Source organism: Arthrobacter sp. Y3221157, assembly GCF_059089865.1.
The window spans coordinates 109,743-157,020 of record NZ_JBNHFD010000002.1 but is presented as its reverse complement, the minus strand read 5'-3'; the positions used below and the strand labels follow the sequence as shown (position 1 = coordinate 157,020).

The 47,278-nt window shown below is 64.6% G+C and carries 45 protein-coding genes (1 of these 45 running past the window's edge); 23 read left to right on the top strand and 22 right to left on the bottom strand.

Annotated features, from left to right (window positions below):
• Positions 1-186: 186 nt before the first annotated feature.
• Positions 187-1,389: an N-acetylglucosamine-6-phosphate deacetylase gene (locus AC5RTT_RS01695; protein WP_494143749.1), complete on the bottom strand. Its 1,203-nt coding sequence runs from the start codon at positions 1,387-1,389 to the stop codon at positions 187-189.
• Positions 1,390-1,757: 368 nt separating this feature from the next.
• Here AC5RTT_RS01695 and AC5RTT_RS01690 point away from each other — a divergent pair, with 368 nt between their 5' ends.
• Positions 1,758-2,588 carry a hypothetical protein gene (locus AC5RTT_RS01690; protein ID WP_494143748.1) on the top strand — a complete coding sequence of 277 codons (831 nt, stop codon included), beginning with the start codon at positions 1,758-1,760 and terminating at the stop codon, positions 2,586-2,588.
• Between the two features lie 84 nt (positions 2,589-2,672).
• On the opposite strand, the gene AC5RTT_RS01685 is transcribed toward AC5RTT_RS01690, so the two are convergent.
• A complete protein-coding gene (locus tag AC5RTT_RS01685) occupies positions 2,673-3,269 on the bottom strand; it encodes a nucleoside/nucleotide kinase family protein (RefSeq protein WP_494143747.1) in 597 nt (198 codons plus the stop codon).
• Positions 3,270-3,483: 214 nt separating this feature from the next.
• Between AC5RTT_RS01685 and AC5RTT_RS01680 the strand changes: the two genes are divergently transcribed.
• Together AC5RTT_RS01680 and AC5RTT_RS01675 are read left to right on the top strand one after the other, a co-directional pair.
• Positions 3,484-3,756, top strand: a complete 273-nt coding sequence (locus tag AC5RTT_RS01680; RefSeq protein WP_494143746.1) for a hypothetical protein — start codon at positions 3,484-3,486, stop codon at positions 3,754-3,756.
• A gap of 1 nt (position 3,757) precedes the next feature.
• Entirely contained in the window at positions 3,758-4,690 is a 933-nt protein-coding gene (locus AC5RTT_RS01675) for a threonine/serine dehydratase (protein WP_494143745.1), read from the top strand.
• Positions 4,691-4,722: 32 nt separating this feature from the next.
• Here AC5RTT_RS01675 and AC5RTT_RS01670 read toward each other — a convergent pair whose 3' ends face one another.
• From AC5RTT_RS01670 to AC5RTT_RS01660, 3 genes are all read right to left on the bottom strand, one after another.
• Positions 4,723-5,061: a hypothetical protein gene (locus AC5RTT_RS01670; RefSeq protein ID WP_494143744.1), complete on the bottom strand. Its 339-nt coding sequence runs from the start codon at positions 5,059-5,061 to the stop codon at positions 4,723-4,725.
• A 301-nt stretch (positions 5,062-5,362) separates the two neighbouring features.
• Positions 5,363-6,040, bottom strand: a complete 678-nt coding sequence (locus AC5RTT_RS01665; protein ID WP_494143753.1) for a YitT family protein — start codon at positions 6,038-6,040, stop codon at positions 5,363-5,365.
• 11 nt (positions 6,041-6,051) lie between these two features.
• A complete protein-coding gene (locus tag AC5RTT_RS01660; RefSeq protein WP_494143743.1) occupies positions 6,052-7,143 on the bottom strand; it encodes a histidinol-phosphate transaminase in 1,092 nt (363 codons plus the stop codon).
• A 92-nt stretch (positions 7,144-7,235) separates the two neighbouring features.
• On the opposite strand from AC5RTT_RS01660, the gene AC5RTT_RS01655 reads away from it, so the two are divergent.
• A complete protein-coding gene (locus tag AC5RTT_RS01655; protein WP_494143742.1) occupies positions 7,236-7,718 on the top strand; it encodes an Lrp/AsnC family transcriptional regulator in 483 nt (160 codons plus the stop codon).
• A 126-nt stretch (positions 7,719-7,844) separates the two neighbouring features.
• On the opposite strand, the gene AC5RTT_RS01650 is transcribed toward AC5RTT_RS01655, so the two are convergent.
• A complete protein-coding gene (locus AC5RTT_RS01650) occupies positions 7,845-8,783 on the bottom strand; it encodes an SRPBCC family protein (protein ID WP_494143741.1) in 939 nt (312 codons plus the stop codon).
• 190 nt (positions 8,784-8,973) lie between these two features.
• Entirely contained in the window at positions 8,974-9,117 is a 144-nt protein-coding gene (locus tag AC5RTT_RS01645) for a hypothetical protein (RefSeq protein ID WP_494053271.1), read from the bottom strand.
• A gap of 270 nt (positions 9,118-9,387) precedes the next feature.
• On the opposite strand from AC5RTT_RS01645, the gene AC5RTT_RS01640 reads away from it, so the two are divergent.
• Positions 9,388-9,999: an NADPH-dependent FMN reductase gene (locus tag AC5RTT_RS01640; protein WP_494143740.1), complete on the top strand. Its 612-nt coding sequence runs from the start codon at positions 9,388-9,390 to the stop codon at positions 9,997-9,999.
• A gap of 74 nt (positions 10,000-10,073) precedes the next feature.
• Here AC5RTT_RS01640 and AC5RTT_RS01635 read toward each other — a convergent pair whose 3' ends face one another.
• Positions 10,074-10,550, bottom strand: coding sequence for a sensor histidine kinase (locus AC5RTT_RS01635; RefSeq protein ID WP_494143739.1), 477 nt, complete (start codon positions 10,548-10,550; stop codon positions 10,074-10,076).
• A gap of 200 nt (positions 10,551-10,750) precedes the next feature.
• Between AC5RTT_RS01635 and AC5RTT_RS01630 the strand changes: the two genes are divergently transcribed.
• From AC5RTT_RS01630 to AC5RTT_RS01615, 4 genes are all read left to right on the top strand, one after another.
• Positions 10,751-11,506, top strand: coding sequence for a ZIP family metal transporter (locus AC5RTT_RS01630; protein WP_494143738.1), 756 nt, complete (start codon positions 10,751-10,753; stop codon positions 11,504-11,506).
• Positions 11,507-11,575: 69 nt separating this feature from the next.
• Positions 11,576-12,040 (top strand): pyridoxamine 5'-phosphate oxidase family protein, encoded by a 465-nt coding sequence (locus AC5RTT_RS01625; protein WP_494143737.1) that lies wholly within the window; start codon positions 11,576-11,578, stop codon positions 12,038-12,040.
• A 371-nt stretch (positions 12,041-12,411) separates the two neighbouring features.
• Positions 12,412-13,524: a glycosyltransferase family 2 protein gene (locus AC5RTT_RS01620; protein ID WP_494143736.1), complete on the top strand. Its 1,113-nt coding sequence runs from the start codon at positions 12,412-12,414 to the stop codon at positions 13,522-13,524.
• A 4-nt stretch (positions 13,525-13,528) separates the two neighbouring features.
• A complete protein-coding gene (locus tag AC5RTT_RS01615) occupies positions 13,529-13,693 on the top strand; it encodes a hypothetical protein (RefSeq protein WP_494053276.1) in 165 nt (54 codons plus the stop codon).
• Between the two features lie 105 nt (positions 13,694-13,798).
• Here AC5RTT_RS01615 and AC5RTT_RS01610 read toward each other — a convergent pair whose 3' ends face one another.
• The gene (locus AC5RTT_RS01610) at positions 13,799-14,809 is read right to left on the bottom strand and encodes a LamG domain-containing protein (protein ID WP_494143735.1); all 1,011 of its coding nucleotides are present in this window, start codon (positions 14,807-14,809) and stop codon (positions 13,799-13,801) included.
• A gap of 422 nt (positions 14,810-15,231) precedes the next feature.
• On the opposite strand from AC5RTT_RS01610, the gene AC5RTT_RS01605 reads away from it, so the two are divergent.
• The 3 genes from AC5RTT_RS01605 to AC5RTT_RS01595 all read left to right on the top strand — a co-directional run bounded on the left by AC5RTT_RS01605 (position 15,232) and on the right by AC5RTT_RS01595 (position 16,845).
• Entirely contained in the window at positions 15,232-16,065 is an 834-nt protein-coding gene (locus tag AC5RTT_RS01605) for a response regulator transcription factor (protein WP_494143734.1), read from the top strand.
• 85 nt (positions 16,066-16,150) lie between these two features.
• Positions 16,151-16,570 carry a YkvA family protein gene (locus tag AC5RTT_RS01600; protein WP_494143733.1) on the top strand — a complete coding sequence of 140 codons (420 nt, stop codon included), beginning with the start codon at positions 16,151-16,153 and terminating at the stop codon, positions 16,568-16,570.
• A gap of 74 nt (positions 16,571-16,644) precedes the next feature.
• Positions 16,645-16,845: a hypothetical protein gene (locus AC5RTT_RS01595; RefSeq protein WP_494143732.1), complete on the top strand. Its 201-nt coding sequence runs from the start codon at positions 16,645-16,647 to the stop codon at positions 16,843-16,845.
• Positions 16,846-17,605: 760 nt separating this feature from the next.
• Here AC5RTT_RS01595 and AC5RTT_RS01590 read toward each other — a convergent pair.
• From AC5RTT_RS01590 to AC5RTT_RS01550, 9 genes are all read right to left on the bottom strand, one after another.
• Entirely contained in the window at positions 17,606-19,759 is a 2,154-nt protein-coding gene (locus AC5RTT_RS01590) for an amylo-alpha-1,6-glucosidase (protein ID WP_494143731.1), read from the bottom strand.
• Between the two features lie 68 nt (positions 19,760-19,827).
• A complete protein-coding gene (locus AC5RTT_RS01585; RefSeq protein WP_494143730.1) occupies positions 19,828-20,136 on the bottom strand; it encodes a hypothetical protein in 309 nt (102 codons plus the stop codon).
• Between the two features lie 136 nt (positions 20,137-20,272).
• The gene (locus tag AC5RTT_RS01580; protein WP_494009613.1) at positions 20,273-20,965 is read right to left on the bottom strand and encodes a GntR family transcriptional regulator; all 693 of its coding nucleotides are present in this window, start codon (positions 20,963-20,965) and stop codon (positions 20,273-20,275) included.
• A gap of 41 nt (positions 20,966-21,006) precedes the next feature.
• Positions 21,007-22,461, bottom strand: coding sequence for an NAD-dependent succinate-semialdehyde dehydrogenase (locus tag AC5RTT_RS01575; RefSeq protein ID WP_494143729.1), 1,455 nt, complete (start codon positions 22,459-22,461; stop codon positions 21,007-21,009).
• A 26-nt stretch (positions 22,462-22,487) separates the two neighbouring features.
• Positions 22,488-23,741, bottom strand: coding sequence for an aspartate aminotransferase family protein (locus tag AC5RTT_RS01570; RefSeq protein ID WP_494053284.1), 1,254 nt, complete (start codon positions 23,739-23,741; stop codon positions 22,488-22,490).
• A 77-nt stretch (positions 23,742-23,818) separates the two neighbouring features.
• The gene (solA, locus tag AC5RTT_RS01565; protein ID WP_494143728.1) at positions 23,819-24,952 is read right to left on the bottom strand and encodes an N-methyl-L-tryptophan oxidase; all 1,134 of its coding nucleotides are present in this window, start codon (positions 24,950-24,952) and stop codon (positions 23,819-23,821) included.
• 3 nt (positions 24,953-24,955) lie between these two features.
• Positions 24,956-25,723, bottom strand: a complete 768-nt coding sequence (locus tag AC5RTT_RS01560) for an amino acid ABC transporter ATP-binding protein (RefSeq protein ID WP_494143727.1) — start codon at positions 25,721-25,723, stop codon at positions 24,956-24,958.
• Positions 25,720-26,616 (bottom strand): amino acid ABC transporter permease, encoded by an 897-nt coding sequence (locus AC5RTT_RS01555; RefSeq protein ID WP_494143726.1) that lies wholly within the window; start codon positions 26,614-26,616, stop codon positions 25,720-25,722. Before AC5RTT_RS01555 ends, AC5RTT_RS01560 begins: the two co-directional genes overlap by 4 nt.
• A 49-nt stretch (positions 26,617-26,665) precedes the next feature.
• On the bottom strand, positions 26,666-27,595 hold the full coding sequence (locus AC5RTT_RS01550; protein ID WP_494143725.1) for an ABC transporter substrate-binding protein: 930 nt from the start codon (positions 27,593-27,595) through the stop codon (positions 26,666-26,668).
• Positions 27,596-28,003: 408 nt separating this feature from the next.
• Between AC5RTT_RS01550 and AC5RTT_RS01545 the strand changes: the two genes are divergently transcribed.
• From AC5RTT_RS01545 to AC5RTT_RS01525, 5 genes are read left to right on the top strand one after another with little or no spacing between them, the layout of a single operon-like run.
• The gene (locus AC5RTT_RS01545; RefSeq protein WP_494143724.1) at positions 28,004-28,678 is read left to right on the top strand and encodes a haloacid dehalogenase type II; all 675 of its coding nucleotides are present in this window, start codon (positions 28,004-28,006) and stop codon (positions 28,676-28,678) included.
• A gap of 26 nt (positions 28,679-28,704) precedes the next feature.
• On the top strand, positions 28,705-29,982 hold the full coding sequence (locus AC5RTT_RS01540) for an NAD(P)/FAD-dependent oxidoreductase (protein ID WP_494143723.1): 1,278 nt from the start codon (positions 28,705-28,707) through the stop codon (positions 29,980-29,982).
• A gap of 35 nt (positions 29,983-30,017) precedes the next feature.
• Entirely contained in the window at positions 30,018-31,568 is a 1,551-nt protein-coding gene (locus AC5RTT_RS01535; RefSeq protein WP_494143722.1) for an aldehyde dehydrogenase family protein, read from the top strand.
• The gene (locus AC5RTT_RS01530) at positions 31,565-32,686 is read left to right on the top strand and encodes a tartrate dehydrogenase (protein WP_494143721.1); all 1,122 of its coding nucleotides are present in this window, start codon (positions 31,565-31,567) and stop codon (positions 32,684-32,686) included. The genes AC5RTT_RS01535 and AC5RTT_RS01530 overlap by 4 nt, the downstream gene beginning before the upstream one ends.
• The gene (locus AC5RTT_RS01525; RefSeq protein ID WP_494143720.1) at positions 32,683-33,666 is read left to right on the top strand and encodes a D-2-hydroxyacid dehydrogenase; all 984 of its coding nucleotides are present in this window, start codon (positions 32,683-32,685) and stop codon (positions 33,664-33,666) included. Before AC5RTT_RS01530 ends, AC5RTT_RS01525 begins: the two co-directional genes overlap by 4 nt.
• A gap of 68 nt (positions 33,667-33,734) precedes the next feature.
• Here AC5RTT_RS01525 and AC5RTT_RS01520 read toward each other — a convergent pair whose 3' ends face one another.
• A complete protein-coding gene (locus AC5RTT_RS01520) occupies positions 33,735-35,129 on the bottom strand; it encodes an MFS transporter (RefSeq protein WP_494143719.1) in 1,395 nt (464 codons plus the stop codon).
• A gap of 245 nt (positions 35,130-35,374) precedes the next feature.
• Between AC5RTT_RS01520 and AC5RTT_RS01515 the strand changes: the two genes are divergently transcribed.
• Positions 35,375-37,003, top strand: coding sequence for an SLC13 family permease (locus AC5RTT_RS01515; protein ID WP_494143718.1), 1,629 nt, complete (start codon positions 35,375-35,377; stop codon positions 37,001-37,003).
• 128 nt (positions 37,004-37,131) lie between these two features.
• Here AC5RTT_RS01515 and AC5RTT_RS01510 read toward each other — a convergent pair whose 3' ends face one another.
• Positions 37,132-38,442 carry an Nramp family divalent metal transporter gene (locus tag AC5RTT_RS01510; protein WP_494143717.1) on the bottom strand — a complete coding sequence of 437 codons (1,311 nt, stop codon included), beginning with the start codon at positions 38,440-38,442 and terminating at the stop codon, positions 37,132-37,134.
• A gap of 227 nt (positions 38,443-38,669) precedes the next feature.
• Here AC5RTT_RS01510 and AC5RTT_RS01505 point away from each other — a divergent pair, with 227 nt between their 5' ends.
• The 5 genes from AC5RTT_RS01505 (at position 38,670) to AC5RTT_RS01485 (ending at position 45,680) form a co-directional block, all read left to right on the top strand.
• A complete protein-coding gene (locus AC5RTT_RS01505) occupies positions 38,670-39,338 on the top strand; it encodes a response regulator transcription factor (protein ID WP_494143716.1) in 669 nt (222 codons plus the stop codon).
• Entirely contained in the window at positions 39,335-40,771 is a 1,437-nt protein-coding gene (locus tag AC5RTT_RS01500) for a sensor histidine kinase (protein WP_494143715.1), read from the top strand. Before AC5RTT_RS01505 ends, AC5RTT_RS01500 begins: the two co-directional genes overlap by 4 nt.
• 7 nt (positions 40,772-40,778) lie before the next feature.
• Positions 40,779-41,765, top strand: a complete 987-nt coding sequence (locus tag AC5RTT_RS01495) for a TAXI family TRAP transporter solute-binding subunit (RefSeq protein ID WP_494143714.1) — start codon at positions 40,779-40,781, stop codon at positions 41,763-41,765.
• Between the two features lie 166 nt (positions 41,766-41,931).
• Positions 41,932-43,665: an ABC transporter ATP-binding protein gene (locus AC5RTT_RS01490; protein ID WP_494143713.1), complete on the top strand. Its 1,734-nt coding sequence runs from the start codon at positions 41,932-41,934 to the stop codon at positions 43,663-43,665.
• A complete protein-coding gene (locus AC5RTT_RS01485; protein WP_494143712.1) occupies positions 43,662-45,680 on the top strand; it encodes an ABC transporter ATP-binding protein in 2,019 nt (672 codons plus the stop codon). The genes AC5RTT_RS01490 and AC5RTT_RS01485 overlap by 4 nt, the downstream gene beginning before the upstream one ends.
• 81 nt (positions 45,681-45,761) lie before the next feature.
• On the opposite strand, the gene AC5RTT_RS01480 is transcribed toward AC5RTT_RS01485, so the two are convergent.
• Positions 45,762-47,123: an aspartate aminotransferase family protein gene (locus AC5RTT_RS01480; protein WP_494143711.1), complete on the bottom strand. Its 1,362-nt coding sequence runs from the start codon at positions 47,121-47,123 to the stop codon at positions 45,762-45,764.
• 30 nt (positions 47,124-47,153) lie between these two features.
• Positions 47,154-47,278, bottom strand: partial view of a phosphotransferase gene (locus AC5RTT_RS01475; RefSeq protein ID WP_494143710.1) — the 3' portion only. The gene runs 1,063 nt beyond the window's last position; 125 of the gene's 1,188 nt are visible here — the last part of the coding sequence; its start codon lies beyond the right edge, outside the window — the gene reads right to left on this strand; the stop codon is at positions 47,154-47,156.

Here is a 47,278-nt window from a genome sequence, read left to right as displayed (position 1 = left end):
CACTGTCCAGATTCGAACGCGGCCTCACCCGCGACGACCAATTCTTCCAACGCTACTCAGACTGGCTCAACAACAATTGACAGCTATAGGAGCATCATTCCTGCCCCCGCCCCCTACCTCCGCACCAGGCCCCCGCCAAGCCCCGGGACCACGCCCCGGGACCGCGCGCCGGGGCTGCCGCCGCCTCTACCCTGTGGGCGCGAGGGCAGCCACCCATTCGCCCCGGCGCAGGACCCCCGCCAGTTTGAGGTCAGGGTCGGTAACGACGACGTCGGCGGACAGGCCTGCACGGAGGTCGCCTGCCTGCGAGGACAGCCCGAGGACCGCGGCCGGAACGCTTGTTGCCGACAGTACGGCGTCCTGCAGGGGGACACCTGCGGCGACGGTGGTGCGCACGACGTCCAGCAAGGTGGCAGTTCCGCCGGCAATGGCCCCGGTGCTGTCCAAACGCGCTACGCCCTGGTCCACGGTGACGGCCAGCGAACCGAGCTGGTAGGCCCCGTCCCGCAGGCCCGTGGCCGCCATCGAGTCGGTAACCAGGGCTATGTTTTCCGCGCCCACCAGGTCGAACACGAGCTTGACCGTTTCCGGCGCCAGGTGCACGCCGTCTGCGATGAGTTCCACCACCGCATTGCCGGCACGGGCAGCACTGAGGCTGGCCGATACCGGGCCGGGGGAGCGGTGGTGCAGGCTTGGCATCGCATTGAACAGGTGCGTGACGGTAGGCCTGAACCGCCCGGTTGGATTTGACGGAGCAGATAACCCGGCAGCAGCGTGCTCCAGGAACCCTGCAGCGGCCGCCGGGTCCGCGGCGGTATGCCCCAGGGACGGGATGATGCCGCGTGATGCGAGCAGATCCACCAGGCCGGACGCCCCGGGAAGCTCGGCCGCCAGCGTGATGGACGCCAGGGATGGTCCGGCGGCTTCAAGCATCTCGGTCATCAGGGCCGGGTCCGGTTCGAGGAGCAGCGAGGGATCGTGGGCGCCGCATTGCCCTGCCGCAAGGAACGGGCCTTCGAGGTGGGACCCGGCAATCAGTCCTTCCTCTGCCAAAGTCCGCAGGACAGAGAGGTTGCGCACCAGGTTCCCCGGCGACCCCGTCACCAGGCTGGCCAGCAGCGTGGTGGTACCCCGGCTGTGCAGGTAGCGGGCCGCCGACCGGGCGGTGTCGAGGGAACCCTCGGAGAAGTCGGAGCCGTTCGCGCCGTGGCAGTGCAGGTCCACCAGGCCTGGCAACAGGATGTTTTCGGTCGCAGGCCCAGCCTTCCCGCGGTATCCGGACGTCGGCCCTGCATAGGTGACGCGGCCGGCGTCAACCGCTATGACGCCGTCGGCAATGTCCATGCTTCCGGTGATCATCCGGCCGCGCAGGACCCGCTCGTTGCTCATACTTCCGACCATTCCGCAGTAGGTGTCCCTAGGGGTCCCCCTGCCACTGCCGCAGCCATCGCCGCGGCCAAAGCAGGGTCGGCGGCGGCCACCCGGTCTCCTCCGGAGAGCCCGTGGCCTGCCCGGGCGGAAGTGTGGACTGCCGGGACGCCACTTTGGAGCAGCCGCGGTACCAGTTCCAGCGTCACTCCGCCGCCGATCTGTGGAGCGGTCCGGTGCGGACCACTACCTCGGATTATTCCACACTGCCAAAGTTATCCGCCTGTTATTTCCCTCCGCACGCAGGACCGTCTATGGTGGAAAACGCTAAGCATGCTTTCTATTTCGAAGGGGATGTACACATGCGTAAAGTTCCGGCGCTTGGATTGATGACTGCAGCGATGCTGGCCCTGGCCGGCTGCACGGGCGGAGGAGGCGACGCGGCCAGCCCCACTGCGACCACGACGGCGTCACCCTCCCCTACCGAGGAAGAGAAGGTCTACACGGAAGATGAGCTGCGCGACCTCATCTCCGGCAAGACCGACGCCGACGGCAACGAGCTGAAGCTCTACTCGAAGGAGCAGGTGGACCAGGGCGGGAACATCGCCAACCTGCTGCTGAGCACCGCAACGGTGGACCCTGAAGACTGCAAGGACATTGCCACCGCCGGCCTGCTGGACACCGTGGAGAACGGCGAGGTGGCCGTCGCGATCTCCGAAGGCAACCAGCCCCGCACCCTGTCCGCGCAGTCCAGCGGTGAAGGGGAGGACGCCGAGCAGGTCCTCACGGACATCAAGGGCAAGATGGACCAGTGCGCCACCTTCAAGGTTGAGGCCCTGGGCCAGAGCTACGAGGTCTCCAGCGAGGAGCTGCAGGCCGAGACGGATGCCCAGGAAACCTTTGCCACCCTCAGCAGCCGCAGCGGCGAGAACCAGCAGAAGCTGATGCAGGTTTCTGCTGCGGAGGGGCGGCTGCTGGTGGTCGCCACCAAGAGCGGCGCCGAGCTTGGCGACGCGGACCAGAAGGAGCTTGAGGACCTCATTAACGAGGTGCTTGAGCAGGCCGACGGCGGCGGCGCCACCTCCAGCCCGACGTCCACCTCCACGTCAACGTCCACTTCGACTGCTACGTCCACGGCCTCGCCGGAGGACACAGCCTCCCCGATGGCTACGGAGACCGAGGACAGCGAGTCCACGGCCTCGCCGACAGCATCACGCTGATCCGGTAGCCGCCGATTCAACAGCAAGGGCGGGCAGGACCAGTTGGTCCTGCCCGCCCTTCGCTGTTTCTAGCGGATCCAGAATTTAGGCGCCGACCGGAGGAGCGGGCAGATGCTGCCCTCTCAAAATGAGCTGCTCCAGTTGCCGGGCCAGCTCCGCCGACGGCACGGAGGCGTCCACCTTCACGAAGTCCTTGTATTCCGGCAGCGCAGCGTAGGCGTCCCGGAATGCGATGAGGTCCTCCAGCGTCTCGTCATCCGTCCCGCGGGCAACAATGCGCCGGTGCGCCTCACCGGGGTCAATATCAAAATGGACGACGGCGTCAGGCACCGGAAGTGCCTTCAGCAGCCAGGGCAGGAAGCGACCGCGGGGCAGGCCCTTGGTGGTTCGAAGTGCCAGCTGGCAGTACAGGTGGCGGTCCATGACCACCAGTCCCTCAAAGCGGCTTGCCCTCAGGTGGGAAACCAGCACGTTCCACACCCGGAAGGTGGTTTCCAGGGCCTCGGCCAGGCCCTTGGGCAGGCGGATCCCCGTCCTGACGGACAGGACGGACACGGTGCGCCGTCCGGCATGGTTGTTCAGCAGCACCGCTTTGCCGCCGTGCGCTTCGACGGACGACACCAGGGCAGCGGCAGCCGTGGACTTGCCGGAACCGTCGATTCCGGTAAGAACAATGATCACGTGGCCTCCTTCTGCCATGGGTTAAACGCCCCCGGTTCCCGGGAAGTCCCGCTTGAGGTGGGATTCCCAGCTAACGGACCCTCTTTCACAGGTTTGCCGGCCAAACCACAGGTTCCACACTTCCATGCGATCAAGCCCCTGAAAACGTAGGCTGGAAAGCGGCCGGGCCAGTACGGCCGGAAGCAGCGGCTTTCCCACGGTGAAAGGCAGGACCATGACCACATCCAATAACGAGCCCCTGAACGACGCAGACCTTCGCGGCCCCGGTGACCCTGACGAAACCAAGAACGGCCCTGCCCAGGGGAAGGAAGCCCCGCAAAGCGGCCTGCACCCTGAACTGCCCGGCGCATCCAACATCCGTGAAGAGCAGCAGGCCCATCCCGGCGGTACCGTCCCGGCGTCGTACGTCGGCAGCGGCGAGCCCGGGCAGGAACACAAGCCCGAGGAAGCCCTGGAGGAGTCCGGAACCTGGGACGACGAAGTCTGACGTGATCACCCGTGCGCACGTTGACCGGGCTGCGGACCGGACCGCCGGCCTCACCCGCCTGACGCCCGTTATGGCGGCGGACCGGTGCGCGTTCCCCGGACAGGCCTGGTTCAAATGCGAGTTCATGCAGCACACCGGGACCTTCAAGGCCCGGGGCGCGCTGAACCGGATCCTTGCCAGCAAGGAACGCGGTGAACTCCGGCCGGATGTGGGCGTGGTGGTGGCCTCCGGCGGAAACGCGGGCCTCGCCAACGCCTATGCGGCAGCCCAGCTCGGCGTCCCCGCCGCGGTGTTCGTTCCCTCCGCAGCGCCGGAAGTCAAAGTCCAAAAGCTCAAGGCCATCGGCGCCACCGTGGTCCAGGGCGGTGCGGAATATGCCGAGGCCTACCAGGCGGCGGTGGCATACGCCCGGGAAACCGGGGCCGTATACTGCCACGCCTACGACCAGCCCGAAATCGCAGCGGGCGCCGGAACCGTTGGCACCGAACTGCTGGAACAGGTGCCCGGCGTCGAGACCGTCCTGGTGGCTGTCGGCGGCGGCGGACTGATGGCAGGCGTTGCGGCCGCCGTGGAAGGCCACGCAAAAGTTGTGGCCGTGGAACCGCACGGCGCACCTACCCTGCATACCGCCCTTGCCGCGGGAGAGCCGGTGGACGTGGCGGTGTCCGGCGTCGCGGCGGACTCGCTGGGAGCCCGCCGCGTCGGTGACATCGGCTTCTCCGTGGCGGTCCGCACCGGCGTCGAAAGCGTCCTGGTGTCCGATGACCATATTGTTGCAGCCCGGACTCAGCTCTGGAACACCTACCGGATAGTGGTGGAGCACGGTGCCGCGGCCGCCTACGCGGCCCTCACCAGTGGCGCCTACGTGCCCCACCGGGACGAGCGCGTGGCAGTGATCCTCTGCGGCGCCAATACGGACCCGGCCAGCCTGTAGCTGGGCGGCCGGGCCCGGTTCGCGGAGGGTATTTAGCTGCAGAACTGGCTGTAGGTGCTGCCGGCTTCCTCGTAATCGGCCTGGAGCTCTGCGAGCTTGGCCTCGTCCGGCGTTTCCTTCGCCTGCTCGTCCGTGTACTCGATGATCGAGGCGAGGGCCGGCTTCAGGTCGTCGGAAGCGACGGCGTGGATGGGGCGGATCTGGTTTGCCAGCCGGTTCATTCCCGTCTTGCCGGCGCTGTTGGCGGGGTTCGACACAACGGACTGGATCCGCTCGCAGGTTTCTTCGGTGGACAGTTGGTGGGAGGCGGAGCAGGCTGTAGCCGAAGCAACCAGGCCGGCGGCGAACAGGACTGTGGCGAATTTCTTCATGGATCCCTCAGTAGTCAATAGAGGTTTCGATTGTAAGCAGAATGGGGGCTCCGATGCCTTGGCGGGCCCAACTGCTGTACTTAAACTGGCTACACCTCGGGCGAGGTCCGGGACGTCACCACGAGCGACAGCTTCCAGATTCCCACAACGGCGGCACTGTTGGGGAACACGCTGGCGGCGGTCAACGCCAAGTTCGACGAGCCGGCAGCGGATCTACACGAAGTGGTCCTGGTCCCTGCACGGCAGCACGGCCACGATGACCGGTACGAGTCAGGCCCCTAACCAGCAGCCCTCCCGGCGTCTACTTCCCGAGGTAGCGTCCGGGGCGGTGGTTCAGGGCGAGGATGAGGTTCAGCAGCGTGGCGCCGACGGCGGACAGCAGCACCATCAACGGTGGCACCAGTACCAGCGCCGCCAGCACGATGGCCACGTCCAGCACCATCTGCACGTACCCGGCCCGCCACTTCAGCTTGTCCTGCAGCAGCAGCGCCAGGATACTGAAGCCGCCCAGGCTGGACTTGTGCCGGAACAGGATGAGCAGCCCGACGCCGGCCAGCAGGTTTCCGCCCAGCACCCCATAAACGGGGTCGATCACCAGCGGCCCCAGGGCCCAGGGGTGCAGACTTGCCATGGCCGAGACCAAGGCGATTGCCGCGCCGGTGCGCAGCGCGAAGTTCCAGCCCTTCTTCCACACCGCCAGCCCAAAGAACGGCAGGTTCACCCCGAAGAAGATCACGCCGAACGGCAACGGCAGGGTGTAGCTTAGCAGCAGGGCCAGGCCGGCCGTGCCGCCGGTGACGGCCTCGCTGGACTTGAGCAGGTACAGGCCCAGTGAAGCGGCGAAGGTTCCGGTGAGGAAGCCCAGGACATCCTCGAGCAGGGAATGACGGACGGCCGACGGCGGCGTGGCGGGTGCCGCCGTCGTGGTTCCTTCCGCAGTGGCCGGCCCGGCACCGCGAACGTTTGTGGGGGTGGGCATGGTGGCGGTACTCACTGGACGGCAAACCGTCCGCGGTCTGCCAGGACAGCGAGGACGCGGTCGTTGGTTTCTTTGTCCGCCAGGGTGACACGGACGCCGTCGCCCGCGTAGCCGCGGGCGAGGATATCCGCGCCGGCCAAGGCAGCCAGCAGCTCTTCCCGGAGCTCGTCGGAGGCGCGGAGCCAGTAGAAGTTGGCCTGGCTGTCCGGGACGTCCCAGCCGAAGCTGCGAAGGGCGGCGATGACCCGGGTGCGTTCCTGTGCCACGACGTCGGTCCGTACGCTGAGTTCATCCCTTGCGGCCAGCGATGCCACGGCCGCGGCCTGGGCCATCCGGTTGACGCCGAAGGGAATGGCGGTCCGGCGCAGTCCGTCAGCCAGGGACGGACGGGCGATGGCGTAGCCGATCCGCAGGCCGGCGAGGCCGTAGGCCTTGGAGGTGCGCAGGATGCACAGGTTGGGGTAGCGCCGGTAGAACTCCAGCGAGTCCAGGCCCGGGCCGCGCTGGTACTCGATGTAGGCCTCGTCCAGCACCACCAGGACCGTGGACGGCACGGACTTCAGGAAGTCCTCCAGCGCGCCGGCGTCAATGGAGACGCCCGTCGGGTTGTTGGGGGAGCAGAGGATCACCAGGCGGGTGCGGTCCGTGATGGCGGCGGCCATGGCCGCGAGATCGTGCTGTTCGTTGTCCAACAGAGGCACAGGGACAGGTGCAGCGCCGGCCACGGTGACCAGGATGGGGTACGCCTCGAAGGAACGCCACGCGAAGACCACCTCGTCCCCGGCATCGCAGACCGCGGTGATGATCTGCTGCAGCACGCCGGAGCTGCCGGGGCCGGCGGCGATTTCCTCCGGAGATACTCCGTAATGCCGCGCAATGGCCTCCCGGGCGTCCACCGCGCCCATGCTGGGGTACCGGTTGATCCGGCCGGCTTCGGCAGTAACAACCTCGACGACGGACGGCAGCGGAGCAAAGTGGCTTTCGTTCGAGGCCAGGGCGGCAGTCAGTTCAGACTCTGCGCTTTTACCGGCAACGTACGCGGGGAGGTTTGCGACGGCGGCGCGCAGCCCGGGAGCGGCAGTGTCGGGAAGGGTGCTGGTCATGCAAAGCATCGTCGGGCAGCGGCGTGCGTATGCGCAACACAGCTGCTTACTGCAGGACAGATCCTGCCTTGCCAGCAGGATGGAGTGGCAAAATGCTCAGTATGCACCTTCTTGATGCTCTTGACGCCGAGATCCTCCTCACACTCGACGACGACCCGCAGGCGACCGTCCTCTCGCTCTCCAGGACGCTGGGAGTTGCCCGCAACACGGTCCATGCGCGGCTGCGCCGCCTGGTGAATGACGGAAGCCTGGCGCCGTTCAGCCAGCGGGTCCGGACCGAGGCGCTGGGACTGCCGCTGACCGCCTTCATCTCCATCTCCATCAGCCAGTCCTCTAGCGACGAAGCCACGGCCGAGCTACGGACCATCCCGGAAATCATCGAAATGCATGCCACCACGGGAGATGCCGACCTGCTGGCCAAAGTGGCGGCGAAGGACCCTGCCGACCTCCACCGGGTGACCAATGCGATGCTGGCGATTCCCGGCGTCGTCCGCACGAGCACGGCCATGTCTCTGGTGGAGGTCATGCCGCCGCGGACCGTGCCGCTGTTGCATTCGGTGGCAGGCCGAAAGTAGCCACCGCGTGGTGATGCAATTTCACCTCCTGCGCCAGCCCCGGAGGCAGGCAAAGCGCCGCCCGCCTCGGGGGAGAGGCGGGCGGCGCTTGGTTAGGAGATGTGCGACGGCGGGCCGTCCCCGCGGTCAGTGCTGGCCGAGGCTGCCGCCAACAGGCGGCAGGCCGCCGTCGGGACGACGATCGTCCTCGCGCCGCTCGCCGGCGCTCAGGTTCTCGCCCTCGATGGTCTCGTCGGATTCACCGGTGGTGTCCACCAGGCCGTTTGTCTGGTCGAAGGGGTGACCGATCCGGTCATCACCACCAAGGTCGGCGACTGAGCCGGTGGAGCCGGCGGCCGCCGTCGTACCCGTTGTTGCCGTATCCGTGCGCGTAGTGGTGGTATCCGTCGTCAGGGGCGTGACGGTGGCCGGCTCCCCGGTAGTGGCTGGAGTTACCGTTTCGTCCGCAGCTGCAGTCTCGCCCTTGTTGCCCCCGGCAGCCATGGCGGCAGCGGCACCGGCTGCTGCCGCAACGCCCAGTCCGGCGGCCACCTTGCCCGAAACACCGGCCTTGCCGGAATCGCCGCGGGATGCTGCTGCGTCTTCCACGCCGGGCGTTCCTACCGTTGCGCCGGGGTTGACCGTGCCGCGCCAGGCGCCGCTCGCGTAGCCTTCGTCCTCGATGAATTCCTTGAAACGCTGCAGGTCTGCCTCGGCCTGCCGGTCAACGACGTTGAGCTTGTCGCCCACCTTCTCGATCAGTCCCTCGGGCTCGTAATCAATCGTCAGCCGTACGGACGTCTGGCCGCCGCCTACGTCCTCGAACTCCACCACGCCTGCGTTCGTGGCACCTTCGGTGGCAGCCCAGGCCACCTTGCGGTCCGGGACCTGCTCCAGGATCTTCGCTTCCCACTGCCGGCGGATGCCACCGATTTCGGCCACCCATTCAAGCCGGTCATCGGCCAGCTGCGTGACGCTCTTGACGCCGCCCATGAAATGCGGGAATTCCTCGAACTGGGTCCATTGGTTGTAGGCCGTGCTCACCGGTACGTTCACCAGAATGCGTTTTTCCACCTTCGTGCTCATAACGTCTCCTTCGCTTTGTCACCGGAACTGATGACTCGGAAAAATCATCAGCATGCTTACCAACATACCTTTTGGGCTCGTCCATATCCAGAGCACGAAAATCGGAACGGACGACGGCGGCCCCTGGCCGGGTGCGCCGTCGGGCAGGCCAAAGCCCGGCCGCGGGGAGGCGGCCGGGATGGACTGCCGCCTACTTGGACGCCGGCGGGGCGGGTTCGTCGGCCCCTTCTGCCGGATCCTGGGAATGTACGCGGATCTCCGTGACGTCCGCGTCCGGATCGCCCTCGGCGGGTGCTTCGGTATGGACTCGCTCGTCCAGTGGATAGTCCGTCATGGCTGGTGTGCTCCTTGGAAGGCGAACGGGGAAGGCGGCGGGACGCCACGAAAACCGGGGTTGCGCTACAGATCATTCAGCGCTCCCGGCCGCGGCCTGTCAAGGACATCGCAGGGTAAGCCAGAGGCTCTGGCCGGGACGGTCCATCTGTGCTGGACTGTGGGGTGCAGTGGCACCAACCAGCGCCGCCAGTTTTCGGAGGAAGACGGGCGGCACCTTTTCGAAAGAACATGGAAGGCCGGCGCCGCCCGGCCCTCGGAAGGAACACTCATGGCACCGTTCAAGATCGGATATTTCGTGGGAAGCCTGGCAACAGGCTCCATCAACCGGACCCTTTCCAAGGCGCTGATTAAGCTCGCGCCGGAGGACCTGGAGTTCACGGAGATCCCCATCCGGGACCTCCCGCTCTACAGCTACGACTACGACGCCGACTTCCCGCCCGCAGCCCGTGCCCTCAAGGAGGCCATCGAGGCGTCGGACGGCATCTTGTTCGTATCCCCTGAGTACAACCGGTCCATCCCCGGTGCACTCAAGAACGCCATCGACTGGGGCTCCCGGCCCTGGGGCAGCAACTCGTTTGCCCGCAAGCCCACCGGCATCATCGGCGCCTCCGTGGGCAGCATCGGTACTGCCGTCATGCAGTCCTCCTTCCGCAGCGTCCTCAGCTTCCTGGACGCGCCGCAGCTGAACGCACCCGAGGCCTACATCCATTACGACGCCGCTGTTTTCGGCGAGGACGGCGAGGTGAAGAAGGAGGATACCGCCAGGTTCCTGCGCCACTACATGGACGAGTACGCCGCGTTCGTTGCGCGCGTCCTGGCAGCCAACGCACCCGGGCACATCGGCGACCTGGAAACCGACGAGGCCAAGCTGACCCGCTAGCAGCAATATCGGAGCCGGCATGCGGAGGCGCGCCGTCCCAGTACGGCGGCCTCCGAGTCCGTGTGTGCTGGGCGTCAGTCCAGCGGCAGGGTTACCGTCACTTTGGTGCCGTGACCCGGGCTGGAACTGATGTCCACGCAGCCACCGGCTTCCCGGACGGCCACCGACATAAGGCGCAGCCCATAGCCGTGGTGCCGTCCGCGCGTGGCGCGGCGGCTGTCAAAGCCGGTGCCGTCGTCGGCCACTACCAGGCGGATGCCGTGGTCCACCGCGGCAAGCCGGACGGTGAGGTGGGACGCCCCGGAGTACTTATATGCATTGCTGAGCGCCTCGCGGGCCGACTGGTAGAGGAGGGTGGCGCAGTCCGACGGAATCTCGATGCCCCAGTGCGGAGTGTCCCAGCAGACCGCGGTCCCCCTCCGGCGGAGGGGCCCGGTCAGCCGGTCAATGCAGCCGGCCAGTCCCAAGGCGTGGAAATCGAGCGGATGCTGGTCCGTCAGCACGCCTCCCTCGGTGGTGACATCGCCCTCAAAAGCTGTCTTGTCTCCCATGACTTCCTGCTCCCCACAAGCTGGTTGGTCCGATGCCTCCAGCGTGGACCCGCAACTTCAGGGGTCCGCAAGGATTGGGTCAAGATCCCATCAATTCTGCGCGCGGCCCAGCCTCCACTAGTCTGGCTGCTCTATGGCCGCAGATTGCTGCTGCCTTGGCTGGAATGGCTTCCGCTGGGGGAGCCGGAGAGTGGGTGGCAATGCCTGAATGGCTTCAGGCACTGTTGTGGGGCACGGTGGCAGGCGCGGCGCTGGTGCTGGGCGCGGCCCTGTCCTGGCGGTGGGCGCTGCCGTCCAAGCTGGTGTCCTCGATCATGTCCTTCGGGGCCGGCGTGCTGATCTCGGCACTGGCCTTTGAACTGGTGGACGAGGCGGTGGAGGGCGGTGGGCTGTGGCCCACCGCGGCGGGTTTCCTGGCGGGTTCGGTGGTCTACGTCGGGGCCAACATGTTGCTTGCCAGGGCGGGGGCCAAGCACCGCAAGCGCTCCGGCACCCAGCAGCCGTCCGAGGAGGAGGACCCCGGCAGCGGCACAGCCATCGCCGTCGGGGCGTTGCTGGACGGCGTGCCCGAATCAGTGGTCCTGGGCGTGGGCATGCTCGCCGGCGGAGCGGTCAGCCCGGCCATGATGGCGGCAGTCTTCATCTCCAACGTGCCCGAAGGGCTGTCCGGGACCGCCGGCATGAAGAAGGCGGGCAGGAGCGCCCGCTACGTCTTCGGGCTCTGGGGTGGAATCGCCTTGCTCTGCGGCGTGGCCTCGCTGGTGGGCTACGCAGCTCTGGAGAATGCGCCCGGCGGGGTGGTGGCCTTCATCACCGCCGTGGCTGCCGGCGGAATCCTGGCCATGCTGGCGGACACGATGATCCCGGAGGCGTTCGAGGAACACCACAACCTGACCGGCCTGACGGCCTCCGTGGGCTTCCTGACCGCGTTCACGGTCCACCACATCGGCGGTTAGGCCCCGGGGCGGGACCGGGGGACCGAAGGCCCTACCCCCTACTTGTGCCGGAGACCTAGAATCTCGCCCATGGGAACCCGTCAGCCGGAATCGGCAACCGAAGTCCTGACCGTCGAGGAATGCTGGAAGCTCCTGGGCTCCTCCTACGTCGGGAGGCTGGCAGTCATCAACGGGAGTACGCCGGAGATCTTCCCGGTGAACTTCGTTCCCGCGGAAGGGGCGCTGTATCTGCGGACCGCCCCCGGAACGAAACTTCGGTCGATGCTTACGGGGAATCCGGTGGCGCTGGAAACGGATGCGCTCAACGTCTACGGGACGGAGGTGTGGAGCGTCGTCGTCAAAGGCGTTCCCTCGCGGGTGGAGGACGGCTCCCTGCCCCTGGAACTGGCCGATCCGGATCGCGAACCCTGGGAGCCGAGCCTCAAGGAGCACCTGATCCGCATCAATCCCACCGAGGTCACCGGCCGCCGGTTCGCCGTCCATTCGCGGACGCGCTGGTGGCCGCCCCTGGATTTCACTGCAGACTGGGAGTGACGGCGCCGGGGCCGGTACGACGGCGGGACACGGGAACGTGCTGCTTCCCGCCGTCGCGATAGCTGGAGCAGGCCCTGCCGGCTGAGGTCCAAGGCGACCAGGCGGCCGCTGGCCATCATTGCGGAAGCCGCGGGCAGTCTGCCCGCCGCTGGCCATGTTGCGGATATCGAATGCATCGGGGTCCACGTGCTGCGGCCCCCGATTGGGCTAATTGTCATACCTCAACGGCTCATTTCCACACCTCAAATCGTGCGTTTTTCTTGACTGAAGCTTGCCCCTTAATTTCCGCTTTTATGCCGATCCTTTGCGGTCTCCTTGGAAGACTCGAGATCCATTGCAGAAGTGTCTCTTGGGGGGATTGTGAAGAAAATGTGGCGTCCATCGCAAATGCCGCCGGCGCACGGCTTAACGTCCCGTGGGGACGGTCGGGAATTGTGATTACTGTCATAATTCCCGCACATAATGAAGCTGCTGGAATTGCAGATACCCTGGCCTCCTTGCGGGACCAGACGCGCAGTCCGGACCGGGTCATTGTGGTGGCGGACAACTGCACTGACGGCACTGTGGAAATCGCTGCGGCTTCCGGCGCGGAGGTAGTCCGGACCGTGGGGAACGCGGATAAAAAAGCGGGTGCCCTGAACTTCGTTCTCGCAGGACTTCTGCCCCATGCGGCTCCCGAGGACCTGATATTGATCCAGGACGCCGATTCCCAGTTGTCCCGGGACTTCATTGAGCGCTCTGTGGCCCACCTGCAGGCTGATTCACGGCTTGGTGCTGTGGGCGGCGTTTTCACCGGGGCGGGAGGCGGCGGGTTTGTGGGGCACCTCCAGCGGAATGAATATGCACGCTATGCCAGGGACGTGCGGCGCCTCCGCGGCAGATGCCTGGTGGTCACGGGAACTGCTGCGCTGTTCCGGGCCCGCACTCTCCGGGATGTGGTGGCGGCAAGGCTGGATGGCACCCTTCCGCCAGGGAATGGCCGCGGAGGCGTTTACGATACCTCGGTCCTCACAGAGGACAACGAGTTGTCCTTTGCCCTGTTGACCCTCAAGTACCGCATACGTTCGCCCGCTGACTGCACCCTGGTGACGGAGGTGATGCCCACCTGGCGTGAACTGTGGGCGCAGCGACTGCGCTGGAAGCGTGGGGCGGTGGAGAACTGCGTCCAATACGGCTGGACCAGGGTGACCCGGCCCTACTGGGGCAGGCAGTTCCTGTCGTTAGTGGGCGTGGCCGTCACCATCGCCTACGTCAGCACGGTGGCATTGGCACTGGCCACGGGGGAGGGGCTGCACATCCAGCCGTTCTGGCTCGCCGTGACCGGTGTCTTCGTGATCGAGCGGGTGGTGACAGTGCGGCTGCGGGGATGGAGATACATGCTCGCAGCAGCCACCATGTACGAACTTGTGATTGACCTGTTCCTGCAGGTAGTCCACGCGAAGGCCTATGCAGATGCAGCCTTCAACAAAAAGAAAGCCTGGTAACTCCATGTACAACAACCCAGCAGTACCTGCCGCCGCGGGGGCCGGTTCCGGAACTCTCGCCATGACCGGCGCGGGCGACCTCTTCTGGCTTGCGCTCGCCGCTTTTGCCCTTCTGGCGCTGGGGCTTGCCGTCAGGCGGATCGTCCCCGTGCGCGGAACCAAGTCCTAACAGGCGCCGGATGGCTCAACCTGCCGCCAACCACGTTCCCATGAAGAATGCAGCGGTCAACGTGCACGCTGCATTCTTCATGGCCGGGCTCCGCCCTGGCAAGTGTCAGGTCACCACGTTGACCACATTCGAGCACCCGGCAGTGTCGCAAACTTTATAGGCGATGGTGCTCCCGCCCTTGATGGTGTTGATGAAGCTTCCGGTGTTCGGGATGGTTTTCCGGGTGCCGTTAATCCACAGCGTCACGCTGCTCCCCGTTGCCCCGGTCCACTTCAATGTGGTGGAACTGACCGATTTGGTCTTGGTGGTGGAGGTGCTCAGCGTGATTGCGGAAACAGGCTGGGCCGGGGCAGCGGCTACCGCAGGCACAAAGGAAAAGTCACGGATCACCACGCTTTCCGGCTTGACGTGGGCGGGGTCACCTCCGCCCCCGCCGGTCACCCAGAGATTGAAGTGGATCTGTTCCTTAGCCGGGATTGGTACCGTCGGCCCTTCCAGGACCGTCTTCTTGAGGAGGCTCCCAGTGAAGCCTTCCCCCTCGAAGGTTTCGAACGTAAGCCGGCCGGGTTCCCATACCATTCGGTGGGTGTTTATGGGGCTGGACGTTACGCCAAAGACCGTGGTGTTGTTGCCCTCCCCGGGGGGCCTGCTGGCATCAAACCAGTACCCGTGGCCCTGGGTCACAGGCCAGGACTCTCCGTAGGCGGCCCCGCCGCCCCAGGCGGAGGCCTCGCACAGGTCGATCTCGTTGTACCCGGGCGCCGCCAGGGGATCATAAGTGAAGAGGCATCCCCACACCACTTCCTTCTGAAGGGTGGTCAGGTCCTTCTCCACCACGGTGCGGTAGGTGCCATAACCAAATCCTTGCCTGGTGGACTGGAACTCCGCGCCAACGGGGGCATTACCGCTCGGGTTTGTGAGGCTGAGGGTAACGTGTCCGTTCGCGTCCGGGTTGGTGACATTGGCGGCGGCAAACAGTTTGTTGTACTGCGGCGCCCCGCCCCAGAAGCGTTTCTCCCAGTTGAAGCCTTTCCAGGAGAAGTTGCCGGCCGGCCCGGGATTGGGATCAAGCGGCGCGGTATCCGCGGCCTGGGCTGGCGTAAAGCTTGCCATCATGGCCAAGGTTCCGGCCGCAAGCATGGCCAATGATTTGCCCCGATTTGAGGTGTGGTGGACAGAAAAGCGAAAACAAGCCATGCAAACGCCCCTTATCAGTTGCTCGCAGCGAGCAATTTGCGCCCCATTGAGCACAGGTTGATCTTCGGTCACCGCTTTGGAAAAAGGCAATAGCTTGACTCCCCGATTTTTCCGTAGAAAACAACCTCAAGCAAAACGCAACACTCAATGGAATCTCAAGAAATGCGCATTACCGGTTGAGGAATGGGCGTACATCCAATTCTTTGGGTAATCTCATGAGGGCTTTCCGTGAATTAGGACCAGGGGCATCCTTTTGGCTTCCGTCTCCGAACACTTAGTGCATTGCGCCAGCAAGTTTGCAGCGCGATGGGCGGAAGCGGATAAGGCTTGAGGGGGCATGGATGGTGGAGCGCGGCGTCGCCGTAGTGGTTGAGGACGATGACGACGTCCGCGACATCCTGACCGAGGTGCTGCTGCAATCCGGTTTTGCCGTCCACTCGACATCGTCCGGCTCTGCGGGTGTCGAAGCCGTTTGGGAACACAAGCCGGACATTGTCACTATGGATGTTGGCCTTCCTGATTTTGACGGGCTGGAGGCCTCCCGGCGGATCCGGACCTTTAGCGATGCCTACCTCATCATCGTCACCAGCCGTACCGACGAAGCCGATGCGCTGATGGGATTCGAGGCGGGGGCCGACGACTACCTCACCAAGCCCTTCCGGCCGCGGGAACTTAGGGCGCGGATCGGTGCCATGCTCCGCCGCCCCCGGTCACTGCCCACTGCTCCGGCTGGCGGCTCACCGGGTCACGGGCAGTGGCACCGGCGGGATTCAACGGACGACGGTGGCGGGGCAGCCCCGCATGATCGGCGGGTAGGGGGAGTGCCGCCGGAGCAGCAGGAAGTACCGGGTTGCTGCGATTTCGCCCACCGCGGGCTCACTCTGCACGAGGATTCACGGCAGGCAGCCATTGAGGGGGTTCCCGTGGACCTGACGCGCACGCAGTTCGACATCCTGCTGGTCCTGATGGAGAACGGGCGGACAGTCCAGACCAAGGCCGACCTGGTCCGGAGGCTCCGGAACGAGCCCTACAGCACAAACTCCTTCGTCAGTGCAGGCGAGGAGCGTGCAGTGGAGGTGCATGTGGGCAACCTTAGGAAGCGGCTGGGGGACAGTTCACGGCATCCTCGCTGGGTGGAGACGGTCCGCGGTGTCGGCTACCGGATGACGCAGTAATTCCCCAAAGGGTTGCCGGTCACCTGCCTTAGCGTAGTCTCGTTCAGGCGCCGGAGGTTATAGCCCCGGCCAGGAGGAGGCGAAAGTGCCCTGGGAGACAATTGCCGGAATAGTGGCAGGCATCCTGCTGGCATACGCCGTTTTGTTGTTCCTCCTGTGGGTGTACGCCCGCCGCCATCCCGAAACCGTCTCCATGAAGGATGCCCTGAGGCTGCTGCCGGACCTGTTGCGGCTCATCCGCAGGCTCGCGGCGGACCGTACTGTCGCCGTCGGCGTCCGCGTCCGGCTGGTGCTGTTGCTGGCCTATCTCCTGTCGCCCATCGACCTGGTCCCGGACTTCATCCCCGTGATCGGCTACGCGGACGACGCCGTGATCGTGGCCCTGGTTCTGCGCTCGGTCATCAAGCGGGCCGGCGAAGCAGCGGTCCTGAAGCACTGGCCTGGCAGCCCCGCAGGGCTGGACGTCATCCTGCGGGCGGCGAGGCCCGGCCGGCGGACGCGATAAATTTTGTTGTCCCTACCGGCGCCTTTCCGGCTGTGGGCTGTTAGCGTGGAGGCCCGGCCAATGAAGGAGGAGCGATGACAATCAACTCACCCGATTCCCTGCCCGACGACGAAACGCAGGACGGCGTGGAAGGCGCCGCGGGCAATGCGGCACCGCACAAGAACGACGGCGGGATCCCACAGGGCGGCGACGGCATCGGCATAAGCGTGGACGCCGAACCCAACACCTTCGAGCCCGAGGAGGACCCGGACTCCACAGAGGAACCGGGCAGCTAACCGCCCGGCGGGCGGTGCCGCTCAAGGTTTCCTCAAGATTCCCCAAACCGGCCTGTTTTGGAAATTTCCAATACCTACCGGCCGGTAAATTCTTCTTGTTTCCATGTTATTCCCCCAACTAGGAAGCACAGGGAGCCCCCGCGCTGGAGCCTGACTCGCGCGGGGGCTTCACCTCAATTAAGCGATGTCGCTCTGGGCAAGGTAGGAGTGGTAGAGGGGACGGGACGCGTCCCCAGTTCGAACCTGGCGGGGAGGGTGGCCCGAGCCCTGACCCGCGGCATGCCCGGTGACGAGGTACCGCCCTTGTTCTGATCTGCATCAGTGCCATCGGCTCGGATACCCGGCACCGCTCCGCTCCTGCGAATCGGCGGCAGGGAATTGCAACGCTTCCAAAAACGCGAAAAATCCTAGCGTGTAGATCTGTTGTAGATTGTTGACAATTGCTACGCTTGGGAACGTTAGCAGCTCACCCGTCCTTCCAACCGGACCCAGCCCCAAGGAAACACGATGAAAAAACGGCGCATCGACACTCCTGCTTTCGAGCTTGATGAAACGAGCCGGACTGGCCATCACTGCCCCAAAACGGGGTGGTGGTCAGCCGCCGGTGATCCGGCAGCGGCACGCTTCATTACCAAGGGGGAACTCATGCCCGCTTCATGCGGGGAGCCCGTGCTGTGGATGCTGGGGAAGGCTGCCGGGAGCCGGAGCCTTCGGCCTGCAGCTGTTTTCGCTTCCAGCCAGTAGGCGGAACTGAAAGTCCTTACTGCTCCCTGGGCAGCCGGGCCTCGGCCACGAGTTCGGTCAGCCACGGCCGGTGGCCCCGATGGAACACCATCCCCTTCGGAAGTCCCCGTACGGTAGGTACCGAGTTGGCGATATCGATGGTGACCCGCTCTCCGGCCATGGGTGCATTGCTGATATGCAAGTCACCGTAGGACGGCGGCAGGTGGGGATCCATCCAGAACCCCCCGCGGGCAACGTTGGCGTCGTATCTCATCAGGCTCGTCACCAGCTGGATGGGTGACGTCGCGGCCCAGGCCTGGGGCGAGCAGGCCGTCGGGTAAGGTACGGGCTCGCCGTACTGCTCCCTGCTGAATCCGCAGAACAACTCAGGCAGGCGGCCCTCGGAGTATTCGGCGGCTTCGAACAGGGCGGTGGAAATGCGCTGCGCCTCTTCAACGAATCCATAGCGCATCAAGCCTGCCGCGATCACGGCGTTGTCGTGCGGCCACACCGAGCCATTATGGTAGCTGGCGGGGTTGTACGCGCCCATGTCCGTCGCCAGGGTGCGGACGCCCCAGCCGCTGAACATTTCAGGGGACATCAGCCGTTCCGCAACCAGCGGAGCCTTGTCCTCATCGACGAGGCCTACCCACAGGCAATGTCCCATGTTGGATGCGCAGGCATCTACCTGCCGCTTCTTGCCGTCCAGCGCGATGGCGTAGTATCCCCGGTCCGGCATCCAGAACTCTTCATTGAACCGCACCTTCAGCTCCGCAGCGCGCTCCGCGAGCTCAGCCGCCAAGGCTGTCTCTCCAGTGTCGTAGGCGATCCAGGAGCGGGCCATATAGGCGTCATAGACGTATGCCTGGACCTCGCAGAGGGCGATCGGTGGCTCTGCGAGTGTTCCATCAGCAAAGTTGATGCCGTCCCAGGAATCCTTCCAGCCCTGGTTGATAAGTCCCTGGTCATTGAGGCGCTGGTACTCCACAAAGCCGTCGCCGTCCCTGTCGCCGTAGTCCCGTATCCACTCCAGGGCGCGGTCGGCGTGCGGAAGCAGCGCTGCGATGGTGTCCCTGGCGAACCCCCAGCGGCTTACCGACCCCAGGAGCACCACGAACAAGGGCGTTGCGTCGATGCTGCCGTAGTAGATGGATTTCCCTCCCAGTGCCAGGGAACTGGAGACGTCGAGCCGCACCTCGTGCAGGATTTTCCCGGGTTCCTCCTCGCTGACGGGGTCCACCACGGCGCCTTGCCGGTCAGCCAGCGTCTGCAGGGTGCCCAGCGCCAGGGACGGGTCCACAGGCATGGCCATCTCTGAGGCCCACAGGGAATCCCGGCCAAACAGCGTCATGAACCACGGCGCTCCGGCCGCCACCACAATGCGCTCCGGGTGGGTTGGATCTTCAATGCGGAGGGCACCAAGATCGTCATAACTGCGGCGGAGCGTCCTTTCGACGGATCGGTTACTCATATGCAGTTTGGGGATCTTGGCCACCCATTCCTGCCGGCGGCGGTCGCTGCGCGACAGTTCGCCTTCGGCCGGGCGGACTATGGGTGCCGCGGCGGCCCCGGAGCCGGGCGCCACTGTCAGGACCGTGTTCCACTCGCCGCGCGGCGGGATGGTGGTGACACAGTTCAGCTCCTCACCCTCCGCGTTCCAGGGGGTAGCGGAACTTACGACGACGGACTTCCGGACTTCGTTCCAGCGGCCGCTGATGCTCAGGGTCTTCCCGTCGAACTCACGGGATTCTTCCCACTCCCGTGGGGTCCGGGCTTCCTTGACTTCAAAGACATCCGCGAAATCCGAGCTGACGGTGAGTGAGACTGCGCATTCCACGGGCGTTGTGGAGTGGTTATGGACGGTGATGTGTTCCACGATGCCGATCCCCAGTTCCCGCCTGCGTTCCACAATGAGCGGGCTGTCCGCGTAGCCGTCCGATCTGGCGACCCTGCAGGCGAAGATTCCCCTGTATGGTTCCTTCGTCTGGGCCGCCAGGGGTTCGAGGGGCTGCCCGTTGACGGTCAGGTTCAACCTGGACAGGATGCGCGTGTCCTGGAAGAAGAGCCCGTGCGGATGTTCGGGGTAGATGTCTCCGTTCGGCAGGGAGATGCAGAAGGACGTGCCTTCCACCAGTGTGACCGTGCCGGCGCCAAGTGGTCCCGCCGCCGTGTCCGCGTTCCATCCAGCCATTGCCCGGCCTCCTCGGGGAACTGCCTGACGGGCAACCGCTCCGGGTTTGGGGGCTGGTTGGCCGTCCTCTACGTGGTATGCCTGAGGCTACTCTTGCCGCACGTTGCAGGCCAGAGCCGCGCGCCGGCGTCGGACTTAATGCCCATGGAGAGGTCGTAGTCGTCGTCGATGTGGAAGAGCCGCCGGTCCCCGATGTGGTCCACCACCCAGATTGTCCGGCCGTCGGCGGTACGTTCGTCCACCCTCCCGCTGTAATGGTCAAAGCCCTGCCGGCCCAGTGTCACCATGTCGCCCGGCTCCAAGGATGACCACATGGTTTCCCGGAGCCTGCGGGCAGCTCGGGTTTCGAAGGCGGGAATGGCCCGGTTGTCTTTCATGTGTGATTGCTCCTTGCTGACCGGCAGCTGGCGCCAGTGGCAGCAGGCGGTCATGGAAATAAGTGTGGTTGAGTAAGGGCCCAGTTCCGTTGGAACTGGGCCCTTATTTATGCAGTGGTTCAGCGGGTCCTTGCTTCTAGGCGCTGATCCCGGCTGCTTCAGGATCAGACGTAAGGTCCTCTACCGCCTTCTGCATGTGGCGTTCAATGGCATGCTGGAGTCCGTTGCGATCGCCTGTTTCCAGGTGGTCAAGGATCTTCTGGTGTTCCTGTACCAGGACGTCAATGCGCGGGTAAGCCACTTCCAGCCCGAGGATACACATGCGGGATTCGGCCGCGAGTGTCTCATAAATCCGGATCAGGCGGGTGTTGCCGGTGCCTGACACGAACGTGGTGTGGAACTGCATGTCCAGCCGTGCCAGCGACTGCCAGTCTGAGGCCTTCACCTGCTTGGCCATGTTTTTGATGATGCCCTTGAGTTCCCTGCAGGTGGCAGCAACCTGCTCGGGGTCCGAGTTGAGGAGGGTGTTGGCGGCAGCGAGCTCAACAGCCTCGCGGACGGCGTAGATTTCCTTCACGTCATCCGCTGTCAGCTCCAGGACGAAAACCCCGCGGTTGCGCTTGCTGACCAGGATGCCTTCCTGGCAGAGCCGCTGCAGCGCTTCCCGCAGCGGCCCGCGCGAGGTATTGAGCTGGCTGGCCAGCGCAGATTCGTTGACCTGCTGCCCGGGCCTGAAAGCCCCCTGGACGATCAGCTCCCGCAACTGGTCGGCGATCAGTTGCGCCGTGGGGCGACCTTCCAGTACGAATGTTGCCTCCGGTGCCGCCATTGACATCCCCTCATTTCATGCTTGGGCAGATTGAATTCTTGTTAGAACGCTATTGCTGTGTACTTGTACTCCAGGAATTCGTCGATTCCCACTTTTCCGCCCTCGCGTCCCAGGCCCGATTGCTTGACGCCCCCGAAGGGTGCGGCAGGGTTGGAGACGATGCCGGTATTGATCCCGACCATTCCAACCTCCAGTTCCGCCGAGAAGCGCATGGCTTTTTCCATGCTCTCGGTAAACACGTAGCCCACCAGTCCCCATTCCGTGTCGTTGGCCAGGCTGAGGACCTCGTCTTCGCTGTCAAAGGACGATATGGCTGCCACTGGCCCGAAAATCTCCGTGCTCATGAGTTCGGCATCCCTGGGAACATCCATCAGGACCGTGGGAGTGAAGAAGTACCCCGGACCTTCCGGGCGGGTTCCTCCGGTCAGCACTCGCGCACCCTTGGCCGTTGCATCAGCGACGAGGCTTTCGACCTTGTCGAGCCCCTTCTGCTCGATCAGAGGCCCGACGTCGGTGCCCGCCACAGCGCCGTTGCCCACCTGCAATTCTGACATCTTCTTGGAGAACTTCTCGCCAAACTCCTCCACCACGGACCTGTGGACGAAGAAGCGGTTGGCTGCGGTGCACGCTTCGCCCATGTTGCGCATCTTGGCTTTCATGGCACCGTCAACGGCCTTTTCGATGTCGGCATCGGCCAGGACGATGAAAGGTGCGTTGCCGCCCAGTTCCATGGATGACCGCATGACGTTGTCGGCCGCCTGCCGGAGGAGGACCTTGCCCACCTCGGTGGAACCGGTGAAGCTGATCTTGCGGGCGATGCCGCTGTCTGTCCACGTGCGTACCACGCTGGAAGCCGAAGCCGTGGTGACGACGTTGAGCACGCCGTCGGGAAGCCCTGCCTCTTTGAAGATGGCCACCAGTGCCAGCGACGTGAGCGGTGTGAGCTCTGCCGGCTTGAACACCATGGTGCAGCCGGCGGCCACGGCAGGGGCGATCTTGCGGGCGCCCATGGCAAGGGGGAAGTTCCAGGGAGTAACCAGCACCGAGGGTCCCACAGGTTCCTTGGTGATCTGGATGCGCGTGGTTCCGTCCACCGATACCGTGCTGTCGCCGCCGATGCGCACGGCTTCTTCGGAGAACCAGCGGAGCATTTCAGCACCGTAGGCAACCTCACCCTTGGCTTCGGCCAGGGGCTTGCCCATCTCGGCAGTCATGATCGCCGCGAGATGGTCGGTATTGGCGGTGACCAGTTCATAGGCGCGGCGAAGGATGTCGGCCCGCTGGCGCGGGGTGGACTTGCCCCAGGCCGCCTGGGCCCGGCCGGCGGCTTCGATGGCCCGCACGGCGTCCTCGGGCCCGCCGTCGGCTACGTTGGCGATGACTTCGTTGGTTGCAGGGTTTTCCACGGCGAACGTGGCGCCGTCGGCGGCCTGTTGCCACGTTCCGTCAATAAAGAGCCCGGTGTGGAGGCTGTTGGGATCAAAGGAGGAGTTCATGGTGATCTTTCAGTGATCAAGGGGGATTAGGAGGTGGCAGTTTTGAGGGCCTGGGTGAACCTGGTCAGGCCGGCCTGGATTTCGTCGCTGGTGACGTTGAGCGCCGGGATGATGCGGACGACGTTGCCGTGCGGGCCGCAGGTGAGGAGGAGCAGTTCTTCCTTGATGGCGGCCTGTTGGACGGCCAGCGCCGTGGCGGCGTCGGGGGTGTTGTCCGCGGCGGTGAATTCGACGCCCTGCATCAGGCCCCGTCCGCGGACGTTGCCGATGCCGGCGAACTCGGTCTGCAGCTTGTCGAGTCCGGCGCGCAGTTCGTCGCCTCGCTGCAGGGCGTTTTCCACCAGGTTTTCCCGGCGGATGACTCCGAGGGTGGCGACGCCGGCTGCAGCGGCGACGGCGTTGCCGCCGTAGGTTCCGCCCTGGGAGCCGGGCCACGCCTTGCCCATCAGTTCAGCTGAGGCGGCGATCGCTGAGATGGGGAAGCCACTGGCCAGGCCCTTGGCAGTGATGACGATGTCAGGGGTGATGCCGGCCCAGTCGTGTCCCCAGAATTTGCCGGTGCGTCCGACGCCGGCCTGGACCTCGTCGAGGATGAGCACGATGCCGTGGCGGTCGGCGCGTTCGCGCAGGCCCTGCAGGAAGGCAGGGGGAGTGGGAATGTAGCCGCCGTCACCCAGGACAGGTTCGATGATGAAGCCGGCCGTGTCCGCGGGTGTGCTGATGCTCAGGAGGATGTGGTCCAGTTCCTTGAGGGCGAAGCTGACCGCGGTTTCCTCGTCCCAGCCGTACCGGTACCAGTGCGGGAAGGGCGCGACGTGCACGCCGCTCATGAGGGGGGAGAAACCGGACCGGAACTTGGTTCCGGCGGTGGTCAGGGACGCTGCCGCGACCGTCCGTCCGTGGAATCCGCCCTGGAAGGAGATGATGTTCGGCCGGCCGGTGGCCATCCGGGCCAGCCTGACAGAGGCCTCCACGGCTTCTGATCCCGAAGTTGCGTAGAAGACGCTGTCCAGCCCCTGGGGCAGGACCTCCCCCAGCAGTTCCGTGAGTTGCAGCAGGGGCTGGTGCATCACGGTGGTGTACTGGGCGTGGACAATCTTGCCCACCTGCTCGCGTGCCGCGGCCACAACATCCGGGTGGCAGTGGCCGGTGCTGGTGACACCAATCCCGGTGGTGAAGTCAAGATACTTCTTGCCGTCGGTCGCGTGGATCCAGCTGCCGGAGGCATGATCGACGACAACAGGAGTCGCCTGCTTCAGGATGGGGCTCAGGGTTGCCATGTCTTCTTACTTTCTTCTGATTGTAGATTGTCAACAATAGGCGACACCGGGTGGTATCGCAAGTTTTCGTGCGGCGGCTAGTTGGTACCGAACCGTTGCGGACGGACAAAATCGAGGCCGCCGTACGATGCCTTGCCTAGTGCCTCGCCAGCGGCTATTTCGCCGTAGCCGGTGGCGTTTTTGAACCCGGCGCCGGAGAAGCCGGTGGCGGCGTAGATCCTGCTTGACTGGCCCAGGAAGCCCAGTAAGGGCTGGGAGTCGGTGGTGAAAAGGTCCGGGAAGGCGTCGGAGCGGACGATGTTGGGGTAGAGGCCGGGGAGGAATTCGGTGATGGTTTCGGTGGTTTCTTCGATTTCGGCCTGGTTGAGTTCCCTGGGGACTGCGTTGGGGTCTGGTGTGGGTTTGCCGCGGCCGTCCAGGGTTGCTTTGACGGTGGCGCCGTCCACGGCGGGTGCCCCGTACATGGAGCGGTCCGCGTGGATCCGGATGAAGATGGGGAAACGATCGGGGGTGAACTGGGCAGCGTCCCTGGCCACGAACCAGGTCAGGAAGACGCGCTTGGTTACCGTTGCTGCTTTGAGGTGGTGGGGCATGAGGCGTTGGGACCAGCCGCCGGAGGCGATGATGACGTTTTCGAAGGTCCAGGTCTTCCCGGCGGAGGTGATGGTGACGCCGTCGTTGGTTTCGGTGATGCTGTCGATGGGGGTGTTGGTGTGGATGGTCGCACCGTTGGCTTGGGCGGCTTGGATGGCGGCGGTGACGGCGCGGTCGGTGCGCAGGGCGCCGGCGTGGGGGTCGTAGACGGCGATGTCGTCGGGGCGCAGGTTGTGCTGGGGGTAGCGTTCGGCCATGTCCTCGCGGGAGAGGATGACATGCTCGGCGCGGTTGCTACGGGTGGTTTCGAGCAGGGCGGTGAGGTAGGGGCCGTTTTTGGTGCCGATGGACAGGCCGCCGCAGCGGGTGAGGATGTCCTGGCCGGTTTCTGCTTCCAGTTCTGCCCAAAGATCGCGGGAGCGTTGAAGGATGGGGTAAAGGTCCGGGGTGCCGCGGTAGATCATGCGGAACAGGCGGGTGTCCCCGCCCACGGCGCTGCGGCCGTGGGCGGGAGTGTGTGCTTCGAATCCGGTCACGGAGTCGGTGAGGCGGGAGGCCTGCCAGAGGGCCATGGAGCCGATGCTGCCCAGGCCGATGACGGCGAGTTTTCCGTCCATGGTTTACAGCACCTGGTCCAGGAAGGCCTTGGTGCGGGCTTCCTGGGGGTTGGTGAGGACTTCCCGGGCGTCGCCGCGTTCGATGACGTAGCCGTCGTCCATGAAGATCAGGGAATCGGCGACTTCGCGGGCGAAGCCCATTTCGTGGGTGACCACGACCATGGTCATGCCTTTCTTGGCGAGGTCTTTCATCACGGCGAGGACTTCACCGACTTTTTCGGGGTCCAGGGCCGAGGTGGGTTCGTCAAAGAGCATGATCTCGGGGTCCATGGCCAGGGACCGGGCGATCGCGACGCGCTGCTGCTGGCCGCCGGAGAGCTGGGCGGGGTAGTAGTCCCCGAACCCGGCCAGGCCGACGCTGGCGAGCAGTTCGTGGGCGCGTTTGGCGGATTCTTTTTTGTCCGCGCCTTTGACCAGGACCGGCCCGGACATGACGTTTTCCAGGGCGGTCATGTTCGGGAAGAGGTTGAACTGCTGGAAGACCATGCCCACCCGGGTGCGTTGTTCGGCGAGCTTCTTGGGCGGCAGGGCGTGGTACGCGGTGTCGGTTTCGTAGTAGCCGAAGTCCTCGCCGTTGACCTTGAGCACACCGGAGTCCACGGTTTCCAGGCCGTTGATGCAGCGCAGGATAGTGGACTTACCGGAGCCGGAGGGGCCGATGATGCAGCAGATCTCACCGCTGGCGATCTGAAGGTTGATGTCCTTGAGGACTGTCTTGGGTCCGAAGGACTTGCGGATTTTCTGGGCAAGAATCGTGCCGTCGTTACTCATCGGGCAGCACCTTCCGGGTCGGTGAGCACAACCGGCTTGGCCTTGCGGGGAAGCCGGGAGGTTGCGCGGGAGTATTTCTGTTCAAGCTTGGACTGCGGGTAGCTCAGCAGCAGGGTCATCACCAGGTACCAGAGGCTGGCCACGATCAGCAGCGGAATGGTCTCGTAGGTGCGGGCATAGATCAGCTGGGCGCTTTGGAGCAGCTCGGCCACGCCCAGGACACTGACCAGGGAGGTTCCCTTGAACATGCCGATCACCTGGTTACCGGTCGCGGGAATGATCGAGGGCATCGCCTGGGGAATGATGACCTTGCGCATCCTGGTCCCCGCGCTCATCCCGAGGGAGTCCGCGGCTTCGATCTGGCCCTTGCCGACCGAGGAGAACCCGCCGCGGATGATCTCGGCCATGTACGCGGCCTCGTTCAGGGTCAAACCGACCAGCGCCGCGGTGATCGGGCCCATGATCGCGTTCGTGTCCACGGCGGTGCCGATATCGGTAAACGGGATCCCGATCCGCAAATCCGGGTACAGGGCCGAAATGTTGAACCAGAAGATCAGCTGGACCAGCACCGGGGTGCCGCGGAACAACGTGATGTAAAGCCCGGCGGCGATGGAAACCGGCTTCACATGCGAGGAACGCATGATCGCCAGGGCCAGCCCGAGCAAGGTACCCAGGGCCATCGACGCGACCGTGAGGAAAATCGTGAGCATCAGCCCGCGCAGGATCGACTCGGCAAAGAAATACTTCCCCACCACGTGCCACTTGAAGTTGGGGTTGGTCAGGACGGAGGAGAGGATCCCGATGCCGACCAGGATGCTGAAAATCCAGCCGGCGTACTCCGAACGGGTCCGCAGCCGCAGCCGCGGCTTCAGGGCCGGATCAATGCTGCCCATCGTTGCGTCACTTCCTTTTTTGATAGCTGTAGCCATTGGGCCCACCCCTCTAGTTCAGCTTGGCGTCGGTGATGGCCCCGGACTCCAAGCCCCAGGTCTCCAGAGACTCCTTGTACTCCGGGGTTTCCAGAACCGACTGGATGGCCTTCTGCAGCGCCGGGGTCAACGGTGAGCCCTTCTTCACGCCAATCGCGGTCACATCGTTCGAGCCGACGTTGACCCGGCCCAGGAGGGTGAAGGAGTCCGGCTGCTGCTTCTGCGCCCAGCCCAGGGACGTGGTGTCATAAAGGACGCCGTCGATCCGCTTGGAGTGCAGCTGGGTCAGGGCCTCCTGGACGTTGGGCAGCGTCACCGCGTTGATCTCCGGCTGTCCCTTGGACGTGCAGGTCTGCTCGCTCAAGGCGGGCAGGCGCTTAAGCTGGCCGGTGGAGCCCTGGGTCACGGCGATGTTCTTCCCGCACAGGGTCTCCATCGTGAGGTTCAGCGGGTTCCCGGCCGCCACGGCCACCGAGTTGCCGGCCTTGAAGTAATCGATCATGTCCAGGACCTTCAGCCGTTCCTCGGTCTTGGACATCGTGGTGGCGGTGAAGTCGTACCGGCCGCCGTCCAGGCCCGGGACGATCGTGTCGAACTTCGTGTCCACGAACTTCAGGTCCAAATCCAGCTTCTTCGCCACAAGCCGGGCAACATCCGGGTTCAGGCCGATCGGAGTCTGGTTGTCCTCGGCGAGGAAAGTGGTGGGCGGGTAGTGCAGGTCCATCGCGACCGTAAGCTCACCCTTGTCCTTGTAGGACTGCGGCAACAAAGCCACCGCGTCCGCATCAGACTGGACACCCTCAGAGATATCCCTGGTGTTGTTGGTCAGCGACTGCGTCTCTTCGGTTGTGGAACTCACTCCGGCTGCACCACCACAGGCGCTCAGGGCCAGTACAGCGGCGAGCCCTACGGCCGCGGTCTGCAGTTTGTTAATGGTCTTCATGGGATATCTTCCTTTGGGGATTCGAGCCGGGGGACTGCGATGTCGCCACGGGGATGTGGAATTGAAATTGGCGCCTGTGCAAGGGAGCAAAGGGAGTGCGGGGAGCGGCGTCTTCAGTATCGGTTCAGGCCGTGTTTGTGATCCGTGTCTCTTCGGCCTCTACTGCAATGCAACCCTCTCAAGAGTAGATTGTCAACAATTCACAGCAACCTTTTTCTAGTCCGGGTGAGTTCCGGCGTTGAGTCTGCGGGTGCGAAAAGTTGTTGACAATTTACAATTCTGCGACCTACAGTCGACGTATCGGGCAGGAGATCTTCCGGCTTGCGCCAGTGCTTTTCCCGCCGTATGGACGTCACATAACTTCCCCGCCCCCAGGGATACCCCTCCTGATCAAGAACGGAACAGAACATGGCAGAGACCAACTTCCGGCCGAAGTACATCTCGTTTGATATCTACGGCACGCTCATCAACTTCGATATCGATCCCACCACCCGTCGCCTGCTCGATGGACGCATTTCTGAAGAACAGTGGCCGACCTTCAAGAAGCACTTCCGCGGGTACCGGTTCGACGAGGTCCTTGGCGACTACAAGCCCTACGAGCAGATCCTTCAGGATTCCTTTGACCGCGTGTGCAAGTACTGGGGTATTGGGCCGACCCCGGGTGCGGGCGCGGAGTTCGCGGAGGCGGTACGCGGCTGGGTTGCGCACGAGGACGTGCCGGCCCCGCTGAAGCTCATGGGGGACAACTACAAGCTGGTGGCCCTGTCCAATGCCGACGACAGCTTCCTGGACATCAGCATCCCCAAGCTCGGCGCAGACTTCCACGCCGTGCTGACCGCCGAGCAGGCCCAGGCCTACAAGCCGCGTTACCAGGCCTTCGAGTACATGCTCGATACCCTCAACGCCAAGCCGGAGGACTTCCTGCACATCTCCTCGCACACCCGCTACGACGTGCATCCGATGCACGACATGGGCTTCCGCAACCTCTGGCTGCTCGACCGTGGCTACGACCCCATCGGCCCGGGCTACGACCTCAACGTTGCCAAGTCCCTGGACGAAATCAACAAGCACCTCGGTCTCTAACCGACGTCGAGGCGAAAGGCCAAACCATGAAACTCATTCCCTACTGGCTGGACACTGCCGAACCGTCAGCCGACTACCGGCGCACCCCGGTCCCGGAGAACGTCGATGTCGCGATCATCGGCGCCGGCTTTACCGGGCTCTCCGCGGCCCTGGAATTCGCCAAACAAGGCGCCAGCGTTGCCGTTTTCGAACGCCACACCGTGGGTTGGGGCGCATCCGGCCGTAACGGAGGAATGGCGACCACCGGTTTGGCCATCGGCTTCAGCACCGCGGTCAAACGCTACGGCGAGACGCGTGCGGTGGAGTACTTCCGCGAGTACAACGACGCCATCGACAGCATCGAGAAGCTCGTCCACGACCACGCCATCGACTGCGACTTCAACCGCTTCGGCAAGCTCTCGCTGGCCTTCCACGAGTCGCACAACGATGGCTTCCGGAAGTCGCAGGAACTGCTGGCCAAGCTGGTCGATCACCACGTCACGGTTATCCCCAAGTCCGAAATCCACAGTGAAATCGGCACGGACTTCTACCAGGGCGCAATGATGGACCCGCTGGGTGCTGGCCTGCACGTGGGCAAGTTCGTCCACGGACTGGCGAAGGTGGCCGTTGAAGCCGGCGCAGACATCTGCGAGAACGCAGCGGTCACCGAGCTGAAGAAGGTCTCTGGCACCGTACACGATGTGCACACCACGCGTGGCATCACCCGGGCCAAGCAGGTCCTGGTCGCCACCAGCGGCTACACCGGCGGCGTCACCCCGTGGCTGCAGCGCCGGGTCATCCCCGTCGGCAGCTTCATCATCTGCACCGAGCCGCTGCCCGAAGACGTGGTCAACCGCATCCTGCCCAACCGCCGCCAGGCTTCGGACAGCAAGATGCTCACCTACTACTTCCGGATCACCCCGGACAACCGGCTGCTCTTCGGAGGCCGCGCCCGCTTCGCGCTGTCCAGCCCGGACTCGGACGTCAAGAGCGCCGAAATCCTGCGCAAGGCCATGCTCGAACTCTTCCCGTACCTCTCCAACGCCAAGGTGGACTACATCTGGGGCGGCCTGGTGGACCTGTCCATGGACCAGATGGTCCACGCCGGCGTCCACGACGGCCTCTACTACTCGCTTTGCTACAGCGGCCACGGCGTCCAGATGGCGGCGCACATGGGCAAGCGGATGGCCCACTACATGGCCGGCGACAAGTCAGCCAACGTCTGGGAGGACCTGAAGAACCCGCCCGTGCCGGGCCACTTCGGTCCGCCCTGGTTCCTGCCCTTCATCGGGGCTGCAGCCAAGGTCATCGACCGGGTCAAATAGACCAACTTCACCAGCCAGCAAACATAAGGGTCCCCATGTCATCAACACCGGTCGCTGAAGCGCGCCCAAAAAACACCGAGGAAACTGCCTTCAAACGCGCACAGTTCGCCAGCCTTCCGGGTGGTGCCTTCTTCGAAGGAAAGTGGCAAAGCGCCGAAATGACGCTGGAGGTCCGGGATCCCGAGGACGGTGTGCTGCTGGGGCGGGTGTGCAGCTCCACGTCGAACGACGTGGAGCACGCCATCGGCCATATTTACCGCCATCTCCAGGTGGCGGACTGGCCGTTGCGGGCCCGGCGGGAGGCTCTGGAGAAGGCGGTGCTGCTCCTTGGGGAGCAGGCGGAGCGGTTCGCAAACATCATCGCGGCGGAGAGCAGCAAGACCATCACCGAGGCCGAGCGCGAGGTGCGTCGCGCCGCCGAAACCTTGCGGCTTTCCGCCGCCGCCTCCGTGGAACTGGCAGGGGAGACCCTGGGCTTTGAGGACAGCTTGGCCGGTGCGGGCAAGATCGGCTGGTACAGCCGGAAACCGGTGGGCATCGTTGCGGCAATCACGCCCTTCAATGACCCGCTGAACCTGGTGGCACACAAACTGGGCCCGGCGCTCATCGGAGGCAACGGCGTCGTACTCAAACCCTCACACCGGACACCACTGACTGGGCTTGCCCTTGTGAAGCTGCTGCTGGAGGCGGGCGTCCCGTCCGGCCGGATCGCGGCGATCGTGTCCGGTCCTGGCGTCTCCGAGGCGCTGGTGACTGATCCCCGCGTGGACCTGATTTCATTCACGGGCGGTCCGGTGACGGCGGAGCGGATCGCCGCGGCAGCGGGCGGGAAGAAGATCCTTTCCGAGCTGGGCGGAAACAACGCCACGATTGTGTGCGCGGACGCGGACGCCCAGGCTGCGGCCGAGGCGATTGTGGCCGGTGCCTTCGGGGTGGCGGGCCAGAACTGCCTGTCGGTGCAGCGGGTGTACGTGCACACGTCGCTGTTCGATACCGTGCTGGAGCTCGTCACCGCGCGCACCAGGGAACTGAAGACCGGTCCCAAGCTGGACCGCGGCACTGACGTGGGTCCCCTGATTTCGGAGGCTGAGGCCCGGCGGGTTGAGGAATGGGTGGAGGAAGCCAAAACGTCCGGCGCCGCTGTTCATGCAGGCGGGCAGCGGCGCGGGACCTACTACGAACCCACAGTGCTGGCCGACGTGCCTTCCGCATGCCGGGTGATCCGGGACGAAGTCTTCGGCCCGGTGGTATCCATCCTGCCGTTCATTGAAGTGCAGGATGCGGTTTTCGCCGCGAACGCCACCGAGTACGGGCTGCAGGCCGGCGTCTTCACCCGGTCCATCGATCTTGCGCTCCAGATAGCCGAAAAACTGCACGTGGGTTCGGTGGTCATCAATGAAACGAGTGACGTGCGGATCGATTCCATGCCGTTCGGCGGCTTCAAGAAATCCGGTGTGGGCCGGGAGGGCGTCCGGCACGCTGTGCGGGAAATGACCGAGCCCAAGAACACCATCGTCAACCTTGCCGGGGCGCCCCTGCAGCGGCAGCACCCGGTGGCCACCCCTGAACGGAGCGTCTCTTCATGACAGCACACAGCATTGCGGTGATCGCCGGCGACGGCATCGGCAAGGAGGTTGTACCGGCCGCGATTGAGTGCCTGGAACGGATCGCGGAGCTGCATTCCCTGGACCTGAAGTTCACGTACTTCGACTGGGGGTCCGACTACTACCTCCGGCACGGCCGGATGATGCCGGTGGACGGACTGGAACAGCTGGCCCGGCACGACGCGATTTTCCTGGGCGCCGTGGGTTCCCCCGAGGTTCCGGACACGGAGTCGCTGTGGGGCCTGCTGATTCCCATCCGCCGGGAGTTCCAGCAGTACATCAACCTCCGCCCGGTCAAAACGCTCGACGGCGTGCGGTCGCCGCTTGCGTCCAAGGAACAGATCGACATCCTCATCGTCCGGGAAAACAACGAGGGCGAGTATTCCGAGGTGGGCGGCCGCGCCTACCGCGGGCAGCCGCACGAGACCGCTGTGCAGGAAACGATTTTCACCCGCCAGGGTGTGTCACGGGCAGCCCATTTCGCGGCCAGGCTCGCCTCGTCCCGCCGCGGCCTGCTGACCTCGGCAACCAAGAGCAACGGCATCATCCACACCATGCCGTTCTGGGATGAAGTGGTGGAGGAAACGGCCCGGCTGTACCCGGACGTGACCCTGGTTAGCGAGCTGGTGGATGCGCTGGCCGCCCACCTGGTGCTGAAGCCCTGGACGCTGGATGTCATCGTGGCCTCAAACCTGCTGGGCGACATCCTCTCTGACTTGGGAAGTTCGGTTACCGGGTCCATCGGCCTGGCCCCTAGCGCCAACCTGAATCCGGATGGCGACTTCCCGTCCCTCTTCGAGCCGGTCCACGGCTCGGCGCCGGACATCGCGGGCAAGGGGCTGGCCAACCCGGTAGGCCAGATCTGGTCCGGTGCGATGATGCTCCGGCATCTCGGCCACCCGGAGGCTGCCGAGCACCTGCAGCTCGCCTTCGAGTCGGTGCTCCGGGAGGGCCTTGGTACCCGCGACGTGGGAGGCCCGTCCTCGACGTCAGAGTTCACGGCCGCGGTCCTGGCCGCCATCGACGTCTACCACGCGCTGGACGCGATCGATGCGCGGGTACCCGGCGGGCCGGCGGCAGCACCGGCGTCGTCCTCATGACCATGGCGGGCGGGGGCGCAAAGCCCGTTGTCGCAGTCCTGTACCGGGAGGCCCTGCCGCCGCGGCTTGCTGAGATCGAGGCGCTGGCCGAGGTCCGCCTGGCCAAGGCCGACGCACTGGCCGGGGCGATGGATGGCGCCGATGTGCTGTACCAGTGGCATTCGTTCTCCCCGGCGCTGCGTGAGAACTGGGGTGCCGCGTCAACGCTGCGGTGGGTCCATGTGTCCGCCGCAGGGGTGAGCCAGCTGATGTTCGACGAACTGGTGCGCAGCAAGATCCAGTACACGAACTCGCGCGGCGTGCTGAGCCGGGCGATCGCCGAGTTTGCGCTCGGCTTTGTGCTGGACCTGGCCAAGGATGCGCAGGGCTCCTTCAGGCGGCAGCGGGAGCAGCGGTGGGAGCACCGGACCAGCCGGAAGATCCAGGGGCAGCGTGCCCTGGTGGTGGGTACGGGCTCCATCGGGCGCGAAATTGCTTCGCTGTTCCGCGCCGTCGGCATGCAGGTCAGCGGTGCGGGCCGCAGCAGCCGGCCGGGCGACGCCGATTTCGACGAGATCCATTCGTCCCGCGAGCTGGCCCGGATTGTCCCCGGTTTCGACTACGTCGTCCTTGCCGCACCGCTGACCCAGCAGACCAGGGGGCTCGTCGGCGCGGAAGTCTTGGCGGCCATGAAGCCCACCGCCCACCTGATCAATGTGGGCCGGGGCGAACTGGTGGAGACGGACGCGCTGGTGGACGCCCTCTCGGCAGGATCAATTGCCGGAGCCGCACTGGATGTTGTCCATCCCGAACCCCTGCCCGAGGGGCACCCGCTCTGGGCCATGGAGAACGTGATCATCACGCCCCACATGAGCGGCGACACGGAGGACTACCTCGATGACCTGGGGGCGCTGTTCGTGGAGAACCTTCGGCGGTACTGCCTGGGCGAACCGCTCCAGAACGTCGTGGACAAGAACCTGGGCTTCGTCGCGGCTTCCTGACAGAAGTTGCAAAAAAAGCGGGACGGCGGCTGGTTTTCACCAGCCGGCCGTCCCGCTTTTTCCAGTAATCAGCGCGCCGTGCCCGCCAGCTCATCCGGCTGGACAGATTCGTTGGCCTTGCGGTCCTCGAGGTCATCCAGCGACTTGCCCCGGGTGTCGGGGGACAGGAGGGTGGCCAGTGCTGCCACGGCGCAGATGCCGAACGTGACCAGCCCGATGACCACGGGAACGTTGGCCGAGCCCGGAGGCGCCACCGCCGTGAAGATGCTGGGGAAGAACGAGGCGATCATGAGGCCCAGGTTCTGCGATACCGCGAAGCCGGTCACACGGATCCGCATGGGGAACTGCTCCTGGAAGAACGTTGCAAAGGTGGCGTTCCACATCTGGAAGAAGAGGCCCTGCACAATGACGATGCAGACGAAGACCAGTGCAAGGCTGCCCTGTTCGATGGCCCACAGGTAACCGCCAGCCAGCGCGCCACCGCCTATGCCGCCCGTGACCATCAGCATCCGCCGCCCGATCTTGTCCGACAGTGCGCCGAACAGCGGGATAGTGACGACGGCGGCGATGTTGGCCACGAGGGTCACCCAGAGGAAGTCGCTGCTGGAGAAGCCGTTGCCGTAGCCCTTCTGGGTGGCGTAGGAGACGCCGAAGATCAGGGTTGCCATGCCGATCACATTGGTGAAGGTCATCAGGATGCACCGGACCAGGACCCAGGGGTAGCTGCGCACGAGGTCAACGAGTGGGAACCGCGGCTTGGCCTTGCCCTTTTCGGACTGTGCCACGTATGCGGGCGGCTCCTGAACACGACGGCGGATCACGTAGCCGGCCAGGATCACGAAGGCGCTGAGCAGGAACGGGATGCGCCAGCCCCAGGTTTGGAACTGGTCTGCGGGGAGGATGGCGGCAAGGGGAAGCAGGACGGCGGTGGCCAGGATGGAGCCCACCTGGGTGCCCTGCAGACTGAAGCTTGCGAAGAAGCCGCGCTTGGCGTCGGGGGAGTGCTCCACGATCATCGCGCTGGCGCCGCCTAGTTCACCTGCAACGGCGAAGCCCTGGATGAGGCGGAGGATCACCAGCAGGATCGGCGCCAGGATGCCCACCTGCCCGTACGTGGGCAGCAGGCCGACGGCGAAGGTGGCGAAGCCCATCAGCAGCATGGCGAAGACGAGCACCTGCTTGCGGCCGTGCCGATCACCGTACGCACCGAGAACGACGGCGCCTACCGGGCGGGAAACGTAGCCCACCGCGTAGGTGGCAAGCGAGGCGATGATCCCCACGGTGGGGTTCTCGGTGGGGAAGAAGATGGCGGGGAAGATGAGCGTCGCGGCCAGCGAGTACAGCGCGAAGTCGTAGTACTCGAGTGCGCTCCCGATCCAGCCGCTCATCGCCGCTTTTCTCGGGTCCCTTTTGCCGGCACTGGCTTCAGGGGCTGGATGCAATGCCCCGGGGGTGGTGCTCATGTGGTGATTCCTTCGTCGTCATTGGCAAGGAGCCGGAACCTGACTGGTTCCGCACGGTCAATGTGACCTTGGTAGTCCTGCAGGGAAAGCCCGTTCCCTTGAATCGTTTCATTAAAGATTAGTCCGTGACGTACGCTACGTCAACGCCGACAACCCCTGCTGGCTACAGGCAAGGGGTTGTTGTCCCCTTAACGTGCTGCTATTTTGTTGCCACTTACTCCCATAACGGCGTGTGGAGGCCGGAAATGAGCGAACCATCCAGGAGAGTAATCCCCGAACAGGGTGAGTTTGATGAGGAACCCGGCGAAGGCCGGCCTGCCCGAAAAACAAGCCGTATTTGGCTTGTCCGCGGCCTCGGCGTGGCACTGGCCATCATCGTCTACTTCCTTCTCAGCAACTCCGGCCTGTCCAATGACGCCCGCGTGGTAGCCGCCGTCGGTACCCTCATGGCGGTCTGGTGGATGACGGAGGCGATACCCCTGTCGGTGACGTCGTTGCTGCCGATCGCCCTTCTGCCCCTGCTGACGGAACGCAGCATCGCCGAGACCACCGCCCCGTACGCGAACCCGATCGTCTTCCTGTTCCTCGGCGGCTTCCTGATCGCGATTGCCATGCAGAAGTGGAACCTGCACCGCAGGATCGCGCTGTTGACATTGCGGCGGGTGGGCACCCATCCCCGCCAGATCATCCTGGGAATGATGATCTCCACCGCGTTCCTTTCAATGTGGGTGTCCAACACGGCCACCACGCTAATGATGCTGCCTATTGCCCTGAGCGTGCTGACCCTTGTGGTGGAGAACAGCAGGCACGGCGCGGAAGCCGCCGTCGGCACTGGTGGTAAGAACTTGGGTGAGGAGCTCCGGTCCGGTGGGGCCGTCAGTGACCTCATCGAGAATCGTGAAGTGCGTCTTTTCGGCGTCGCCCTGCTTCTGGCCGTGGCATGGTCAGCCACGATCGGCGGACTGGGAACCCTGCTCGGCAGCCCTCCCAACGCCATCGTGGCCGGCTACGTCAGCGATGAACTCGGTAAGGAGGTCGGGTTCGCCCAGTGGATGATGCTCGCCGTCCCTATTGTTGTCGTCTTCATCGGACTTGCATGGCTGCTCCTCACACGGCTTATCTTCCGTTTCCACTTGGAGGAGGTGCCCGGCGGCAAGCAGCTGATCAATGACGAAATTGCTGCCCTCGGCCCCATGAGCCAGGGTGAAAAGATCGTGCGTGCTGTCTTCGCGGGCGCCGCTTTCTTCTGGATTGTTCCGGGCCTGCTGTCCAACATTGGTGACCTCGGTGATCAGATGCCTTTCCTGGACCTCTTCGACGACACCATGGTTGCCATTGCGGCCGGTGCGCTGCTGTTCATCATCCCCGGCGACAAGAAGGGGAATATGACCCTCAACTGGAAGGATGCAGAGGAAGGTTTGCCATGGGGCGTCCTCCTGCTTTTCGGAGGCGGCCTCTCGCTGGCTGCAGCGGTGGCAGGCACCGGCCTGGACGCATGGTTTGGTGAGCGGGTCACTGGCCTAGGAGCGCTGCCGATCATTTTGCTGCTGGCCACGGTGGTCCTCATCGTCCTGTTCCTTACCGAGATCACGAGCAACACCGCGACTGCTGCCACCTTCATCCCCATCCTGGGCGGGGTCGCCGTCGGTATCGGCATCGATCCCATGACGCTGCTTATTCCAGCGGCACTGGCAGCCACCTGCGCATTCATGCTCCCAGTGGGAACGCCCCCAAACGCCATCGTCTTTGCGACCGGGAACGTCAAGATCAGCGAGATGGTGCGGGGAGGCATCGTGCTCAACGTTGTGGGCGTCCTGCTGATCACCATCTTCACGGTGCTCATCGGCCCCTTCGCATTGGGCCTGGTGCTCTGACACCTGTTGGGTGCCTTACTCAGCACCGAGAACGTCGAACTGTCTTCGCCGGGCTGGGGGAATGAAAGTGGAGATTGACAGAGTCGCAGTGCTTTCGGACTGCTTTACAGGGAACCCCGTAAAGCTGGCTAACCGCCGAAGAGTGGCGAGAGGGAAGCCCAGAGCTGCTGGACACCCAGGACGACGAACAGCAGGGCGCAGCATCCCAGCGCGATGTTCGTGTGCAGCCTGTTCGCCCATGCCTTGGGTATCCGCTTGCCGTTGAGCAGGCCCAGCAGTGTGAGCGCCAGGAAGGGCATAAAGAGGGCCCCCAGTGCGCCGTAGGCCAGGATCAGTCCGATCGGCTTGCCCAGCGCAAACAGGATCATGGGCGGGAATGTCAGCCAGAGAAGGTAGAACTTGAAGTACTTTCCACCCACCCGCGTGTCCGGGTGGCCTGATTTCTTGCCCCGCATGTTGCCCCAGAAATCAGCAAACATGAGTGAGACACCGTTCCAGACGCCGATGAGGGAGGAGAAGGAAGCGGCCCAGAAACCGATCAGGAAGCCGGTGCCCACCACGTCGCCATACTCTGCCTTGAGCACGTCAGAGAGACCCAACAGTCCTTCATCACCGGCACTCAGTGAAACACCGGCGGAGCGGACAACTTCTGCACCCACGATGAGCATGGCGACCACGAAGATGCCGGTCATGACGTAGGCCATGGAGTTGTCGATCCGCATTACCTTCATCCACTTCGGGGTGTACCAGCCCTTTTCACGCAGCCAGTAACCGTAGGCTGCCAGGGTTATGGTTCCGCCGACGCCGCCGGCCAGGGCCATCGTGTAGAAAACGCCGTCCTTTGCCTCTGGGATCATCGGGACCAGGCCGGCAATCATCTCGGGAATGTTCGGAGTGGCGATGATTGCGAGGCCGACGACGGTAACGAACATCATGCCAACCAGGGCGGCGGTGATCTTCTCGAAGGTGGCGTATTTGCCCCACCAGACCATGGCGAATCCTGCCAGGCCCATCAGGATGGCCCACGCCCACAGCGGCAGGATGGGGAACACCGCAGCCAGGGGCAAAGCTGCCGAGGACATGGCCGTCGCCCCATAAACGAAGCCCCAGATGATGATGTAGGGGCCGAAGTACCAGGTGGTCCATTTGCCGAGGGAGCGCCATCCCTCGAAAATGGTCATTCCAGTGGCAAGCGTGTAGCGCCCGGCGCCTTCAACGAGGATGATCTTCAGGATCACGCCAACAATGACGGCCCAGAACAGGCCGTAGCCGTAGCGGGAACCGGCCACCAGTGTCGCTACCATGTCAGCGGCACCTACGCCGGTGGCAGCAACCACCAGGCCAGGGCCGACGATGCGCCATTTGGCGGCCCGGCCGCCGTCGTCGTCTACGCGGTCCGCGTGGCTGACTCCGGAAGGAACCTGCTGGCTCACAGTCATGAGCCGTTTATTCCTTGGGGTTATGCTGTCCATGGCATCGTTGCTCATGGCTCCTCCTCGATGTTGTTGGGGTCCTGAAAGTAAGAGGACTGAAGCCAAACTACGGGCGACTGGTGCCATGTCAAAGGCAATCCAGGGTTTCCTAACACTCCCTTAGGTTTCGGCGCCGGCACACCATACGATGTCGTTTTGCGGATGCTCACCGAGCTGAAAAGGGACCCAGGCAGATGGAATTGCTGATCGTCGAGGACGACGATGCCATGGCTTCTGCCCTCGAGGCTGCCGTCGTGTCGGCCGGGCACAAGGCAACCAGGGTGCCCCGTGGAACGGATGCGCTGCTGGTCCACCGGAAATTCGAAGTCATTCTCCTGGATCTCGGACTGCCCGACCTTGACGGCCTGGACGTCCTCCGCAAACTCCGGCAGGTGACACAGTGCCCCATTCTGATCCTCACTGCCCGCGATGACGAGCGGAGCGTAGTCCTGGGGCTTCGGCTGGGGGCAGATGACTACCTGGTCAAACCGGTGAAACTCGTGGAACTGCTCGCCAGGATCGAGGCTGTGACCAGGCGGATGGCCTGGACCACTGGGGCCCAGGACCGCAATCTCACAGTCGGGACACTCGACGTCGACCTCGACCGCCGCATTGCATCGGTAGGATCCCGGGTTCTGCCGTTGACCGCCACGGAATTCGATCTGTTGGCGCTCCTGGTCCAGCACGCGGGGTCAGTGGTTACGCGGGAGCAGATCCTGGATGCGCTGTGGGGGGACGCGTTCCTGGCCTCATCCCGTTCCCTGGATGTCCACCTCACGGGACTGCGTGCGAAACTGGACCTGCCGGGCTTCATCATCAATGTCCGCGGCGTCGGTTACAGGATTGAATCGGAACCCGCATGAGGCTGCGCGTCCTGGGCGTGCTGAGCCTGGTGTCCCTGCTCTTGGTGATCGGCGCGTCTTTCGCTCTGCTGACGTCGGCCAGCCGGGAGCTGACACAGGAGCTCCAAATCAACCGTGCTGCGGCACTCAACCGGTTCGCGCAGGTTGCCTCCGATGCCGCCCTGGACAATGACACCACTCAGCTTAAGAGGGAGATGGACAGGTACTCCGAGCTCTACGGCGAGGGCATCATCATCCGCCTCCAGGATGAGACGCTGAGCTCCGGCAGGTTGGATCAGGATCGCGACGACGTTCGCACCGCGCTTTCCAGCGCGAGCCTTAATCTCAGCAGTACCACGTTGCCGCCGCTGCTCCCGTTTGGATCGGGCTCTGAAGTGATCTCCCGGTCCTTTGGAAGCGCAAACCAGGTCCTGGGCGAGGCAGTGCTCGAAGTCACCCAGGACGCGGCCCGGCAGAAGCTGCGGGAGCGGTGGCTCGCGGTTGGCCTCGTGGCGGCAGCTCTCTGGGCTGTACTGCTTTTCATGGCGGCACGGGTCACGGGCTGGGTGCTGCGTCCCATTCACCGCTTGAACTCTGCCGTGACGGAACTTGCCGCCACAGGCCGGACCAGCCATCTTCCCGAAGACGGCCCGCCGGAGCTGCGGGAACTGAGCCACTCTTTCACCACCATGGCGCAGGCCGTCACGGGAAGCATCGACTTCCAGCGCCAGCTGATTGCCGACACATCGCATCAATTGCGCAACCCGGTGGGTGCCCTGAGGCTAAGGATGGACCTGCTGCAGCTTCAGCTGCAAACACAGCAGGAGCAGGAGGCTGCGGCGAAGGTACTGGCAGAGCTGGAACGGGTGGAAGACATCCTCGACGGCGTGCTGAAGCTCGCTGCTGCGGAGCACCGGGCCGTCGAAGGTGCGGCCCGAACTGCGGTTGGTCCCGCGCTCCAGACCGAATCCCTCACAGATCCCATGATCGTGCTGCAGGAAGAAGTGGAGCGTGCCGGGCCCGCGGCACAGCGCTCGGGCGCGGAGCTGATCCTGGAGGCACCGGACAGCCCGGTGGAACTGAGGTGCAACCCGGCGGAACTGGCACAGATGGTCGGGGAGTTGATTAACAATGCGATCAAGTACGCCCCCAGTGCCCGAATTACTGTTGCCCTCAGCCGCCTCCCCGGAACGGCGGCAATAGAAATTGCCGACGACGGCCCGGGACTCTCAGCGGAGGAGAGGGCGGCGTCCCTCAGCAGATTCTGGCGGTCTCCAAGGCATAGGGATATCCGGGGTAACGGCTTGGGCATGACAATCGTGAACCAACTCGTCGGGGCAAACGGTGGCCGCCTGATCCTGGACCATCGCGTGCCCCACGGGCTGATCGCCCGCCTTGAGTTTCCCCTACCCGTCCAGGCCGCACCTGCGGCGAGGCCCGCCCATGAGGAATAACGCAGGGATGAGGAATAACCCAAGGACCCCTGGCTCCATGCCGCGGCGGTCCGCCCTGAAAGCGGCACTCACTTTGGGGTTGGTGAGCCTTCTTGTTCCGGCCGTCAATTCCTGCTCTCCGGATGACAAGCCGGAGAACATGACGGTTGCCGGCGGCGAGCCCGGCGGCTTCTACCTCGAATTCTGCACCCTTCTGGCTGAGTCGCTTCGGCGCCATGGGGTGGCCGGCAACGCCGTCCCCATGACGACTGGGGGCAGCCTGGAGAATATGGAACGGCTGATGGCGGGCGAGGCGACCCTGGCGGTTGCCCTGGCAGATGCCGCAGTGGAGAAAGCTGCCGCCGAGTCCGGCAGGATCGTTGCCCTGGGAAAGGTGTACGAGAACTACGTCCACTGCATTGTGCGAACGGACAGCGGCCTCCGGAACCTCACCGACCTCGCCGGCAAAACGGCCGCCATCGGCGCCGTTGGATCAGGAACATCCTTTACCGCCCAACGGATCATCAAGGCCGCCGGGCTGGCGGGGCCTTCGGGCCGGGCTGTCCGGGAGGTCCACCTCGGCCTCAATGCCGGGCTGGCTGCGCTTCGGGCCGGTTCCGTGGATGCGCTGCTATGGTCTGGTGGCGTACCCACCGCTGCCATAGCTTGGGCCAACAGCGAAGTGGGCCTCCGGTTCCTCGAACTTTCTCCCGTTATCCCCGCCCTGCGAGGAAATCACGGCGCCTATTACGACCGCGTCCTCATCCCTGAGAACAGCTATGAGGGGACTCCCGCCGTCGGAACGGTAGGGGTAGCGAATCTGCTGCTCTGCCGCCGTGACCTGGATGACCGGACAGTTACCCGGACGGTGGAGCTCCTGGTGAACCACGCTCGTGAACTCATTCCCCTGTCCAGTCGTGGCGTCCAGTTCCTGAGCCGGGAAACCCTTATCAATACCGCTGGCCTGCCCCTGCACCCAGCAGCGGTTGCTGCCTATCAGGCGCTGCACGGCTAAGTCTGAGCTAGCCGGAGCCCTCCCAAGCCGGGGAAGCAAGCGCCACCCCAGGCCGTATCCTCCCGTCCACGTTTGTCCCCAATACCTGGGCCCCCGTTCCCAGCCGCCGGACGTAAACTGACCCTCGCACCACCTTTGTGGACAGTCCGTCAGCCGGGAGCCGCCCATGCTCTGGAAACTGCTTGTTGAATACCTGCGGCCACACCGCACGCTGCTGCTCGTCGTCGTGATCTTCCAGCTGGCGCAGTCCATCGCGTCCCTGTACCTGCCCACGCTGAACGCGGACATCATCGACGAGGGGGTGGCCAAGGGGAACATCGGCTACATCGTGAGCCTCGGCGGCGTGATGCTCGGCATCACCCTGCTGCAGATTGCCTGCGCCATCATCGCCGTCTACTTCGCTGCGAAGGCCGCCATGGGTGTGGGCCGGGACCTGCGCGGCGCCATCTTCCAAAGGGTGGGGGAGTTCTCCGAGCAGGAGGTCACCAAGTTCGGGGCGCCCAGCCTCATCACACGATCCACCAACGACGTCCAGCAGGTCCAGCAGCTGGTCCTGATGTCCGCCACCATGCTGGTCACCGCCCCCATGCTCAGCATCGGCGGGGTGATCATGGCCATCCGGCAGGACGTGCAGCTGTCCTGGCTGATCGCCGTCGCCGTCCCGGTGCTGCTCATCGCCGTCGGCCTGATCACCGCCCGGATGGTGCCGCTGTTCCGCAAGATGCAGAAACGGATCGACACCGTGAACCGCGTCCTCCGCGAGCAGCTCACCGGCATCCGCGTGGTCCGCGCCTTCGTCCGCGAGGACATCGAAACGAACCGCTTCGCACAGGCCAATGAGGACGTCACGGACACCGCCCTGCGCGCCGGCCGGCTGATGGCGCTCGCGTTCCCCGTGGTGATGCTGGTGCTGAACGTCTCCAGCGTGGCCGTCATCTGGTTCGGCGCGTTCCGCATCCAGGACGGCTCCATGCAGGTGGGCACCCTGATCGCGTTCCTCAGTTACCTGTTGCAGATCCTGATGTCCGTCATGATGGCCACGTTCATGGCCGTGATGATCCCGCGTGCCGCCGTCTCCGGCGACCGGATCGGCGAGGTCCTGCGGACCGAGTCCAGCGTCCGCCCGCCGGAGCGCCCCGTCACCACCAAGGTGAGGAACGGCGAGCTGGAGATGCGCGACGTCGGATTCGCCTACCCGGGTGCCGACCAGCCCGTCCTGTCCGGGATCAGCTTCACCGCCAGGGCAGGGCAGACGACGGCGATCATCGGCAGCACCGGCGCGGGCAAGACCACCCTGGTGAACCTCATGCCCCGGCTGTTCGACGCGACCACCGGCTTGGTGCGGATGGACGGCGTGGACGTGCGCGAGCTGCACCCGGACCTGCTCTGGGGGCACATCGGCCTGGTCCCGCAGCGGCCGTACCTGTTCAGCGGCACCGTGCGCAGCAACCTGCTCTACGGCAAGCCGGACGCCACGGAGGACGAGCTGTGGGAGGCGCTGGAGATCGCGCAGGCCCGGGACTTCGTGGAGCGGATGGACGGGGGCCTGGACGCGCCCATCAGCCAGGGCGGCACCAACGTCTCCGGCGGCCAGCGGCAGCGGCTGGCCATCGCCAGGGCCCTGGTGAAGCGGCCCGAGCTGTACATCTTCGACGACTCGTTCTCCTCGCTGGACACCGGCACCGACGCCCGGCTCCGGCAGGCCCTCAAGCGCAGCACCGCCGGCGCGACGCTGGTGATCATCGCCCAGCGCGTGTCCAGCATCGTGGACGCGGACCAGATATTAGTGCTCGACGACGGCAGGATCGTGGGGCGCGGAACGCACAGCCAGCTGCTGGAGACATCGGAGACGTACCGCGAGATCGTGTCCTCCCAGCTCGCGGCGGAGGAGACGGTATGAGCCCGGAACCCGCTTCCTCATCCGGCACCAAGGCCGCGCCCGCCTCCGCACCGGGCGGCGCCGCCGTCGTACGCATTCCCCGTCCGGCAGGCGGCCCCGGGCGCGGTGGACCCTTCGCGGGGATGAACGTCCCGGCGGAGAAGGCGATGAACTTCTGGCCGTCCGCCAAACGTCTGCTGGGGAGGCTGCGGCCGGAACGGGCGTGGCTGCTGCTGGTGTTCGTGACGGCGGTGGCCGGGGTGGCTCTCTCGGTGATCGGGCCGCGGCTGCTGGGGGAGGGCACCAACCTGATTTTCGCCGGGGTGGTGTCCCGGGACCTGCCGGCCGGGACCACCAAGGAGCAGGTGATTGCGCAGCTGCGGGCGGCGGGGGAGAACCAGCAGGCGGACATGCTGACACCCATGGCGCTGACGCCGGGGCAGGGGATCGATTTTGCCGCGCTGGGCAGCGTGCTGACGTGGGCGCTGGTGCTGTATGTGCTGTCGTCCGCGTTTATGTGGGTGCAGGCGTATGTGCTGAACGGGGTGGTGCAGCGGACGGTGTTCGGGCTGCGCGGGGAGATCGAGGCGAAGATCCACCGGCTGCCGCTGCGGTACTTCGACTCGATCCAGCGCGGCGAGATGCTCAGCCGGGTCACCAACGACGTGGACAACATTTCGCAGAGCCTGCAGCAGACCATCAGCCAGGCGGTCACGTCGGTGCTGACGGTGCTGGGCGTGCTGGTGATGATGTTCATCCTCTCGCCCACGCTGGCGCTGATCGCGCTGGTGACCATTCCGCTGACGCTGGGGATCACGGCGCTGATCGCTAAGCGCTCGCAGAAGCTGTTCGTGGCGCAGTGGAAGCACACGGGGGAGCTGAACGGGCAGATCGAGGAGACCTACACCGGGCATGCGCTGGTGAAGGTGTTCGGCCGGCAGCAGGAGGTGGGCGAGCGGTTCCGGCAGAAGAACGCGGAGCTGTATTCCGCCAGTTTCGGGGCGCAGTTCATTTCCGGGCTGATCATGCCGGCCATGACGTTCATCGGGAACCTGGTGTACGTGGGGATTGCCGTGGTGGGCGGGCTGCAGGTGGCGTCCGGGGCCATGCAGCTGGGCGACGTGCAGGCATTCATCCAGTACTCCCGACAGTTCACCATGCCGCTGGCGCAGCTGGGGTCCATGGCCAACGTGCTGCAGTCCGGGGTTGCCTCAGCGGAGCGGGTGTTCGAGCTGCTGGATGAGGAGGAGGAATCTGTTGAGCCTGCTGCTTCTGCTTCGCCGGTGTTTGGGCGCGGGCGGCTGGTGTTCGAGGACGTTTCCTTCTCGTATTCGCCGGACAAGCCGCTGATCTCTGGGCTTTCGTTGGTGGCGGAGCCGGGGCAGACGGTGGCGATCGTGGGGCCCACCGGGGCGGGAAAGACCACGCTGGTGAACCTGATGATGCGGTTCTACGAGCTGGATGCGGGGCGGATAACGCTCGACGGCGTGGACGTCACCTCGGTGCCGCGGCGTGAGCTGCGCTCGCGGATGGGCATGGTGCTGCAGGATACGTGGCTGTTCGGCGGGACCATCCGCGACAACATCGCCTACGGCCGGCCAGGTGCTTCCGAATTTGAAATTCTCGAAGCCGCACGCGCGACGTATGTGGACCGGTTCGTGCGCTCACTGCCGGACGGGTACGACACCGTGCTGGACGACGAGGGCGCGAACGTCTCCGCGGGGGAGAAGCAGCTGCTGACGATTGCGCGGGCGTTCCTGGCCCGGCCGTCGGTACTGATTCTGGACGAGGCGACCTCTTCTGTGGATACCCGGACCGAGGTGCTGGTGCAGAAGGCGATGAGTGCATTGCGGTCCGACCGGACCTCATTTGTGATTGCCCACCGCCTGTCCACTATCCGCGACGCCGACCTCATCCTGGTGATGGAGGCGGGCCGGATCGTGGAGCAGGGCACGCACGCCACACTGCTGGCCGCCGGCGGGGCATATGCCCGGCTGTACGAGGCACAGTTTGCGGCGCCCGTGGCGGAGGTTTGACCGGCGGGGGTACCGCGTGATGGGCGGCACCCCCGCGGTGGCATCGACGCCAGGATGTCATGTGCTTTCCGGAACTTGCATCTACCGCAGCGTCTTGAAAGCGCGGCCGATTCCATCCAGGAGGCGGTCGGCGTCGTTGCTGGAGAAGGGCATTGGCGGCCGGAGTTTCAGGACGTTTCCTTGGGCTCCGCAGGCGGAGATGAGGATCCGGTCCTCGCGGAGGGCGTTCACGATGCCCGCGGCGGCGTCCCCGTCGGGTGTGAGTGAGGACCGGTCAGTGACGAGGTCAACGCCGATGAAGAAGCCGCTTCCGCGGACTTCTGCCACCTGGTCCAGGCCCTGGGCGAGGTCCTTCAACCCGGTGATGATCTTCTCGCCCACCTTCAAGGCGTTGTCGATCAGGGATTCCTCGCGGATCACGTTCAGGACGGCCTGGGCGGCTGCGATGGCTACAGAGTTGCCGCCGAATGTGTTGAAGTAGCGGATGTTCCTGCCGAACTCCACGAGCAGTTCGGGTTTGAAGATGGCCGCAGCGACGGGAATGCCGTTGCCCATGGGTTTGCCGATGGTGACGATGTCCGGAACGATTGCGTGGCGTTGGAAGCCCCACCATTCCTGGCCCGTCCGGCCAAAGCCTGGCTGTACTTCATCGGCGATGTACAGGCCGCCGGCGGCGTGAACCTCTTCGATGATCGGGCGCAGGAAGCCTGCCGGGCCCGCGAAGACGCCGTCGGAGGAGAAGATGCTGTCGGCGATGAAGGCCGCCAGTCCAATGCCGTGCCGGTGGAGATCGGCGATGGCTGCACGCACCTGGTTCCGGAGGTGGTCCTCGAGGGAGACCTGATCCGATGAGTATCGCAGGGCGTCCGGGGCGTCGATGACGCGTACGTTTGCGCCAAGGGGCACGCCGATACCCAAGGACGGCGAGAAGGACGCGACCTCCGCTGTCAGGCCGTGGTACGCGCCGGAGGTGACGATGATGCCCTGGTTTCCGGTGGCGTATTTTGCCACGCGCATGGCGAGGTCATTGGCCTCGGACCCGGTGCACGTGAACATGACATGGCCAAGCCCGGCGGGAAACGTGGACAGGAGGTCCTCGGAGTAATCAAGGATGGATTCCTGGACGTAACGGGTGTTGGTGTTCAGGGTCTGCATCTGTTCGTGGACAGCCGCGATGACCTTCGGGTGGCAGTGGCCCACCGAGGGGACGTTGTTGTAAACGTCCAGGTATTCGTTTCCGTCCCGGTCAAAGAGTGTGACGCCCTTGCCGCGGACCACTTCCAGGGGAGTGTCGTAGAAGAGCCGGTATCCGGGCCCGAGGCTCTGGTCCCGTCGCCGGATGTTCTTCCGGATCTGATCCGGGAGCTCATCGGTGCGGTTGGGGTCAAATCCGTTGACCATGGCCTTGGAAGGCTTGCGGATGCTTTGGACGGTATTGGTCATCATTTCTCCTTGACGGCTAGGGTGTCTGACTCAGGGTGTGAAAGGGCAGTTTGGTGCAGGGGCTGCGGCTGTGGCGGCGAGCCGGTCCCAATCCGGTTTCGAGTGGGAGAGGAGATAATCGCGCCTTTGGGGCAGGTGTCTGGCCCGCCACTGTG

Excerpts from the sequence above, each read along its gene's own strand:
- AC5RTT_RS01695 (WP_494143749.1), bottom strand. The coding sequence starts at position 1,389 with ATGAGCAACGAGCGGGTCCTGCGCGGCCGGATGATCACCGGAAGCATG.
- AC5RTT_RS01690 (WP_494143748.1), top strand. The coding sequence starts at position 1,758 with ATGACTGCAGCGATGCTGGCCCTGGCCGGCTGCACGGGCGGAGGAGGC.
- AC5RTT_RS01680 (WP_494143746.1), top strand. The coding sequence starts at position 3,484 with ATGACCACATCCAATAACGAGCCCCTGAACGACGCAGACCTTCGCGGC.
- AC5RTT_RS01670 (WP_494143744.1), bottom strand. The coding sequence starts at position 5,061 with ATGAAGAAATTCGCCACAGTCCTGTTCGCCGCCGGCCTGGTTGCTTCG.
- AC5RTT_RS01665 (WP_494143753.1), bottom strand. The coding sequence starts at position 6,040 with ATGCCCACCCCCACAAACGTTCGCGGTGCCGGGCCGGCCACTGCGGAA.
- AC5RTT_RS01660 (WP_494143743.1), bottom strand. The coding sequence starts at position 7,143 with ATGACCAGCACCCTTCCCGACACTGCCGCTCCCGGGCTGCGCGCCGCC.
- AC5RTT_RS01655 (WP_494143742.1), top strand. The coding sequence starts at position 7,236 with ATGCTCAGTATGCACCTTCTTGATGCTCTTGACGCCGAGATCCTCCTC.
- AC5RTT_RS01650 (WP_494143741.1), bottom strand. The coding sequence starts at position 8,783 with ATGAGCACGAAGGTGGAAAAACGCATTCTGGTGAACGTACCGGTGAGC.
- AC5RTT_RS01645 (WP_494053271.1), bottom strand. The coding sequence starts at position 9,117 with ATGACGGACTATCCACTGGACGAGCGAGTCCATACCGAAGCACCCGCC.
- AC5RTT_RS01640 (WP_494143740.1), top strand. The coding sequence starts at position 9,388 with ATGGCACCGTTCAAGATCGGATATTTCGTGGGAAGCCTGGCAACAGGC.
- AC5RTT_RS01635 (WP_494143739.1), bottom strand. The coding sequence starts at position 10,550 with ATGGGAGACAAGACAGCTTTTGAGGGCGATGTCACCACCGAGGGAGGC.
- AC5RTT_RS01630 (WP_494143738.1), top strand. The coding sequence starts at position 10,751 with ATGCCTGAATGGCTTCAGGCACTGTTGTGGGGCACGGTGGCAGGCGCG.
- AC5RTT_RS01625 (WP_494143737.1), top strand. The coding sequence starts at position 11,576 with ATGGGAACCCGTCAGCCGGAATCGGCAACCGAAGTCCTGACCGTCGAG.
- AC5RTT_RS01615 (WP_494053276.1), top strand. The coding sequence starts at position 13,529 with ATGTACAACAACCCAGCAGTACCTGCCGCCGCGGGGGCCGGTTCCGGA.
- AC5RTT_RS01610 (WP_494143735.1), bottom strand. The coding sequence starts at position 14,809 with ATGATGGCAAGCTTTACGCCAGCCCAGGCCGCGGATACCGCGCCGCTT.
- AC5RTT_RS01605 (WP_494143734.1), top strand. The coding sequence starts at position 15,232 with ATGGTGGAGCGCGGCGTCGCCGTAGTGGTTGAGGACGATGACGACGTC.
- AC5RTT_RS01595 (WP_494143732.1), top strand. The coding sequence starts at position 16,645 with ATGACAATCAACTCACCCGATTCCCTGCCCGACGACGAAACGCAGGAC.
- AC5RTT_RS01590 (WP_494143731.1), bottom strand. The coding sequence starts at position 19,759 with ATGGCTGGATGGAACGCGGACACGGCGGCGGGACCACTTGGCGCCGGC.
- AC5RTT_RS01585 (WP_494143730.1), bottom strand. The coding sequence starts at position 20,136 with ATGAAAGACAACCGGGCCATTCCCGCCTTCGAAACCCGAGCTGCCCGC.
- AC5RTT_RS01580 (WP_494009613.1), bottom strand. The coding sequence starts at position 20,965 with ATGGCGGCACCGGAGGCAACATTCGTACTGGAAGGTCGCCCCACGGCG.
- AC5RTT_RS01575 (WP_494143729.1), bottom strand. The coding sequence starts at position 22,461 with ATGAACTCCTCCTTTGATCCCAACAGCCTCCACACCGGGCTCTTTATT.
- AC5RTT_RS01570 (WP_494053284.1), bottom strand. The coding sequence starts at position 23,741 with ATGGCAACCCTGAGCCCCATCCTGAAGCAGGCGACTCCTGTTGTCGTC.
- solA (WP_494143728.1), bottom strand. The coding sequence starts at position 24,952 with ATGGACGGAAAACTCGCCGTCATCGGCCTGGGCAGCATCGGCTCCATG.
- AC5RTT_RS01560 (WP_494143727.1), bottom strand. The coding sequence starts at position 25,723 with ATGAGTAACGACGGCACGATTCTTGCCCAGAAAATCCGCAAGTCCTTC.
- AC5RTT_RS01555 (WP_494143726.1), bottom strand. The coding sequence starts at position 26,616 with ATGGGCAGCATTGATCCGGCCCTGAAGCCGCGGCTGCGGCTGCGGACC.
- AC5RTT_RS01550 (WP_494143725.1), bottom strand. The coding sequence starts at position 27,595 with ATGAAGACCATTAACAAACTGCAGACCGCGGCCGTAGGGCTCGCCGCT.
- AC5RTT_RS01545 (WP_494143724.1), top strand. The coding sequence starts at position 28,004 with ATGGCAGAGACCAACTTCCGGCCGAAGTACATCTCGTTTGATATCTAC.
- AC5RTT_RS01540 (WP_494143723.1), top strand. The coding sequence starts at position 28,705 with ATGAAACTCATTCCCTACTGGCTGGACACTGCCGAACCGTCAGCCGAC.
- AC5RTT_RS01535 (WP_494143722.1), top strand. The coding sequence starts at position 30,018 with ATGTCATCAACACCGGTCGCTGAAGCGCGCCCAAAAAACACCGAGGAA.
- AC5RTT_RS01530 (WP_494143721.1), top strand. The coding sequence starts at position 31,565 with ATGACAGCACACAGCATTGCGGTGATCGCCGGCGACGGCATCGGCAAG.
- AC5RTT_RS01525 (WP_494143720.1), top strand. The coding sequence starts at position 32,683 with ATGACCATGGCGGGCGGGGGCGCAAAGCCCGTTGTCGCAGTCCTGTAC.
- AC5RTT_RS01520 (WP_494143719.1), bottom strand. The coding sequence starts at position 35,129 with ATGAGCACCACCCCCGGGGCATTGCATCCAGCCCCTGAAGCCAGTGCC.
- AC5RTT_RS01515 (WP_494143718.1), top strand. The coding sequence starts at position 35,375 with ATGAGCGAACCATCCAGGAGAGTAATCCCCGAACAGGGTGAGTTTGAT.
- AC5RTT_RS01510 (WP_494143717.1), bottom strand. The coding sequence starts at position 38,442 with ATGACTGTGAGCCAGCAGGTTCCTTCCGGAGTCAGCCACGCGGACCGC.
- AC5RTT_RS01505 (WP_494143716.1), top strand. The coding sequence starts at position 38,670 with ATGGAATTGCTGATCGTCGAGGACGACGATGCCATGGCTTCTGCCCTC.
- AC5RTT_RS01500 (WP_494143715.1), top strand. The coding sequence starts at position 39,335 with ATGAGGCTGCGCGTCCTGGGCGTGCTGAGCCTGGTGTCCCTGCTCTTG.
- AC5RTT_RS01495 (WP_494143714.1), top strand. The coding sequence starts at position 40,779 with ATGAGGAATAACCCAAGGACCCCTGGCTCCATGCCGCGGCGGTCCGCC.
- AC5RTT_RS01490 (WP_494143713.1), top strand. The coding sequence starts at position 41,932 with ATGCTCTGGAAACTGCTTGTTGAATACCTGCGGCCACACCGCACGCTG.
- AC5RTT_RS01485 (WP_494143712.1), top strand. The coding sequence starts at position 43,662 with ATGAGCCCGGAACCCGCTTCCTCATCCGGCACCAAGGCCGCGCCCGCC.
- AC5RTT_RS01480 (WP_494143711.1), bottom strand. The coding sequence starts at position 47,123 with ATGACCAATACCGTCCAAAGCATCCGCAAGCCTTCCAAGGCCATGGTC.